This window comes from Terrirhizobium terrae (assembly GCF_030323265.1).
GTDB lineage: Bacteria > Pseudomonadota > Alphaproteobacteria > Rhizobiales > Rhizobiaceae > Neorhizobium.
In genome coordinates, this window is sequence record NZ_CP104991.1 from 625,578 (window position 1) to 683,248 (window position 57,671).

Annotated in this window: 41 protein-coding genes and 12 pseudogenes (2 of these 53 cut by a window edge); 27 read left to right on the forward strand and 26 right to left on the reverse strand. The window is 59.1% G+C overall.

Annotated features, from left to right (window positions below; translation table 11 throughout):
* Nucleotides 1-459, reverse strand: a pseudogene (gene scpB / locus N7E02_RS06990) (SMC-Scp complex subunit ScpB); it reaches 227 nt to the left of the window's first position.
* Nucleotides 456-1,408: pseudogene (locus N7E02_RS06995) on the reverse strand (DUF1403 family protein). The pseudogenes scpB and N7E02_RS06995 overlap by 4 nt, the downstream one beginning before the upstream one ends.
* A 234-nt stretch (nt 1,409-1,642) precedes the next feature.
* Between N7E02_RS06995 and N7E02_RS07000 the strand changes: the two are divergent.
* The 3 genes and pseudogenes from N7E02_RS07000 (at nt 1,643) to N7E02_RS07010 (ending at nt 3,380) form a co-directional block, all read left to right on the forward strand.
* Nucleotides 1,643-1,897, forward strand: a complete 255-nt coding sequence (locus N7E02_RS07000; RefSeq protein ID WP_037094334.1) for a type II toxin-antitoxin system Phd/YefM family antitoxin — start codon at nt 1,643-1,645, stop codon at nt 1,895-1,897.
* Nucleotides 1,897-2,298 (forward strand): type II toxin-antitoxin system VapC family toxin, encoded by a 402-nt coding sequence (locus N7E02_RS07005; RefSeq protein ID WP_286578610.1) that lies wholly within the window; start codon nt 1,897-1,899, stop codon nt 2,296-2,298. Before N7E02_RS07000 ends, N7E02_RS07005 begins: the two co-directional genes overlap by 1 nt.
* A gap of 28 nt (nt 2,299-2,326) precedes the next feature.
* Nucleotides 2,327-3,380, forward strand: a pseudogene (locus tag N7E02_RS07010) (tyrosine-type recombinase/integrase).
* 142 nt (nt 3,381-3,522) lie between these two features.
* On the opposite strand, the gene N7E02_RS07015 reads toward N7E02_RS07010, so the two are convergent.
* Nucleotides 3,523-3,966 (reverse strand): hypothetical protein, encoded by a 444-nt coding sequence (locus tag N7E02_RS07015; protein ID WP_286578611.1) that lies wholly within the window; start codon nt 3,964-3,966, stop codon nt 3,523-3,525.
* 601 nt (nt 3,967-4,567) lie between these two features.
* Here N7E02_RS07015 and N7E02_RS07020 point away from each other — a divergent pair.
* Both N7E02_RS07020 and N7E02_RS07025 read left to right on the forward strand, forming a co-directional pair.
* Entirely contained in the window at nt 4,568-5,485 is a 918-nt protein-coding gene (locus N7E02_RS07020) for a recombinase family protein (RefSeq protein WP_286579103.1), read from the forward strand.
* Between the two features lie 70 nt (nt 5,486-5,555).
* Nucleotides 5,556-6,714 (forward strand): annotated as a pseudogene (locus N7E02_RS07025) (ATP-binding protein).
* 570 nt (nt 6,715-7,284) lie between these two features.
* On the opposite strand, the gene N7E02_RS07030 reads toward N7E02_RS07025, so the two are convergent.
* The gene (locus N7E02_RS07030; protein ID WP_286578612.1) at nt 7,285-7,659 is read right to left on the reverse strand and encodes a hypothetical protein; all 375 of its coding nucleotides are present in this window, start codon (nt 7,657-7,659) and stop codon (nt 7,285-7,287) included.
* Between the two features lie 113 nt (nt 7,660-7,772).
* Between N7E02_RS07030 and N7E02_RS07035 the strand changes: the two genes are divergently transcribed.
* Nucleotides 7,773-8,339: a hypothetical protein gene (locus N7E02_RS07035; RefSeq protein WP_286578613.1), complete on the forward strand. Its 567-nt coding sequence runs from the start codon at nt 7,773-7,775 to the stop codon at nt 8,337-8,339.
* A gap of 75 nt (nt 8,340-8,414) precedes the next feature.
* On the opposite strand, the gene N7E02_RS07040 is transcribed toward N7E02_RS07035, so the two are convergent.
* The 6 genes and pseudogenes from N7E02_RS07040 to repA all read right to left on the reverse strand — a co-directional run bounded on the left by N7E02_RS07040 (nt 8,415) and on the right by repA (nt 13,790).
* Complete coding sequence (locus N7E02_RS07040; protein WP_286578614.1) at nt 8,415-8,714, reverse strand: hypothetical protein; 300 nt, start codon at nt 8,712-8,714, stop codon at nt 8,415-8,417.
* 351 nt (nt 8,715-9,065) lie between these two features.
* Nucleotides 9,066-9,245 carry a hypothetical protein gene (locus N7E02_RS07045; protein WP_286578615.1) on the reverse strand — a complete coding sequence of 60 codons (180 nt, stop codon included), beginning with the start codon at nt 9,243-9,245 and terminating at the stop codon, nt 9,066-9,068.
* Between the two features lie 60 nt (nt 9,246-9,305).
* Nucleotides 9,306-9,644: a hypothetical protein gene (locus tag N7E02_RS07050; protein WP_286578616.1), complete on the reverse strand. Its 339-nt coding sequence runs from the start codon at nt 9,642-9,644 to the stop codon at nt 9,306-9,308.
* A gap of 529 nt (nt 9,645-10,173) precedes the next feature.
* Nucleotides 10,174-11,385: pseudogene (gene repC / locus N7E02_RS07055) on the reverse strand (plasmid replication protein RepC).
* 151 nt (nt 11,386-11,536) lie between these two features.
* The gene (gene repB, locus N7E02_RS07060) at nt 11,537-12,514 is read right to left on the reverse strand and encodes a plasmid partitioning protein RepB (protein WP_286578617.1); all 978 of its coding nucleotides are present in this window, start codon (nt 12,512-12,514) and stop codon (nt 11,537-11,539) included.
* A gap of 69 nt (nt 12,515-12,583) precedes the next feature.
* Nucleotides 12,584-13,790 (reverse strand): annotated as a pseudogene (gene repA, locus N7E02_RS07065) (plasmid partitioning protein RepA).
* A gap of 544 nt (nt 13,791-14,334) precedes the next feature.
* On the opposite strand from repA, the gene N7E02_RS30290 reads away from it, so the two are divergent.
* From N7E02_RS30290 to N7E02_RS07080, 3 genes and pseudogenes are all read left to right on the forward strand, one after another.
* The gene (locus N7E02_RS30290; RefSeq protein ID WP_510185298.1) at nt 14,335-14,469 is read left to right on the forward strand and encodes a VapC50 family PIN domain-containing toxin; all 135 of its coding nucleotides are present in this window, start codon (nt 14,335-14,337) and stop codon (nt 14,467-14,469) included.
* Nucleotides 14,470-14,527: 58 nt separating this feature from the next.
* Nucleotides 14,528-15,573, forward strand: a pseudogene (gene ligD, locus N7E02_RS07075) (non-homologous end-joining DNA ligase).
* A 77-nt stretch (nt 15,574-15,650) separates the two neighbouring features.
* A complete protein-coding gene (locus N7E02_RS07080; RefSeq protein ID WP_286578619.1) occupies nt 15,651-15,839 on the forward strand; it encodes a hypothetical protein in 189 nt (62 codons plus the stop codon).
* Nucleotides 15,840-15,882: 43 nt separating this feature from the next.
* Here the strand turns inward: N7E02_RS07080 and N7E02_RS07085 are convergent, their stop codons facing one another.
* Genes N7E02_RS07085 through N7E02_RS07100 form a run of 4 tightly spaced genes read right to left on the reverse strand, consistent with a single transcriptional unit; the run spans nt 15,883 to nt 16,949 of the window.
* Entirely contained in the window at nt 15,883-16,104 is a 222-nt protein-coding gene (locus N7E02_RS07085) for an EsV-1-7 cysteine-rich motif-containing protein (RefSeq protein ID WP_286578620.1), read from the reverse strand.
* Nucleotides 16,094-16,339, reverse strand: coding sequence for a hypothetical protein (locus tag N7E02_RS07090; RefSeq protein ID WP_286578621.1), 246 nt, complete (start codon nt 16,337-16,339; stop codon nt 16,094-16,096). The genes N7E02_RS07085 and N7E02_RS07090 overlap by 11 nt, the downstream gene beginning before the upstream one ends.
* Nucleotides 16,336-16,770, reverse strand: coding sequence for a hypothetical protein (locus N7E02_RS07095; RefSeq protein WP_286578622.1), 435 nt, complete (start codon nt 16,768-16,770; stop codon nt 16,336-16,338). The genes N7E02_RS07090 and N7E02_RS07095 overlap by 4 nt, the downstream gene beginning before the upstream one ends.
* Before the next feature lie 5 nt (nt 16,771-16,775).
* Nucleotides 16,776-16,949, reverse strand: coding sequence for a hypothetical protein (locus N7E02_RS07100; protein WP_286578623.1), 174 nt, complete (start codon nt 16,947-16,949; stop codon nt 16,776-16,778).
* A gap of 504 nt (nt 16,950-17,453) precedes the next feature.
* Between N7E02_RS07100 and N7E02_RS07105 the strand changes: the two are divergent.
* Nucleotides 17,454-17,978, forward strand: a pseudogene (locus N7E02_RS07105) (sugar O-acetyltransferase); the annotation flags it as partial.
* A 1,728-nt stretch (nt 17,979-19,706) separates the two neighbouring features.
* On the opposite strand, the gene N7E02_RS07110 reads toward N7E02_RS07105, so the two are convergent.
* On the reverse strand, nt 19,707-19,880 hold the full coding sequence (locus N7E02_RS07110) for a hypothetical protein (protein WP_286578624.1): 174 nt from the start codon (nt 19,878-19,880) through the stop codon (nt 19,707-19,709).
* A gap of 313 nt (nt 19,881-20,193) precedes the next feature.
* Between N7E02_RS07110 and N7E02_RS07115 the strand changes: the two genes are divergently transcribed.
* The gene (locus N7E02_RS07115) at nt 20,194-20,397 is read left to right on the forward strand and encodes a hypothetical protein (protein ID WP_286578625.1); all 204 of its coding nucleotides are present in this window, start codon (nt 20,194-20,196) and stop codon (nt 20,395-20,397) included.
* Between the two features lie 1,930 nt (nt 20,398-22,327).
* Nucleotides 22,328-22,519, forward strand: a complete 192-nt coding sequence (locus N7E02_RS07120) for a hypothetical protein (protein ID WP_286578626.1) — start codon at nt 22,328-22,330, stop codon at nt 22,517-22,519.
* Here N7E02_RS07120 and N7E02_RS07125 read toward each other — a convergent pair.
* Entirely contained in the window at nt 22,516-22,698 is a 183-nt protein-coding gene (locus tag N7E02_RS07125) for a hypothetical protein (RefSeq protein ID WP_286578627.1), read from the reverse strand. The genes N7E02_RS07120 and N7E02_RS07125 overlap by 4 nt on opposite strands.
* A 427-nt stretch (nt 22,699-23,125) precedes the next feature.
* Here N7E02_RS07125 and N7E02_RS07130 point away from each other — a divergent pair, with 427 nt between their 5' ends.
* On the forward strand, nt 23,126-23,410 hold the full coding sequence (locus N7E02_RS07130) for a type II toxin-antitoxin system Phd/YefM family antitoxin (protein WP_286578628.1): 285 nt from the start codon (nt 23,126-23,128) through the stop codon (nt 23,408-23,410).
* Nucleotides 23,411-23,434: 24 nt separating this feature from the next.
* On the forward strand, nt 23,435-23,932 hold the full coding sequence (locus tag N7E02_RS07135) for a hypothetical protein (RefSeq protein ID WP_286578629.1): 498 nt from the start codon (nt 23,435-23,437) through the stop codon (nt 23,930-23,932).
* A gap of 76 nt (nt 23,933-24,008) precedes the next feature.
* On the opposite strand, the pseudogene N7E02_RS07140 reads toward N7E02_RS07135, so the two are convergent.
* Nucleotides 24,009-24,194: pseudogene (locus tag N7E02_RS07140) on the reverse strand (integrase); the annotation flags it as partial.
* 92 nt (nt 24,195-24,286) lie between these two features.
* Here N7E02_RS07140 and N7E02_RS07145 point away from each other — a divergent pair.
* Entirely contained in the window at nt 24,287-24,826 is a 540-nt protein-coding gene (locus N7E02_RS07145) for a hypothetical protein (RefSeq protein ID WP_286578630.1), read from the forward strand.
* 371 nt (nt 24,827-25,197) lie between these two features.
* Here N7E02_RS07145 and N7E02_RS07150 read toward each other — a convergent pair.
* Nucleotides 25,198-26,324: pseudogene (locus tag N7E02_RS07150) on the reverse strand (site-specific integrase).
* The gene (locus N7E02_RS07155) at nt 26,321-26,569 is read right to left on the reverse strand and encodes a type II toxin-antitoxin system Phd/YefM family antitoxin (protein ID WP_286578631.1); all 249 of its coding nucleotides are present in this window, start codon (nt 26,567-26,569) and stop codon (nt 26,321-26,323) included. Before N7E02_RS07155 ends, N7E02_RS07150 begins: the two are co-directional and overlap by 4 nt.
* Nucleotides 26,570-26,666: 97 nt before the next feature.
* On the opposite strand from N7E02_RS07155, the gene N7E02_RS07160 reads away from it, so the two are divergent.
* Both N7E02_RS07160 and N7E02_RS07165 read left to right on the forward strand, forming a co-directional pair.
* Nucleotides 26,667-26,945 carry a type II toxin-antitoxin system Phd/YefM family antitoxin gene (locus tag N7E02_RS07160; RefSeq protein WP_286578632.1) on the forward strand — a complete coding sequence of 93 codons (279 nt, stop codon included), beginning with the start codon at nt 26,667-26,669 and terminating at the stop codon, nt 26,943-26,945.
* Nucleotides 26,932-27,363, forward strand: a complete 432-nt coding sequence (locus N7E02_RS07165) for a plasmid maintenance toxin (PemK-like) (protein ID WP_286578633.1) — start codon at nt 26,932-26,934, stop codon at nt 27,361-27,363. Before N7E02_RS07160 ends, N7E02_RS07165 begins: the two co-directional genes overlap by 14 nt.
* A 535-nt stretch (nt 27,364-27,898) precedes the next feature.
* Here N7E02_RS07165 and N7E02_RS07170 read toward each other — a convergent pair.
* Nucleotides 27,899-29,010, reverse strand: a pseudogene (locus N7E02_RS07170) (tyrosine-type recombinase/integrase).
* 249 nt (nt 29,011-29,259) lie between these two features.
* The gene (locus N7E02_RS07175) at nt 29,260-29,901 is read right to left on the reverse strand and encodes an outer membrane protein (RefSeq protein ID WP_286578634.1); all 642 of its coding nucleotides are present in this window, start codon (nt 29,899-29,901) and stop codon (nt 29,260-29,262) included.
* Nucleotides 29,902-30,142: 241 nt separating this feature from the next.
* Between N7E02_RS07175 and N7E02_RS07180 the strand changes: the two genes are divergently transcribed.
* Nucleotides 30,143-30,421 (forward strand): type II toxin-antitoxin system Phd/YefM family antitoxin, encoded by a 279-nt coding sequence (locus tag N7E02_RS07180; RefSeq protein ID WP_286578635.1) that lies wholly within the window; start codon nt 30,143-30,145, stop codon nt 30,419-30,421.
* Nucleotides 30,422-30,647: 226 nt separating this feature from the next.
* Here the strand turns inward: N7E02_RS07180 and N7E02_RS07185 are convergent, their stop codons facing one another.
* Nucleotides 30,648-30,917 carry a type II toxin-antitoxin system VapC family toxin gene (locus tag N7E02_RS07185; protein ID WP_286578636.1) on the reverse strand — a complete coding sequence of 90 codons (270 nt, stop codon included), beginning with the start codon at nt 30,915-30,917 and terminating at the stop codon, nt 30,648-30,650.
* Nucleotides 30,918-31,059: 142 nt separating this feature from the next.
* Nucleotides 31,060-31,299, reverse strand: coding sequence for a type II toxin-antitoxin system Phd/YefM family antitoxin (locus N7E02_RS07190; RefSeq protein WP_286578637.1), 240 nt, complete (start codon nt 31,297-31,299; stop codon nt 31,060-31,062).
* A 321-nt stretch (nt 31,300-31,620) separates the two neighbouring features.
* Here N7E02_RS07190 and N7E02_RS07195 point away from each other — a divergent pair, with 321 nt between their 5' ends.
* The 8 genes from N7E02_RS07195 (at nt 31,621) to N7E02_RS07230 (ending at nt 52,119) form a co-directional block, all read left to right on the forward strand.
* Nucleotides 31,621-32,436 carry a LuxR C-terminal-related transcriptional regulator gene (locus tag N7E02_RS07195; RefSeq protein WP_286578638.1) on the forward strand — a complete coding sequence of 272 codons (816 nt, stop codon included), beginning with the start codon at nt 31,621-31,623 and terminating at the stop codon, nt 32,434-32,436.
* 553 nt (nt 32,437-32,989) lie between these two features.
* The gene (locus tag N7E02_RS07200; RefSeq protein ID WP_286578639.1) at nt 32,990-34,687 is read left to right on the forward strand and encodes a carbohydrate-binding protein; all 1,698 of its coding nucleotides are present in this window, start codon (nt 32,990-32,992) and stop codon (nt 34,685-34,687) included.
* 14 nt (nt 34,688-34,701) lie between these two features.
* A complete protein-coding gene (locus N7E02_RS07205; protein ID WP_286578640.1) occupies nt 34,702-43,965 on the forward strand; it encodes a CBM35 domain-containing protein in 9,264 nt (3,087 codons plus the stop codon).
* Nucleotides 43,962-48,161, forward strand: coding sequence for a carbohydrate-binding protein (locus N7E02_RS07210; RefSeq protein ID WP_286578641.1), 4,200 nt, complete (start codon nt 43,962-43,964; stop codon nt 48,159-48,161). Before N7E02_RS07205 ends, N7E02_RS07210 begins: the two co-directional genes overlap by 4 nt.
* 91 nt (nt 48,162-48,252) lie before the next feature.
* Nucleotides 48,253-49,980, forward strand: coding sequence for a type I secretion system permease/ATPase (locus N7E02_RS07215; RefSeq protein ID WP_286578642.1), 1,728 nt, complete (start codon nt 48,253-48,255; stop codon nt 49,978-49,980).
* Nucleotides 49,970-51,280: an HlyD family type I secretion periplasmic adaptor subunit gene (locus N7E02_RS07220; protein WP_286578643.1), complete on the forward strand. Its 1,311-nt coding sequence runs from the start codon at nt 49,970-49,972 to the stop codon at nt 51,278-51,280. Before N7E02_RS07215 ends, N7E02_RS07220 begins: the two co-directional genes overlap by 11 nt.
* A 71-nt stretch (nt 51,281-51,351) precedes the next feature.
* Entirely contained in the window at nt 51,352-51,771 is a 420-nt protein-coding gene (locus N7E02_RS07225) for a hypothetical protein (RefSeq protein ID WP_286578644.1), read from the forward strand.
* A 156-nt stretch (nt 51,772-51,927) separates the two neighbouring features.
* Nucleotides 51,928-52,119, forward strand: coding sequence for a DUF6894 family protein (locus N7E02_RS07230; RefSeq protein WP_286578645.1), 192 nt, complete (start codon nt 51,928-51,930; stop codon nt 52,117-52,119).
* A gap of 1,927 nt (nt 52,120-54,046) precedes the next feature.
* Here the strand turns inward: N7E02_RS07230 and N7E02_RS07235 are convergent.
* From N7E02_RS07235 to N7E02_RS07245, 3 genes are read right to left on the reverse strand one after another with little or no spacing between them, the layout of a single operon-like run.
* The gene (locus N7E02_RS07235) at nt 54,047-54,505 is read right to left on the reverse strand and encodes a BLUF domain-containing protein (protein WP_286578646.1); all 459 of its coding nucleotides are present in this window, start codon (nt 54,503-54,505) and stop codon (nt 54,047-54,049) included.
* A gap of 10 nt (nt 54,506-54,515) precedes the next feature.
* The gene (locus N7E02_RS07240; RefSeq protein WP_286578647.1) at nt 54,516-56,120 is read right to left on the reverse strand and encodes a putative bifunctional diguanylate cyclase/phosphodiesterase; all 1,605 of its coding nucleotides are present in this window, start codon (nt 56,118-56,120) and stop codon (nt 54,516-54,518) included.
* Complete coding sequence (locus N7E02_RS07245) at nt 56,117-56,869, reverse strand: MHYT domain-containing protein (RefSeq protein WP_286578648.1); 753 nt, start codon at nt 56,867-56,869, stop codon at nt 56,117-56,119. Before N7E02_RS07245 ends, N7E02_RS07240 begins: the two co-directional genes overlap by 4 nt.
* A gap of 781 nt (nt 56,870-57,650) precedes the next feature.
* Between N7E02_RS07245 and N7E02_RS07250 the strand changes: the two are divergent.
* Nucleotides 57,651-57,671: pseudogene (locus N7E02_RS07250) on the forward strand (DUF982 domain-containing protein); its annotated part runs 216 nt beyond the window's last position; the annotation flags it as partial.

Sequence of the window (57,671 nt, forward strand, 5' to 3'; positions counted from 1 at the left end):
TGTCGCGGCTGACCTCCCTGCCAAAAATCTTCGACAGCTCACTACGGGTAATTGGCTGAAAATATGCCACCGCCATTAGCACCATTGCCTCGAACTCTGAGATCGCCGCCGCCCCTCCCTCGTCGGCACCGAAGACGCGCGGATGGTGTCGGCGAACCGTGGCCGGGTGCGATGCTGCCACCCGCCGGCAACCGAGACCAGCTCATAGGGCCGATCCCGCAGTTCCGAGATGACGTCGTCGATCAGGAGATCGATGCTGCAGTCTTTTCCCACCACCCGCGCCAGCGTCTCGCGGCTGACCGGTTCGGCCGAGGCAAAGATCACCGCCTCGACCCGCATCATCCACTCCCGCCAGCGCAACTCGACCGGTAGATCCTCCAGCTCCCGATCGAACAGGCGCTCGTTTGCTGCGTTCGCTTTCCGGCGGGCCGTGGCCGATCTCGATCCCGCCATCGTCATAACCCGAAGATCCTAAATGAGGATCGCCCGGAGAGCTCGCGCACCGCCTCGAAACCTTCGAGCCGCTCAAACAGCCGGTTGGCCGCCCAGCGTGACAGATCGCTGCCGGGAACCGAGGCCGGCACGGCATCTTCTGCCAGCAACTTGCGGATCACCGGCTCGGCACCCTTCGTCCGCACTCTCGGCGCTATCGCGAGAAGTCGTGACGCCCGCCGATCGATCTCGACAGCCGAGCGCAGCGCCGCGGCGACCCCGTCAACCAGCGCCAGGCAGATTGCTTTTGGATAGGCCGGTTCGCCCGGGCGAACACGGCCGCGGCCGCCGATCGTGCGGAAGGCAGTGCCATAGCGCTCGGGTAACAGCAGCGACACCGCCTTCGGCCACTTCAGCTCATGTGCGAGAGCGACGTCTGCCAGCCCCATAGCCAATACTTCAGCATCCGGGCGGGCGGTCGCGATCGCCGATATGAGATCGGCCAACGCGAGGGTGCCGCACGCCCGGACTGTAATGCGGTATCGACCAGATCCGGGAGTGGGGCAAGAGCATCGTCCCACCCGATCCCCAGCAGCGCGCAAAGCTCCTTAACGAATGGCGTGGTGATTGTGCCGGATTGGTGTGTCAGCATTCGCGTAGCCAAAAACAGCTTTCCGGCCGGGCCAGGGTCGTCGCCGGCGCCGGTTAGCAATACCGCGTCACGGAGAGCGTTTTCCTCCTCGTTGCGGCCAAACATCCGGGCAGCGATACCAGCTGATTTGAGCGCAAGTCGATCACGCAAACATCCGATCCACGGCGGATTCCCGCGGATAAGATCATCCAGCGATTTCAGAGCGATACCGGCGGCAAAGGCAGCGTCGCACTCGGTTACATCGCGGCTGCGCGATAGCGCCCAAGTCGGTAGGCGGGGCGACCAGGCGGGGGACATGAGAGCGGTGGGCGCGAGCGAATCCATGCAGCTGAATGTAGACCAGCTGCGCGGTTTAAGCCAATAAATTCCGACTAAACCGCACAGGCTGTCGCTTACAAAGGACGTCCGATAATCTTGCATTATCGGACGTCTTTGCTATTCTTGCTGGATCCGCGACGAGCGCCAAGATTCTACTTCTATACGCGCATTTCACCGCTTTCAGATAATGGAGAATGGTGCTAATGTAGCTAGACAGCCTAGCTAGATCGGAGCAGATTCATGGATTGGCAGCTGCAGGACGCTAAAAACCAATTTTCGAAAGTAGTGCAAAAAGCCCGCTTTGAAGGCCCGCAAGAGATAACCGTGCGTGGCGAGCGCACAGCCGTTGTCTTGTCCGCAAAAGACTATGACGCTTTGCGCGCAGGACGACCAACCTTGGTCGATGACCTGCTCACCGGCCCGCCTTGGGATGAGGCCTTCACCGACGCGGTCGATGCGCGGGCCAAAGTCTCAAGCCGCGACGTGGCCTTCTAATGTATCTGGTGGATACGAATATCGTCTCGGAGGCAAGGCGGGGCACCCCGCAGGCAGTGTCCTGGCTGCGCTCGGTCGATCCTCTCAGCGTCCATTTGAGTGCGCTGACGCTTGGTGAGATCATGCGCGGTATTGCCTTGAAACAAAAAACAGATCCCAAGGCTGCGGCACATCTTGCCGAATGGCTGCGCAAGCTGCGCCACGATCATGCTGACCGCATCCTCACGGTGACCGACGAGATAGCAGTCGAATGGGGCCGCATCGCCGCGATCCGTCCGCGCGGCGACATCGACGGGCTGATCGCAGCCGCTGCAATTGTCCATGACCTGATCCTCGTCACTCGCAACGTCAAGGACTTTGAGGACACAGGCGCAGCCGTGATCAATCCATGGGAAGTGTGAGATGAACGACATTCTCGGTGGGCAAGCTATGGCGGAGGAGCCTTCCATTTCCAGAGCAGAAATCCCCTCCCCTGCCCCACAACCGGGGTCCCGCCTGTCGGGCCACCTGCAAGACCTCACCGATCGCGCTCGAAGCTACGTCGAGGCAGCCAGCTCGATCAACACTAGAAAAGCCTACGCATCCGACTGGAAGCACTTTTCTGCCTGGTGCCGTCGCTCCAGTCTTTCCCCCTCCCCCACATCCGGCGACCGTCGGCCTCTACATCACAGCCTGCGCCTCGGGATCCGTTGACCGCGGAGCAAAGGCAAATTCCGTTTCGACGATTGAGCGCCGCCTCTCGTCGATTTCGTGGAATTATGCGCAACGCGGCCTGAGCCTCGATCGCACGGACCGGCATATCGCCATTGTTATGGCCGGCATTCGAAACAGCCATGCCCGCCCGCCGGTCCAAAAGGAAGCGGTCATGGCGACCGACATCATCGCCATGCTAGAAACACTCGATCGCGGCACCCTGCGCGGCATGCGCGACCGAGCGATGCTGCTAATCGGCTATACTGGTGGACTTCGGCGGTCAGAGATCGTTGGCCTCGATCTGAAAGCCGACCAGACCGAGGACGGGCGCGGTTGGATCGAGATCCTCGACAAGGGCATGCTCCTCACCTTACGCGGCAAAACCGGATGGCGAGAGGTCGAGGTCGGCCGCGGCTCGGCCGATGCGACCTGCCCGGTCGCCGCTATCGAAACGTGGATCAAGTTCGCCAAGCTTGCGCACGGTCCCCTCTTCCGTCGGGTCACGGGACAGGGCAAAGCGGTTGGATCGGAGCGCTTGAACGACAAGGAAATCGCCCGCCTGGTCAAGCGCACCGCCATGGCTGCGGGTATTCGAGGCGATCTGCCCGAGATCGAGCGTCAGTTTAAATTCTCGGGCCACTCCCTGCGCGCCGGCCTCGCCTCGTCTGCCGAGGTCGACGAGCGATATGTCCAGAAGCAACTGGGGCACGCTTCCGCAGAGATGACCCGCAGATATCAGCGCCGGCGTGATCGCTTCCGCGTGAATTTGACCAAGGCTTCAGGGCTTTAGCTGGCCCCTCCCTCCTCCGCATGAAATCGTAAGCGGGGATTTTAGCGTCGGGCTTCTCGCTTAGCGCTTCAATTGAAATCGGGAGCTAAAAGCCACACACCTAGAATCCAACTTGTTCAGGTAGGCTGACAAAATGTCCTCGTTATAAAAAAGAGATTTGCTTGAACCGCGGACGGCTCTCGTCCCACAAACCTCGAGCGAAGGCAGTGACGGAGTGATCGCCGCGAGCACCTTCATCGAGCCGACCGCACGTGATGCCGATATTATCGTACAGCACGATGCCGACGTTAATTTCAGCCCCGCCATTTTCTCGCTCAAGAAACTGCATCGTTTCCAAACCGTTGCCGGAAAAAATGTCTCTGGTTCGAAAACTCACGCCTTTGACGTCATAGAACGCTTCAATCTCGCTCACGTGACCGTTCTCATAAGAGATGATTGGAAGCTCGACAGATCGATACTCCCGCAAAGAACCATCGTCCTCGTCATCCTCTGACTCAGGCTCCCCAATGAGGCCAGAAACCTGCTCGGGGGACATACCGAAACGTATCGGCCCCATGCCCTCAAATGGTATTATCTCCCAATCCATCGCTTATCCTTTCTTTTTGCCCGGTAGCAGCCCATGTTTTTCTAGGCACCTCTGATACGCAGAACGCTCGAGCATCGCTTCGTTATATCGGCGGGGTTCGTCGGCTTGGCGCGCGAGACGTCGCCTGTCATGATAATCCATGGCCGCGGCATCGCGATACTTGCCAGCATCAATAAGTCTTCATTATCGATAGTAGATTGACACAGGCCGAGAATCCATCGTGTCGGTCGTCCTGGATGAGCGGAAACGCCCGGTTTTCCGGCCTTTTGGAAAGGTTTCGGCGAGGTTCGGCGGAAACGTCATTGTTCTGCGGGCGGCCCTGGGTAGCCCTCCCTGCCGATCGAGCTAGGAATTGTCCATCCGCTTCATGCTCAAGCGAGCTTTCATTCCCCTCCCTCCTCTGACGTCCTTGTTTTCAGGCATTTCCGCCGTAAACGGACGCCAGAGCGCGTTTCATGCTGATTGTGGACCGATGCCCGTTCCAAGTCGCTTTTCGAGTCTGGCGGGGCTGTATCGAGGTCATAAAACACGCTGGCAACTGGTCATTTTCTCGCGCATTCCTTATCTGTACAAGCACCTCAAAAACGTGCAAGAAAAAACCATGGTAAAACGACAAGCTGCCAATCCTGCGCCATCCCCCAAACGTCTTATCGGCTACGCCCGGGTTTCGACCGACGATCAGGTCCATGATGCGCAGATGGACGAATTGCGCGCCGCCGGCTGCGAGCGGATTTTTCAAGAGCACGGATCAGGAGCATCACGGGCGCGACCGGTTCTGACGAGGCTGCTCGGCGAGCTCACCGCCGGTGACGTCCTTGTCGTTGTCCGGCTGGATCGCCTCGCACGTTCGGTCAGTCATCTGGTGCAGGTGATCGAAGACCTTAAGGAGCGCGGAGTCCATTTTCGGTCGATCCGAGATCCGATCGATACGTCCACACCACAAGGGATGTTCTCTCTCCAGGTCCTCGGGGCAGTCGCGCAACTGGAGCGGGCACTGATTGCCGAACGAACCAAGGCTGGTATCAAAGCGGCAAAGGCCCGCGGCAAATTGCCAGGCAACCCAGGACTTCGAGAGCGTCGGCCAGAAGCGATCAAAGCGGTATCGAAGGCAAGAGAGAAACTTTATCTCAACGACCTGATGTCGTCCGCTCAAAACTGGCTGCCGATAGTGCGGCAGCTGCGTCCCCAGCATAGCTGGGACAATGTCGTCAGAGTCCTTAATCGCCGAGGCCATGACTGGACGGTGGAAAGACTTCGCCGCGCCGTGCATCGCATGGTCCGCGAAAAGTTGGCAGATCCTCAGCTTCTGGCTCGCTCACCTCGCAGAGCCCCGGAAGATCACCTGATGAAGCTTGTTGCGGCAATTGCCATCGCGGATCCAGCCTTGTCTTTGCGCGACATTGCCGCTCAATTGGATCAGATGGGAGAGCGGCCGGCGCGCGGCGGGCGCAAATGGCAGCCTTCCTCTGTACGTCATCTATTAGATGAGGCACACCGATTTGGCCTTATCCGCGATTGAACGCTGACCAACTCAATGCATAAGAGATTTCAACCCTGCAATTCCGGAACTGCGATCCATAATTACAAGGATGATCGAGCGTAGAATTGAAGCAAACCGTTTGAATTTCGTCGAGAGATCCCTGCAGTTGCCCTTCTGGGTCCTCGCCAGGTCGGCAAAACGACGCGGCCATCGAGATCGGAAAAACCCGGCCGTCTATCTACCTTGATCTGGAATCTGAGGTAGATCGGGCCAAGCTATCGGAACCAGAACTATATCTCCAGAATCATAGCGACAAGCTGGTCATTCTGGATGAGGTACAACGTGTGCCGGATATATTCCAAATCCTGCGTGGCCTGATCGATCGCAACCGCAGGGCCGGACGCCGCGCCGGCCAATTCTTGCTGCTCGGCTCGGCTTCCATCGATCTTCTGAGGCAGTCCGGCGAGACGCTGGCCGGTCGTATTGCCTATCTCGAAATGCAGCCTGTCGATGGATTGGAAGTGTCGGCCGACGCACTCGAAACGCTTTGGCTGCGTGGCGGCTTTCCAGACAGCTTTCTGGCATCCAGCGACCGTACAAGCCTGCGCTGGAGACAGGATTTCATTCGAACCTATCTTGAACGGGATATTCCGCTCCTTGGGCCGCGCATTCCAGCTGAAACGTTGTGGCGTTATTGGACCATGCTGGCTCACCACCAGTCCGGGCTCCTCAACGCAGCCGAATTCGCACGTTCACTTGGGGTCGATGACAAAACGGTCGCATCCTATCTTGACCTCCTTGTCGATCTGCTTGTCCGCCGTCTTGAGCCTTGGCATGCTAATGTCGGCAAGCGCCTGATCAAATCACCCAAAGTCTATGTCAGGGATAGCGGAATTGCCCATGCGCTTCTTGGGCTCGGAAGCGCCGAGCAACTACTCGGACATCCCATCGTTGGCTCCAGTTGGCAAGGCTTCGTGATCGAGACGCTGATCGCCGCATCGCCTGACGGTACTGTTGCAAACTTCTATCGGACGGCGGCTGGCGCCGAGATTGATCTCCTGCTAACGCCGCCGGGCGACAGACCCTGGACAATAGAGATCAAACGGAGCCTATCGCCGGAGCTCGAGAAAGGGTTCTATCTCGCGTGCGAGGATCTGCAACCGCGAAAACGCATCGTTGTCTATCCCGGTCAAGAGAACTTTCCTCTTCCAAACGGCGTGACCGCGATGTCCCTGCCGGCCGCGGGCCGGCTCTTGCTCAATCCGTGACAGAATGGGCGAGAGCAGACGGCCGCTTCCCCAGCCTCTTCCACCTATGAACCCTTCATTGATAAGGTGGGCAGCGATTTGCTGGACGCGCCGGACTTCCGACGACTGCTGCACCTGGAATTACGTTTTGGATAAGCCAGGATGAGTATCCGCACTGACTGAGCGTCAAGCTTGCCGACGTCGGACGGATCCGCATCGGTTCACTGCAAAAAGACTTCGATATAAACCTGCGTCTCCAAGCCGCTGCTTCAGCAACCAATCCCAGAGCCTGGTGGCACTGAGGCAGCCGGTTCGATATCCGCTCCTCAACGCGGTCCGAACACTGCAAGTCGCCATCTGCCCGCAATAGCGCTAGCGATTGCGGGGCGAAGAGATTTACCGCCCCACCAATGTAAATCCCCCTTCCCTGCCCCGCCTAGAACTCTTGGTCGCAACGTAACGAAATGCTATCTCGGTCTGATGTCGAATTCTGTCTTATCAGCCAACCCCTTCGGCAGTGTTCGAACCGCGCTTCAACTGCTAAGATTGGCCTCCTACCTGCTGTGGCGCTTCTGGCCGCAACTTGGCGCGCTATGGCTGTTGGGCTTCATCGGTAATCTTGTCTTGAACGAGACCGCAGCATTTATCGGCCGCTGGAACTCCCTTGCCGGACCGTCCTTTCTCTCGGTCGTCGTCCTTTTGAAACTGGTCGTCATCGTCGCCCTCTTCGAGACCGTCCTCCGCGGCCTTCCCGCCCTCGACGCAGCCTCGTAAACAGCGGCCGACCTGCCGGACACCATCGACGAGACCGGGACGGCATCCGGTAATTTCGTCAGCGCGCTCGCCCTCACCCTCGTCCCCTTCTTTGCCTTCTACGCAGCCTGGGGTTTTCTTGGAGACACCGTGCGGGATTACTTGCGCCTGTCCCTCGACCTCTTTCTTGCCGGCGAAGGCACCAGCCTCCAAAAAGTTTCCAGGGCGCATGGCTGACCGTGCCGGTCTTATCGGCATGGGCAGTACGCCGTCTCTCGAAATTCATGCATAAACATTCGCGCGCATCGGTCTGACCGATCCTCATCGTGGTCTGCGAGGCCAACTGGGCATGCCTCGGTCTTTTCATACTCTCCGAATGGCAGGATGAGATCCGGACCTGGATCAGCCATCTGCCGGAAACGATCGGCGCGCTGCTCAGCCTCTTTTCACCGATAAGAGACGCAGACGCGAACCAATCCCTTCCACTGCCGCCGGAATTTTCCTCACCGCCACTCGCCACGCAACTCGTCAGCCTCCTCTTCTACGCGCTCTATCCCGTCGTCTGGCTGACGCTCGCGGCCCTTGTCTACGGCTATGACATCAACGGTGAAAGCGCGGTCGGCGAAGGGTGGCTCGCCCGCGCCGTCTCCCGCTGGCAGGCATTGCCGAAACCGCTCCGCGACTTCATCTCGCATTTCATTTCCGGCACGCTGAAACGCTATCGGGCGCTCGCCGAAGGCATCGGCCTTGCGCTGAACTTCGGCCTGATCCCGGTTCTCGTTGCCATTCTTGTCTATCGGTTGTTGGACTGGGTGCAGCCTGGACCTTGGTTTGGTCTCACGCAGCTTATAGGTCCCATGAACTGCCGCTCTGGCAGATCATGGCCCAGGTGATTTCACCCTTCTTAGGCACGCCGAGCGATCCGGGCGAGGGGCTGCTGGTCACCCCGATCAAGATCTGTCTTCTGGCTACAACGCTCGAGACCGGTTTCTCGCAGGGGGTGGCGGCGTCGCGCGGGTTCGCCTCAATCCTGACCGAGAGAGAATCCGATTGCTTTCGGCCGCAGGGTCGCGACGCTCAACCTCGCAGAAGGGGTGCCGACGGCCGTGGTCGAGCGACACGCGGATCTCATCCTTCAACTGCGGGTCATACTGCTCGGAGATCACCAGCTCCATGTTTCGCGTCTCGTCCTCGGGAAGCTCGAAGACGAATATGGCCGTCGTCGGCAGACCGGGCTGTACGAACTTCATGGAGAGGAGATTGGACACTCCGTCGGGTCGCCGCGATTGACGATACAATCGACCGGAGGCCCCGACCAGGGTCGCAGCGCAGAATCGGCATTGTCTGCTGGAAGGACTGAAACTCCGCCGAGATGACCACCCAGAGCCCGGAGCTTTGTAGTTCGGCAGACCGCCCGAATGCGTTATAGGCGATCGTTCTGGCGCCGACCACGCGATACACCTTCACACTGAATATGGTTCCCGAGACCGTCTCGACCTGGCGTCCCGTCGTGCGGATCGGCCCGGTCAGCGTTGCATAGGAAGGCGTCGTTGCCTTAAGGGCCGCAAGGATTACCTCCATGATGAGCGTCGCAAGGATCATCAAAGCCGGCCGGGTCATCAGCTGTCCTCGGACGCAACCATCTTGAGCGGCAAGGCGACTTCAGCAATGGTGCCTGAAGGAAACCATCCGGGTGCGGCATAGAGATTGTCTCGCGGTTTGAAAATTGCGCCGTCCAGACGCAGCCGAAGAGTGTCGGGAAGGGCGAGTGAACCCGGAACCTCCCAGACGGCCGTCACGCGTTCGGGCATCCTTGGTTGGAGATCCCAGAGAATGCTGCTGTCACGGTCCAGGTAATATTACGGTCTTGGTGCATCGGACACGTCGGCGAGCTCGATCAGGTCGCCATAGAGATTTGAACTCTCCGCCGAGAAGTTTTCGAGCATCATGTCAACCGCGATGGCCTTGGTCCCCGGCGAGGTACGTCCGCCGTTCGGCAATTCCGCTGCGATGGCGGCCGCCGTGATGGAAACCTTCCAGCAGCCTGCCTCGATCGGGATTGCCGCCTCGAGTTGAGGTACGATGCCTGACTGTCTCTGCTCGTAGAGGGAATACCCGAGCAAGAGCGACTCAGCGACAAGCCCGCCCATGTCGGCGAGCAGTCTGGTGAGCCAGGCCTTGCCTGCCTTGCGCATCATTGCGCGTGTTGATGCGCAGTTTTCGTCATGTCCGTAGGACAGCAGCTGCTCGATCTTTTTCGAGCAGCTGGTCCGTATTTTGCCATCAATCTCGCAATGGTGTCCGCGCCCTTGAGAAATCACCGACCGAACTACCTCTCTGAGTTTACAAGGCCACGGCTTACCGCCAAGCGGTGAGGGGAGGGTACTCATTGACAGCGGGCCAGGCTCGGGCATGGATGGGTTCACAGCACGGCCATACCTTGGCTAGATATAGGCCAGGTCGCGACTACGGATTGATACGAGATGTCACAGCCATCTTTTCGCGCACTTTGGTGGGGATATTACGAGATGCCATGATCCTTATAGTCTCGACATGATCGACACTCCGAAAAAGACGGTGCGGCGAACGAGCGCGGGGAGTGTCTGTGCCGTGTCCAAATCCCATTATCGCGTTTTTGTCAGCTGACAAAAACGCCGATTTATCATGTATTTTCAATAGGATAGAACAACACGCACTCGCTTTTATTCATGGGAGGTGACGTTTCGATCAAGCATGTCGCGCCAAGTCCGCCTCCTGGTTCCTTGTCAGCGCCATTAACATTCGGCCAAGTGAGAATTCGCCTCGTGACGCTTTCACCGTCAGATCTCGCAGATAACCGCCGGCCGAGTTGATGTGCGCAGACCGTTCGAGAATGCAGGCAATTGTTGCCGCAGCTCCTTCAGGTCCAAGCGCCTCGCAGGCGCTCTCGTAGGCGGAAGGACTGACACCGAGCATTGAGCGAACAACGACCGCCGCCGACATGAGCTCGCGCCAACTCTCGATTCTACCGCTCGGGCCATAATCTGCGATTGCCGGGCAGGCTCGCAGCACCAGTCCCAGGGGGAACATCTTCAGCGGCTCCCCTGACGTCTGTTAACTGAACTCGAGTTTTCGTCCTGCTCTTTTCGAGAGCGAGGTTCAAGTTCATTGATGGTTTCGGGTTTTGAATTCTGTATGTGGCGCTCAATATGAGCATCATTGGTGCTAAGAGATTGTGTTTCCTCATGCAGATTCAATAGATTGATGACTTCTTCCCTTAACAGCTCCATCTCGTCGAGAATTCCGGTAAGCTCCGTCAAGGACGGGCATCGTGGTGTCCTTCGTATGATGTCGAGATAGATGTCCTCGACCTGCTGCCAGTCACCCGAAGCACCTTCTTCGATCGCAGCAGAAATGAGCTTGCGAACATCTCGACGGCTAATCGTCAGGTTTTCCCGTGCGCGTCGAAACTTCGTCCGCTCGGCGGCAACCTTTTGGGCAAGAAGAGCAAGCTCCTCGCATCGTTCGAGAAGGGAGAGATGTCGAAGCCGAATGCCTGCTCGATATCACCCGCCCTATCCTTGCGAGCGTAACGCTTGCCGTTGGCACTGTCCTTGCGGACGATCAAGCCTGCGTCAACAAGCAGAGCCAAGTGACGACGCAAGGTCGCCCCTGCTATTCCATGCGCCCGCAAGGCAAGCTGCACATTGGAGGGAAGACGACGAGATTTGCTTCCGAGCGAAGCTCGTTCTCCGGATAAAAGGTCAAGAGCGCATCAAGAACCGCCAGGCTCCGGTCCTGCAGCTTCAACATCTCGCGTGCCTCAGAAGCATCTCGAAAGACCTTCCACTTGTCGGCTGTCTTGCCTGGCCTGATGTCAGCGGCAGCCATCTGCCGTTTTACCAGGGCAAGTGTCATCGGCCGCCGCCCGAAGGGCGTCGTCACATGTCCTGAATGCATTTTCCTCTACCTTTCGATCGGCAAAAGAAATCCGCTCACCAAAACGGTGCCAAAGACTCTTGACTGGGATTCGGGGAAATGCGATTCTCTAGCTGCTTACACCGAGAAGGGCTTCCACGACGGCAACGTTTGGGGGCCTTTTTCTTTTGCGTTATGTTCCTTCGGTTTTCGTGGACGTCAGAAATTCCGAGTGCAGTCGCTCAAGATTTTCGGTGATGTAACGGCCGAACCGAGCAGCATCGTTCGATTTCAGAGCGATCGAATAGCTTTTGCCGGATCCCTTGGATTCTGCGCGAACGGATTCGTCCCGGGCAGTCCATGAGGAAATTGGCCCAAGGCCATCGATCTTTTTGACCGGCTTGGCCGAGATGTTAAGGCCGCGAAAGATCGCGGCAAATCGCTCATCGGACGTCAATCTCGAGAAGGTTTCTGCCAAGGTAAGCTCCCGGATGCGGTCCGCACCATCTCGCTTCCCAGCGAGGAGGGAAAGTTCGATCCAACGCTCGCGACCGATGCCAGGGGCCGGCCCGATTGCGGTGATCAGGTCCTGTGGAATACGTTCGGTTACCGACATCATCTTTGAAACCGATGCCGCGTTGGCCGCAAGCGCGGTTGAGATGACGTCCCGATCATAGCCAAGCTGTTCAAGCTGGCGGGCAAAGAGGGCTCGCTCGATGAAGGTCAGGTTTGCGCGAGCGGAATTTTCCTGGCCCTGGGCAATCACATGGGAACGATCATCGATTGGTCGTACCACGGCGCGAACTGTTCTGCCCAGCTCGCGTGCGACCCTGAGGCGGCGGTGGCCGAACACAACCCGGTAGCGACCCTCTTGGCTTTCATGGGGGCGTACTAGGATCGGGCTATCCTGTCCTCGCTCACGGATCGCTGCGAGCAATTCCTCAAACTCGGCTCCATCCTGTTCAAGGCGGTCCTTGACGAAGGACTGATCGACCTGCGCAGGATCCAGTTCCACGACGGTCTGGCCTTCGAGAAACTTGTCCGCTTGTTTAGCGAGATCATCGAGCGAGCGAACGAGAGACTTCCCGGCTCCACGCATTGGATAGTGTGTCGAGGAACCCGGCTCATCCGGCAGATCCGCTAGTCCTTCAAGAAGATTTTTACGTGCCATACTTCTGCTCCGACGGGCATCTAGCCCCTTGGATTCGTGTTAGGAAAGCCGACATTTGTCAGCCGACAATCATCGTCCCCAGGATTGTCGAATAAGGTCTGCGATCTCGGCATTCACCGCGTCGAGAGATTCTATCGCCCGATCGTATGTGCCGCGGTTCATAGACGCCCGGTCGACTTCATAAAGCGTCTGCTTGGTGATCCCCGCATCCGAGACCGCGGTCGACTTGACCATTTGGTTCTTCAACATGAATTCGTTGAACATCGTGGCCATGAACCCGACCATCTGTGACTGCGGCACGTCGGTCGGCTCATATCGGGTGATGAGATAGCGGTACCATTCAAGATTGACCTCAGCGCCCGCTGCCCTGATAGGCTTAGAATCCCGCCGAGCATCAAAAGGAATTGTCCCATCGACATCACATCAAGCATTTGCGGATGGATGGTGATCAGCACGCTGGTCGCGGCCGTCAAAGCCGTCAGGGTCAGGTATCCGAGCTGGGGCGGGCAGTCGATAACGACCACGTCATATTTGTCATCCACCTCGGCTAGTGCGCGCGCGATGCGCGTGAAGAACGTCTTTCCTTCATTCGAGCGCTTGTCGGCCATCGCGAGCGGGGTGTCGTACTCATACTCCTGCAGGTCAAGATTTGCCGGGATGATATCAAGGCCGGGAAAATTTGTCGTCTGTATAACGTCCGTGATCGACTTTCGATCGTCGTCATACCGGATCGCCTCGTAGATTGAAGGGACCTGATCGAGCTCAGGCTGAAATCCATGCAGCGACGACAGCGATGCCTGCGGATCGAGATCCACCGCCAGCACCCGGTGGCCAGTCAGTGCCAGATACTGCGCAAGATGGGCTGCTGTCGTGGTCTTGCCCGATCCGCCCTTAAAGTTGACCACAGCCAGGACTTGGAGCTTCTCGCCAGCTCGCCGGCGGGGAACATAAATGCGACTGTCCGAGCGGCCGTGGACATCGAGATAGTCGCGCAATTCGAGCATCTGCTCGGCAGTATAAGATCGACGTCCTGTCGGAGACGTCTGGGGGAGGGGCCTTTGCCTTCCAAATGAAGCTTCTTTAGAGTGCTCTGCGAGACGCCGACATAACTCGCGACTTCGGCAAGGTTGAAGCTGCGTAGGGTCTTGCGCGCGTTCGGAGGAAAGCGCTGAACGCTCAGTAGGTGCAGCTTCTTCGAAATCAGATCGCCCTGCTCAAGGATCTGGTCTTCGAAATGCATCGATGTTCTTGGCGAAGGCATCGATTTAGCGTTCATGGTTTCAATTCTCTCGGATAACGGTTTTCGGACGGATATTGCCGAATAATCGTCATTATGTCCGATTCCCCGGCGCCAGCAAGAAAAATAGAGTTTGCTGGACGCTGAAGAAATGGCCAGCGGACATTCGGAGCGAATGCGAGAAAACAGATTCATTAATTATTTCCAAATGGATAGGATCGCCAGATGATGTTCCAGGCCAAGTGGCTCTTTCTTCGTTCTCCCGGTGCTTTTGCGTAAAAAACGCGGCCGATTACAGTGGCGGCACGCCAATCGCGATGATTGTCTGCCGCGACTCACTGCGACTCACATCACGTCCTGCCGTTCTCCTGGGCTGTCCTCGGTCCCTACGATTGCTCTTATTTCGGGCCGAAACCGAGGCGACGCGCATGTGCTCGCCGCCGCGTTGAAGATCCAAGCCAATTTTGATCGTGACGGAAAACCTCAATGATTTTCCGTCACGATCCTCGAGCCCCTCAATCGTGAAGCAAAGTCCGCCGATGCCTTCATCGCCGACACCTTCGCCTTTGAGACGGGGAGGGCGGTGCAAGCGATACAGCGGATGCGGCTGAGGTTCAAAAAGCCAGAGCTGTCCCCCGATCAGCTGCTCCTTGAAATGGAGGCGCGTGGCCTGACCGAAACCGTGGACGTGCTCAGACCCTACGTGCTGTCGATCTGATCGTCGGTTTCGGCTAGGGTAGCGCCAAGTCTTAATCCTTTTCTGCTGGACTGACAGCATGACCAAGCGCCCGAGAAAGCCATTGTTGGCGGATGATCATGCGCCGCTGAAATCCCGTCCGATCCGCAAGCGCGACCCGGACCAGCCAAAACTCGCCTTCGATCCAATGCCAGATCGGATCGAGCCCTGCCTCGCTCTCTTGAAAAGCAAACCGCCAACAGGCGACGACTGGCGATACGAAATCAAATGGGACGGCTATCGCCTGGCGATCCACATCGAGCCTGGCCGCGTCCGCCTGATCACCCGCGGCGGGCACGACTGGACGCATCGCTTTTTGCGATTGCGGCGGCGGCCAAAGCCCTTGGACCGGCGACCATGATCCTGGATGGTGAGGCTGTCGTCCTCGACGAGGCTGGCCGTTCCGACTTTGGCCTGCTGCAGCGCTCGCTCGGCGCCAGCGGCAAGGCCGCGGGGAGGGGCGTATCGCATGAGGCGGTCTTCTACGCCTTCGACCTTCTTTATCTCGACGGCCATGATCTGACTGGCACCGAATATCGTGTCCGCCGACATCTGTTGAACGACGTCCTTCCACAAAGCGAAGGCGCCGTCCGGATCTCGGAGGAGATCGACACAGATCCCGAGGCACTTTTCACACATGCATGCGAGCTCGGTGTCGAAGGCATCATCGCAAAACACGCTGACCGACCCTATCGATCCGGCCGCACGGGTGACTGGCTGAAGATCAAGTGCAGCCGGAGCGAGGCGTTTGTCATCGTCGGGTACGAACCTTCTATCGCGGTGCCCGGCTCAATCGCCAGCTTGGCTCTGGCTGCCTATCGTGGCCATCAGATCGTCTATGTTGGCAATGTCGGCACCGGCTTAAAACATGACGAGGCGCGGGGCCTGCGCAAGACGTTGGACAAGCTGAAAGTCAAAAAGCCTGCCGTCAACGTTTCTGGCGCGGACATCGTGTTCACCAGCCCCACGCTTATCGCTGAGATCGAGTTTCGCGCATGGACGTTGGACGGAAAACTCCGTCATCCTTCCTATAAGGGACTGCGCGATCGGCAGGACAATGCTGATATATTCAGGCTGGATGGCTAGACCGTTCTCCGGCGCCGGCATGATCGCTTGCCAGCCAGAGGGAGCGCCCTATCGTCTTCGAGAAAAAGGAGAACGATATGACGCCTGAAGAGACGGTCGCACGCCATCAGGAAACGATGTCGAGATTGCTCCAAGATGCCGCACGGCTGAAAGAGAGCGGGTTCTGGACGGAGACGTTCAGCAACGAGCAACTGATCGCAGCACTGGAACTGACCGCCGAGATGTATGTCAGTTTAACGCGAGAGCTGACGAAACCGACAGCCTGAAGGCCGGGTCACCCGCCACTGGTAGACTTTCTGCCAACCTACCTCAGCTCAGCATGTCAGCGATCTCTGCTGCCTCCAGTCGCGCGGCACCGTGCCGAGGAAAGCCACGGTAGCTGATCGGCTGATGCTGGGCGCAGTACCAGAAGGTGACCGTGCGGTTCTCTTCGAACCCATAGCATCCCCACTTCTTGCAACCCTGGTGCTGACAGTAATGTTCGTCGAGGATGTAGGCTTCGGGCTGGGCTGTACGGCTTTCATCGCTCATGGGGAACCTCGATCAATATGTTGGCGGTCAGCAGACACGGAAACGATGCCTCGCATCCATCCGTGCCACTTCGGTCGCAGCCGATCGTTAAAATCCGGCGCAGCTCGACGAATGCGATTGCGGCTCCGAACTTCTTCACCAGAGCCCTGCGGTCATAGACACCATGCCGGTCGCAGCGCTTGCAGGACATGTCGATTGTTTCGGCGCGGTAGTCACGCAGGACAGGCAGCGTCATGGCAGTGGCAGCTCATATCCGTGGACCATGGGCGCGTCGCGATATCCCCTGGTGCCGTTGCGCACCTTCATGAGCTCGCAGACACCGACGAGCGGAAAGCCGGCTGCGTGCTGCCGGTCGAAGAACAGAGCGATGGCATCATCGCGGCTTGGCGCCGTACTCCAGTCGCCGAAGATGGCGCCAGGCAATTTCGGCGTGTCGCTGCCTCCGCTCTTCCACACTGCACGAAAGCCGCCGTCGACATTCCTGTAGGCGAGCTCGACCCATGACGACGTCTGCCATTCCTTGCCGTTTTCCGATCCAACGACGTTGGCGGTGAAGTAGCGAACATCAGCACCGCTTACGGCAGCAACGAGCTCGCGGCTCGGCTCATCGGTCGGCAGAAGTTCTGCCCAGCGATAGGCGGGGCGTACGCCGTCTTCGGTTGCCATGAACTTCACTGCAGATTGAGCGGCAACTGAATGCCTTTGGGGATATTGGGCTTGCGCAACGAGGCAATCTGCACCCGCTCGTAGGTTTCCTTGCGCTGGCGTTCCTGCTTCTCGCGAAGCGCGCGGGACGCGGCAACAAGGGCCAGTGCTCTGGCGACGACTTCATCGGCACGATTCATCTGCACCTCCATCATTGTTCGCTTTTTGTTCTCATTTTCCGGCGCCCAAGTCAAGATGCTTGACGGATGCTCAGGGAGCGGAGGGCGGTCGATAAGGTCGGTCTGGAGGAACCGAATAGTGTCAGTGTGCGCCTCGACGATCAGGTAGCAGGCGCCGCTAGATGTTACCCCGATGAATGGCAACTCTGGGATCGGCGAGCTTCAGCTTGATGGAGGCCCAAGCCTGCTCGACCTCAGGCGTCAGAAATGTTCTTCGATTGCGATCAGTTTCATGCGTACCTCAAAACGATAACAGGAGGGGCAACGCCGAGGGACACGATGCGTTTATGTGGTCCTCGGGGTCCGGCACCGGACTGCAGCCCAAGCGCTGGTAGCCATGTCATGTGGCAGGATGTTTGGCTGTGGCTTGCCGGGTGTCCAAACCCATTGCGCCATGCGGCATCCAGAGTCTAGATCCCGAACAGGCAAAACGGAGACGAAGTGTTGAACAGCGAACGCGCCAAGATGGACGCCGGCGAATGGTATTGCTGCATGGACCCGGAGCTCGATGTGCTGCGCATGCAGGCGCGACGTGCAGTGCATGCCCACAATGTCATGCCACCTGATGAGCGTGGAAAAATGGCTGTCGAGCTTCGCGCACTGTTCGCCAATGCCGGCGACGCCTTCATCGAAGCACCGTTTCATTGCGCCTATGGCATCAATATCAGCCTCGGGCAGGGCCTCTATCTTAACGCTGGCTGCGTAATCCTCGACAGCGCACCGGTCTCGATCGGCAATGGAACGATGCTCGGGCCTGCCGTCCAGATCTACTGCCCCGAACACCATCGAGACACGGCACTGCGCAAGGCAGGTCTCGAGATTGCCCGACCGGTCACCATCGGAGAAGATGTCTGGATTGGTGGCGGAGCGATCATTCGTGGCGGCGTCACCATCGGGGACGGAGCGATCGTCGGCGCGGGTGCTGTCGTTACCGGCGATGTGGCGCCAGGCACAACGGTCGTCGGCAATCCGGCGCGTCCAATCAGCCGCTGTCTGGTCGTATCGGCAATAGAAGCAGCGGAAGGCACCCCGGCTTCAAACGAATTGCCTTCCGCGGATCGAAAGCTTCCTTGGCAGAGCTTCGACGAATGCAGAAAGCCACAGGTCGCGGAATAAGGAAAGGCTGATGACGTTTCAGAGCAGCCCTTCCGATACGAGAAAGCGCCATTGTTGTGATCGGGCAACTTCGACGACAGTGCTGCCCGATTTGCGCGTGAGGATCAATGCACGAATTTTCGCGGTGTCGTGACGACCGAAGGAAGAGCCGACAGGCGAACGACGAGCTACCTCCCGCGCATCGTTCGCCTTCGGCTGCGGTCGTTCCAAGAGAGCCCGAGAAACAATCGCGCAGCGGACAATCGACTGCCCGCTACGATTCAGCAATCCCAATGTTCAGATTGTACGGTAACGCACGAAGATCAGGGTAGAAGTCACCGCAACCACCCCACAAGCAGGGGTGACCTCCACACACATCCGAGACGCGGCGGTGAGCCGGATGCTTTCCGTGAGAGAGTTGGGACAGTCAGGACCCCTCCCAATCTGCCTCGTGCCCGCGTCTGTCGCTTACGCCGGCTTGACCAGTATGGCGCGCAGATGTGGAAGCACAATAATTAGCTATCGTGAATGCACGTTCACATGGCCCATATCGGATAGGATGCATTTCGTGCTCGGATGCACGCTGGAGGAAGCATGAGAACAGCCAGCCAGCTCTGGCCTGGCCGCTCTCACCTTCAAACGACAGCATGGTGCCGCGTGCGATGGTTCGCGGACCGCCGGATAGCCAATTGACGTCGGCGCCGCAAGAGCCTCTTTTTCGGACGCGCTCTATAAGCGATGCCGGGTTGGGCTCGCAGCCTATCAAGCCGGCGGAAGGAGCGTCGTCTCCAGTGATGTCGCGGCAGGTTGTCCAGCGGAAGCGTCCAGCGATCTGACGGGACCATCCATCGTCGCAACTAAGGAGTTGATGCTCAAGGTCGAAATATCTCAACGTTGCGCCTCGCCGCAAGACACCACTGCTATAACATGTAACCCGCAGGTAGTGGGGTTAGGGAACCATCATTGGCCCGCTCAGTTAGCCAACCGTAGGGTGCAATAAGGAAACATCCCATGATAAAAATGCTCGCGGTAGCCGCATTGACGATTGGAATGGCAACATCCGCTTTTGCACAAGGCGCTGGTAGCAGCTCTGGTGGATCGGGTTCGGGAGGCACAGGTTCGGGATCGGATAGCGGTTCATCGAGCGGCGGCAATTCGGGCGGCTCTGGCACTTCAGGCTCAGGCAGCGGAAGCAGCGGTTCCGGGAGTCCGGATCGTCAGGGCAGGGTAGCGGCGATGGCGGAAACGGAAGCGCTCCTTGCGGGCAATCTGGCACAGCCGGAACGACCTCCACAGGCTCGTCGTCCAATAACGCTGCCACCGGCGGCGCAAACTGCTGATCGCGCGAGAAATTCGAAGGTCGGTTCATTCATTTGAACCGACTTTCTCCATCTTAGCGGTCGTGCACGTTTCGTGATGACGGCAAAGAGATCAGTGGACACCATGTGGTTGTGTAGATCGCTCTGCCTCGTCTTGTGCTTCCCGAGGCGTCGCACAAAAGCCGCGCATAGTGCTGATATACGTGTACCAGTACCAGAGCGTTCGGTTCCTTTCATAGACCAGCGAGACAGCAGCAATCGCATCGTCATCGCGCCATAGTGTGAGAACATCCCGGAGGTCGGGTCACCATATCATCGGAAACCGCTGGTCATTGTCAGGGGGTGTTTTCAGCTTTGCAACGATATCGGCAAGGGTCGCCAGGGTTTGTTTAAGTGAGCGCATGTAAGCGAGGACAGCTTTCGCGTCCGCATGGAGCTTCGCATCAACCAGAGCTAATGCGGTGGCATTATCGTTCATCGCCTGCATTCCGGTTGCTTGTATCATGTCCGCTGACAGAACCGCTGACGGTGATCCGGCGGTATGAGAGCAAAGGCGGCGGGCCTCCCGTGCAGCCGATCATGTAATGAAAGACACTCGCTGGCGATCGACAGTCCGCTTGAAAATCCCCTCCTTTCAGGGATACAGAGGGGATCAAAGGTTGCGAAGGTTGAGCGAAGATCATTGAGCTCGCGGTTATTGAGCCACACATTTAAGCAAATGTCGATGTACGCCTTGTGGCGTAGTTTCATTCTGCAAGATGCCGCATATTCTCCGACCAATGGAGAATCGCATGGGCACCGAGAAACGCCGCGCCATCTTTGAAGCCGTGGTCGCGAAACACGCAAAACTAGGCGACAAGTTCGAGGACGATCCGGGCTTCGTCGCGTCGGTCGAGGAATGGATTGCCGGGGAGATCGATATCGACGAACTGCGAGCACGCTATCGGCTTTTGCACCAAATGCGGCGGAACGCGAAGGCTCTCCAAAGGCGTTGACGCTACGGCGAACACGCAGCCAACGCCAGCGCCGTGATGACAATAATACAGCTAATCCCTCGCCGATTGGAATAGTATTAGGCAAAGGTTAAGGTAGGCCGCCATGCGCGTATTTATTGCGGGATGACCGTCGATACCCTTGCTGATAACGGTTTATTTGTTGGATCGTGGACAACGATTGACTGCAAACCGCACAAGGCCCCGTGGATTAGGCATCAATCGGGTTGTACGCTTTCGATATCGGTGACGAGGTTCTTTACATCGGATCGGCGAAAGTCCTTCACCGTCGCTTACGCAACTACTAGCGCCGAGCCTTCCGAGATTTGAACAGAGCGCCCCGTGCCGCCCATTCATCGATCGCCAGCGGGGTTGCCGGTGGCTTGAGGTTAAGGTGTTCGCCAAAGTGCCAGGAGCAGACCGTGCCGCGCTGCTCCAAGCTGAGACCGCCCTAATCCAGCAGTTCCATCCGGTTCGGAACCGCACCTACATTTTCAAGGATTAGCCACCGCACGAGGCATCCGATGAAGAGCGACCTAGCCGGAGGGGAGTCCGACTAGGTCTTGGCGGGGAGGGCACTGATCCAAGGGGAGTTGGGAGGAGGTTGGATCAGCACTGGCTAAATTCGCACTTGCGAGAAAAGTTCCGCAGCGCAAAAGACGTATAGAAAAGCCTTGGCCCTGTGGGAGCGAAAGGGCCTTGGGCTTACAGAGATGCGAGCGTTGCGTCTCGCCTTTATCGAACCGTGGGAACAGTCCTCTGTTCCGCACGCATCCTGACGTGACGAAGCCTCGATACTTGCCGATATCGGTGAACGGCCACCAATTATAAGTTTTGTCGGGCTGATCCACTTGAGCGCGAAGAATTCTACAGGATGGGTTCGCATACGTTGGCTCTGGACTTCCACAATCTCTCGCCACATCGACCGGCTTGGATAAGGCACCAGCCGGGCCTCTACGGTTTTGTCGTCGGTGACAGCGTGAGGTATCTTGGTTTCGCGGCTTTCCTGGACCGGCGATTACGCCGCTACAGCCTCTTTGGACTTGACGAAGATGTCTGGCGAGACGCGCGACGTTCACCGCGAGATTGCGGTCTGCGTCGAGCAAGGGATTGAGGTCGCTGTCCTGGCGAAAGTTCTGCCGAACTCTTCCGGAGAAGCTTGAAAAGCGAGGGTGCAGGGGATGTAACGAACCTGCCTCCCTCGAGGTCACAAAGCCGGGTTCTTTTTTAATCGGATACTAGAAATAATCGATGATCGACGATATCGCGCGAACATCCACGGAATGTAACGTGGATATCCACCGAACATACATCAATGACTAGCTGGTTCTGTGGACGTTCTGCGACCTTGAGTTCCATCAGCAAGCGCATTGCAGACAGGGTTACACTCCCTGATCAGTCTGTTTTCAATCACTGCCTGAACTTGCTTCCAAAGTAAAAATATAACAGGAACATAACCCGATTTGATGGAGGCTCGCTATGTCCGCCGTTCGACTCGATATTTTGCCCGATATCGACCAAACCCAAGCTGTGTTGGATGCTTTTGGAGGTAACGCCCTGGCGGCGCTTCAATCGGTCATCGCAGACGCGGAATTCCTGTGCGACCACCTGGAATGGCGTCGGGGATGCTCAGCCTTGGCATTGTCAGGGTAGGAAACCAAAGTTTCAACGCGATAAGTGATGGACGTTACAACCGCCATAATCAAAAGGCTTCGTGAGATCGGTGCAGAACCGGGCAAGCACATCGTGAATTACGAGATTGGGGCGGCTTGATAGAGGCAGGCTTCGATCAACATCAAATAGTCAAGGCCTTATTCGGCTCAGTCGGACGGCTTATTGAGTTGATGCCAGCTAATGCGCTCAGACTTCTTGTAATGTAGCGAAACGAAACATTCTGTCCCGCTGTTACTCTCACAGGTAAGGGAGTAACACGATGACAGAGCATATTAATACTCAGGACATCGACGGCAAAAGCCTCAAATCAGTAATAAGCATCCGGGATTTCTGTCTGGCCCACAGGCTGACAAGCGATGAGCAAATCCGCCTGATCCGTCTGCTCGGCACCTATGCGACAAAGCAAGAGATGTCGGTGAACGTCCAGATGAAGAGCAAAATCCGCTACTAATGGGTGAAGCGAGCGAGCAGGTCTTCGTCCTCCATCTCCGTGGAAACCGCCAGGATCTCCGCCGCCAGATTGCTGCCATCGATCCCAGTAGGGTCTATGTCCCTCATTTCACATATCAGCTTGTGAACTTCGTCTAGCCGTTCAAGCTGCTCAGCAGAGTAGTGCGCTTTGCTGTTCATCCGGACCTCCTTCGAGACGTGATAACAGCAAGGTAGGCGCATTGATCGAAGGAACAAATGCTTGTGGGAAGTCGGTACGTTAACGTACAAACGAAAAACGGCCCCTGCCGCATGGGCCCACGGCAGGAGCCTTTGACATCGCGCTGAACCGTGTGGAGAGACCATTCAGCAGCAATCCAACCGTCAGATATCGAAAATGTTTCCCAGTTCCATGTTTGAGGTCGAGCTGTCTGCGATTGGTCTACACTATCCTTGGAGGAGTCGTGCTGCTCACCCGCTTCGCCGCGCCGCCAGCAACCCGGCCTCTAGGTAGGCGAGAGCCGTGAGTACCAATAAGACCACCTGTGGGCGCAGCCCTGGCTCCTTGCGGATGCAACATCATAATGCTCTGCAAATACCCTCTATCCCCCTCAGAAGGAATCCCGTCATGAGCTCCACGCTTTCTTCTGCCGCGTTCTCGAAAAATCCAGGCGCCTGCTTGGATGCGGCCCTTCGCGAGCCGGTGGTCATCACGAAGCGCGGCCGGCCGCATCTGGTGCTGATCGCTTATGAGGAGTATCTGCGGCTGATCGGACGCGACCGGCGTGTCGACCTGACGGCTGCGCTCGGCGACGAGGAACTTGCCGCGATCGACGAGGCGGAAATAGACGGCACGCTCGCTCATCTCGATACCGAGCTGCTGATTGAAAAATATCCGGCCGACCAGAGTTAAGGTTCGCCGCCTCTTTTGGCCTCCATGTCGTGGCAACCGCCGGCGGCAGGACCACGTTGCGCCCTCAATCTTATTGTAAAAGGCGGGCAGGTCGTTCATCGAGACTTCGTCAGAGACGCCAACTGGGCGCAGCGTTCAAGAAGCTTTGGTTGGCCGCAAGCATTGAACGACATTCCTACAGGTACTCTTAACACCATAAGGTTCACTATGACGAAACTAGCTGGCGACGCAGGCGCATATATCGAGGCCGTATTAGAGAATAGTAAAACCGGCCTCACTTTGATTTCATTTGGTGCTGGATGGTGTGAAGGGAACGCGCGCATATTTCTGAATGACTCGGAATATGCAAATCTCGAAAAGGTTCTCTTAGCGCGGAAAGAACGAGATTTTGCCAGCGAGTTGGGCAACCTCGAAGTGAGTGTCCGAGCTGGCGGTACGGGTAAAATAAGGGTCTCCATCCATTTGATACCCCGGATGGACGAAGACGATACAATCAGGTTTTCCTTTATTGCTGTCGTCTAGGTCAAGCCAATCGGACAAAGATAGAATATCGCGCGCAGTGCCATCCGCGCCGAGGCCCCACCTGTTTCAACGAGCATTAGAGAAGTCGAGCCGCCCGACCACTCCTGCGAGTGGCATCGTTGTAATAGCCCGACGCCTGCTGCACAGACCTATGCCGTGACTGTTCCATCGCCTCTGGCAGTGGAATGCCGCGATTGGCAGCCTCGGTCAGATACCCCGATCGCAACCCATGCGCCGAAAACTCCTCGGGCTCCAGCCTCGCGATCTGCAACACGAGTTGAGAAAGAGCCTCAACGACGGCCTCATTCCGCTGGTCGGGCCGAGTTCAACTTGCTAAGCGTAAGGATGTCGAGAATGGACTATTTCTATCTTCTGCCTCTACTGGCGGCCGGTGATGTTGCCATCGAGTTCAGCGCAACGCGCGGCGGCCCTTCCGAGGAAGACTATTTCGATTTCTTCTATCATAAATCTGGCGAAATTCCTGCAGATGTAACTTTGGAATTCTCCATCCGCGGTTCGGACCCGGCGGTTCTGGACACCGCCGATGTGCTGCCTTGCTCAGCCGGATTTCTCATCTCACGGCGCATGCTGGAAGCAATATCACACCTTATTTCAAGCGAGATCGAAAGTCGCGGCGCCGCAGTCAGGATCGGGCAACAGCGAAACGATCAGTTCGTCGTCTTCAGAACACGAAAAGATCTGCCGGTACTTCAGGCCGACCCCGAGAAGTTCCAGACCTGGATCAATGCGCTTGTCCGAACTGACCTGGCCGACAGCTTCAATGTAGCGACCGACATGGCAACGAAGGAATTCATCTTCTCTCAACGCGTCATCGATATTGCCGAGAAAACTGAGCTTGGGTGCTCATGGAAAAAAATTCGAAATGCCCGATAGGCTCGGTCATGAGGGAAGCAGCCGCCATTGGATTGGGCCGTGCAGAAAACATCCTAAGGGAAGAGCAGTATTTCGCAGAAAAGTGATCTTTTTCGATGGTTGAGAAGCGTCGCAAGGATAAGCGTTTCTAACAGTTTGACGCTGTGTGTTTCAGCGACGACATTAACATCCTAGCGGATCATTTCGCCCTCTGGATAAACTAGCGTTCGGGCTAAATTCACAGAATCTTGTGGCGCGGCGATGAGTTTTTATCGTGAAGGTAAAGTGACCTCTCGGAGCTGGCGGCTATGAGCTACGTGTTGCTCTATGAACCGACGACCGGGTACATTCCCCACCTGCACATCCTTCGATGGCCATTGGTGGCTTCGACGCTATAGCAATCTCGCGGCACGGCCGCTGCGGCGTGTTGCATTATTGTGATAGCTCGACACCTGCTGCACTGATCGATGGCGCGACTGCTCCATCGCCTCGGGCAGCGGAATGCCGCGAGTGGCGGCCTCGGTCAGATACCCGGATCGCAGCCCATGCGCCGAAAATTCCTCCGGATCCAACCCGGCTAGCGCCGCCCGCTGCTTGACGATATCGTTGACCGACTTTGGATCGAGCACTCGCTTGGGCACATTGCCCCAGCGGTCAACCGTTCGAAACACGGAGCCTTTGTCGATCCGGGCGGCGTCGATCCAGGCATTAAGCGCCTCGACCGGCCGGCCGGTGAGATAGACGACCTCGTCATGATCGGCACCGGATGTTCTGGTCCGTCCGAGATGAATGGCCAACGAGGGAGGGGAAGGACCATCTTCGACGGCGATCGGCGGTTCGACGGTCAACTGCTCCCGGCGCAGTCCGGCGATCTCGCTGCGCCGGCGGCCACCCGAGGCGAATGCCACCATCAGGATCGCCCGGTCGCGATTATCGCGCAGGCTTCCGCTCGCACAGGTAGCCAGCATTTTTGCCAGGACATCGCCGGTGACCGCCTTGGCGCTCTTGCGCTTTCTCGGCCGCGGCGTAGCGCGGACAGCGAGGCGACCCGCCGACTTGAGGGCAGGGGAGGCGAAGGCAGCGGTCAGCCCGCGCCATTTCGTCAGAGTAGACCATGTGGCCAATCGCCGGCGCACCGTATCGGGTGCATGCGGCCCGACCGCTTTTAGAAACCCCTGGCTGCGGAGGTTCTGGTCGACCTCTGCCGGCATCCCATGCTACGGATCGGTTTCACGTTATGCCGGATCCACAGATGATGCGCGACGAATTTTAATAGCAGCGTCTCGGGTGCCGGCCAGGGCAGTGATTTCTTCGTAGCCGCCAACGACCAGGCCTGCAGGTAAGCAAGATCGGAGGTGAGGGCGCGAAGCGTGTTTACGCCCATGCCTTCATTGACCAGATGGCGCAGTGTTTCGACATCCTGATCGGTCAACAGCTCCGCGAGCTCGTTACGGCGCTCCATCGGCAAGACGGCAGCGATCGTATCGAGTTCGTGGGCGCGGCGATCGACGGCATTCATTTCGGCAGTCCGTGTTCGTCGTAAAAATCGTGGTGATTGGAGCTGGCGCCGGGCGGTACGGTAGCTCGCCCTTCATCCATGAGCATTCGAAGTTCATCCGCCGGGCTCACGGTCTTCGAAATCGCGGTCAGCTCCGCGACCGGCTTTCCTGAACGGCAGATCAGCACCTCATCACCGCGGAGCGCGAGCTCGATCAATTCTTCGAACCGCGCGGCGGCTTCATCGACATCAACGAAAATACGCATTCCCTTCCCCTAAACCACGCTGACGCATATGCCGAAAACATCGTGCCGTTGCAAAACTCCCGTAATTTCCGTATATTCCGTAGAAAGGAGTTTTGACATGACCTCCACAGTCACGGCTGCCGCCGTTTCCAAAAACTTTGGCGCCTACCAGGATGCCGCCGTCCGCGATCCAGTGATTATTACCAAGAACGGCCGGCCGCGCACGGTGCTGATCGCCTACGAAGATTATCTGCGGCTGACAAAGCGCGACCGGCGCGTCGAGCTGACCAGCGCGCTCGGCGACGACGATCTCGCGGCGATCGAGGCTTCGAAGCTGGACGGGTCGCTCGATCATCTCAATGCCGAAATGCTGACGGGCAAGCATGCTGCCGACTGAGCCAAAAGTTGGCTGGGTGTTTCGTTACGCGTATCTCTGGCACTGGCAGTTCGTCGAAGGACGCGAGGAGGGCGACAAGGATCGCCCGGCGCTGGTGCTGGCGATCGTCGCGCATCTCGACGACGGCACGCCGGCCGTGCGGGTCTTGCCGATCACCCATAGCCCGCCCAACAATCCGAACGAGGCGATCGAAATCCCGCCGGCGACCAAGCGCCGCCTGGGGCTCGACGATGAGCGCTCGTGGATCGTGCTGACGGAAAGCAACCGGTTTGTCTGGCCGGGCCCGGACATGCGGCCGGTCGACAGCGACAACGGCTATTTTGGGCCTTTGCCACCGGCACTGTTTGCCGAGGTCAAGCGACGGTTCGTTGAGCTGGCTAAAGCTCAGCGGCACCGGCCGACACCACGCAGCGAATGATTGTTTCGGCATCATCCTTCGATCTCCGGATGGCGGCCTGAGCGGCGCCAACATCGTGCGTCGGGTCGACTCTCTATGATTTGCGGCCAAAAACAATAACTTCCGATAAGCGATACTGATCGAAATGGTGACGCGGTGCAATTGGAAGGATCGGCTGGCGCGGGATTGGTCATTGCTTCGACGCGACTCGGCAAGACCTTAAAACCCTGACAGCTGTCAGGGTTTCGTACATCCATGCCTCAGATATGGCGATTGCTTGTCCGGATTTTCAGCGCTTTAGCGTCCGAGACCTTCCAAAGCTGGGATAGCTTCCATTTTCAATCCCGCAAATGTAGCAGCAGGGGTAACGCGGGAGCTCATCTCGACGACTGGGTATATCGTTGCGACGATCGCATTTCTCCGATCAGTTCCAGCTGCGGTGTTCTTCCGGATGCGCAAGAGTGATCATGCGCCGCTGAGATAATCTAACTAAGGAGGCTGTGGCCATTTTGAGCGCTCCTGCGCTCGGAATTTTGAGAATCCACGCTTAAAGCATTCAAGCGGCGCGCCCGCCCCGCCGCGTGGCATCGTTATAATAGCTCGATGCCTGCTGCACCGATCGATGCCTTGACTGCTCCATCGCCTCGGGGAGAGGGATTCCGCGATTGGCTGCCTCCGTGAGATACCCCGATCGCAATCCGTGCGCCGAAAACTCCCCGCATCCAGCCCGGCCATCGCCGCCGGTGCTTGACGATATCGTTGACCGATTTCGGATCGAGCACCCGATTTGACACATTTCCCCAGCGATCGACCCTTCGGAACACGGAGCCTTTGTCGATCCGGGCGGCGTCGATCCAGGCATTCAACGCCTCGACAGGCCGGCCTGTGAGATAGACGACCTCGTCGTGATCGGCCCCGGATGTTTTCGTCCGACCGAGATGCCAGTGAGGGGAGAGGAGGGCCGCTCTCGACGACGATCGGCTGCTCGACGGTCAATTGCTCCCGGCGCAATCCGGCGATCTCGCTGCGCCGGCTACCACCGGAGGCGAAGGCGACCATCAGGATCGCCCGGTCGCGGATGTCCCGCAGGCTGCCGGTCGAGCACGTCGCCAGAATTTTTGCCAGCACATCGCCGGTGACCGCCTTGGCACTCTTCCTTTTACGCGGCCGCGGCGTGGCGCGCACGGCGAGGCGAATGGCCGACTTGAGGGCAGGGGAGGCGAAGGCGCCGGTTAGCCCGCGCCATTTCGCCACAGTCGACAAGGTGGCCAGCCGTCGGCGGACCGTGTCAGGCGCGTGGGTGCCTGTCACCTTCAGAAACCCCTGGCCACGGAGTTTCTGCTCGACCTCTGCCGGCATCCCATGCTCTGGATCGTTTTCACGTTTTGCCGGATCCCACAGACGATGCGCAACAAACTTCAAAAGCAGCGCCTCGGGCGCCTGCCTGGGCAGAGATTTTTTCGTGGCCGCCAGCGACCATGCCTGCAGTTGGGCGGGATCGGAGGTGAGGGCGCAAAGTGTGCTTGCGCCCATGCCTTCGTTGACCAGATGCCTGAGGGTCTGGACGTCCTGATCAGTCAGCAGCTCGGCGAGTTCGTCGCGGCGCTCCATCGGCAGCACCGCAGCGATCGTATCGAGCTCCTGGGCGCGGGCCTCGACCCCGGTCAGCTTTTTGCCATCGTTATATTCCGTGGCGAAGTCGCTTCCGCTGTCGCGTGCCACGACGATCCGTCAGATTTCAATGGCGGGCATTTTCGTAGATGGGAACGCGTCGTCCAGCGGCTTCGTGGGCTCAATTACGAGCACCGTCAACGTCACTATCTACGCAATAGCGGCCTAGGTGCGCATCAGCCGGTTTTCACCGGAAACAAAAAAGGGCCTCACATGGAGGCCCTCTTCTAAACTTTCTCGTCGGTCTTAGAACTTTACCGCGATACCAGCCTTCACAACATGCTGGTCGATGTCGACGTTAATACCGTCGAAATCCTTGTCGCCGAAGTCGTTGTAGCGGTATTCGCCACGGAGGAAGACGTTGTCCGTTACAGCGTAATCTACACCCGCGCCAATGGTCCAGCCATGGAACGTCTCATCATCATCACCGACCGGAGTGTCGAGATATGCGCGCGTTGCGGTCCAGCCCCCAGCAGCATAAACGAGCGCACGGTCAAATGCGTAGCCAACGCGGCCACGAACCGAGCCAGCCCATTTGGTGCCAGCGTCGACGCCGGAAATGCCGAAGAGGTTATCCTCTTCGTTGAAGTTGTAGTCGACGTCGCCCTCCAGACCGACAACGAAGCCGCTACTCAGCTGCCAGTTGTAGCCGACGAAGCCACCAACGACCGCGCCGTCGAAATCTTCGTCGATGCTAACGCCACCGGCGCTGAAATCACCGTTGCCCCAACCGTAGCCGGCAGAAATACCAGCGTAAGCGCCTTCCCAAGAAAACACTTGGGTTTCCACAGCAACCGGCGCATCCGGGATCTGGTCAACAGCGTCAGCTGCATAGGCAGCGGTGGAGGCCGCAAGTGCGAATGCGGCGATAGCAATAGTCTTGATCATGTTCAGCCCTTATCCTTAAACAAGTGGACGCTATGTATGTCGAAGGTCTTGGAAAGGCTGTAGTTTTTTAGCAACTACTCAGAACGTAACGGCTTTGTCATCTACCGTACAATTCGAGTGGCAGAGCGACTTGCTACCTGCTGCGCTGACATTCTAAGTCCACCATCCTTTTTTGTTCTTAGCGATAGGGCGATCAATCACGCTACGACGTTGTGAAATTTCGCAGAAAGGTGTTCTTGATATGGCCTTCACAGTAACGGCCGCTGCAGTCTCTAAAAATTTTGGCGCTCACCAGGATGCCGCAGTCCGCGAGCCAGTGATCATCACCAAGAGCGGTCGGCCTAGGAAAGTGCTGATCGCCTATGAGGATTATCTGCGGCTGACAAAGCGCGACCGGCGCGTCGAGCTGACGGGTGCATTCGGCGACGAGGATCTCGCTGCGATCGAAGCCTCGGACATGAATGGGTGGCTCGATCATCTCAATGCCGAACTGCTGACTGGCAAGCATGCGGCCAACTGACCTCAAAGCTGGATAGGTGTTTCGCTTTCCCTATCCTTGGCATTGGCAGTTCATAGAAGGCGGTGCAGGATACTGTCGTCTGGCCTTCTTCGACCTGATGCCGAGCGTTTCGACATCTTGGTCGGCCAACAGTTCGGCGAGTTCGTCGTGGCGCTCCAGTGGCACGACGACAGTGATCGTGCCAATCTCGTTGGAGCGGCGATCGGTGGCGTTGCCGGCTGGTCGCCTAGTCGCCAGGAGCAATTGGTCCGAGGACAGCAACATCTTCCTTGCGCGCGGCAGCGGCTAGCTCGCGATCGAGGGTGGCGAGCGGAGCGCTGCGATTGAGGGCCAGCGACAGGTACGCAGCGTCATAAGCGCTGAGTCCATGGTTGGCGCCTACCAGCATAACATAGATGTCGCCGCCGATACCCGCATCATCGAGCGGCAGTCGGCGCAGTCGCTCCATGTTGACCAGCGCGCCGCCGGCGGCAATCAGGCCGCGGCGTTCGGCCATGGCCAGGATGTTGCGATCTCGAAGAAGAACAGCGACGGGACAGGGCAGGGGGCGTCGATCGTCGCGATAACCGCCTCTGCCGCATCGGAAAACTCTTCCGGCAACAGCTAGGCGGCCGCCATCGAGGCGTCGATGACAAACATTAGCGGCGACCCTCGTCACGCCGGGAAAGGATTTCCTCATGGGTGAACGCGGCAGCCTTGAGCCGGGCGGCACGGACTTCGGCGAGTAGCAGCTTTAGGTCATTTTCCTTGCGCATCCGGGTGACGTGCGCGGTCGGATCGTTTCCGCGGGCGATAACAAAATCCTCGCCGGCCTCGACGCGGGCGAGCAGGTTGGACAAATGCGTCTTGGCTTTGGAAATCTTTACGGTTTTCGTCATCGATGCGAACCTCGGAAAATGGATTCTGCCATCAGAATTACGGCCTCAAAGAGGGTGGTCAACCGCTTGGTCCTATCACTTCCGATAAGCATCGCTTATCGGCCACTGGGTCAGGCTTTTTCGTTAGTTATAACAAATTTCTGAACTTCGACGTTATCGCAGCAGCGGATCGGTACGAACTAAGCTGAGCAAATCTCTAGGATTAAGCGGCCTTTTTTTGCTTTAAACCATTGATTATCAGATGATATTCAGATTAGCCCAATATTGGAGTTATGGCGTCCCGTTACGAATTAACGATCATGATATTTAGTGAAAATAGATATGGATTATTCTTTTAATATTTGCTTCATTACAAATATTGGGGAGATTGAAATGCCTGGATCAGTATTATTGGTGAGTGACAGTACCATCTTTGCTTCAGCAATGGAGCAGGCTATCCGGGGCGAATTCGCTAAGGTTACAAGATCTGCTTCGCTAGAGCATATAGCGAACGTTGCAGTCGATTGGGAAGACGCTGTCGCCATTATCGATGCTGGCAATCCCAAAGAGATCGTTTCTCAATTGTCGCTTGGCAACCACTGCATAGACGTCGCTCGCATCATCGTCCTGATGCGCTCAAATCAGAGTTTCGAGGATTATCGTCCAATCATCAGCATGATTGGCGCCCTTTTGCCGGATGGCGCAACACTGCAAGAGATCGCGCTGGCGGCTCGCATCATCCGTCACGGTATCACTCTCCTGCCCACTGCCGCCATTTCTGCGCTGCTGCCCAAGGTTTCCATCGGAAGCAGCAGTGGGACGTATTTTGAGGTCCGATCGTTCACCGATCGGGAACACGCGGTGCTCGGCCTGATTTCACAGGGCGCGAGCAACAAAGTCATTGGGCGCAAGCTCGACATCGCTGAAAGTACGGTCCGCGTCCATGTTCGTGCAATCTTGAAGAAGCTCGGCATGCAGAACCGAACGCAGGCGGCATTGTACGCCGCCGGACAGAAAACCAGCCAGGTAGGCTCTGATTTTTTCAGGCCGGCCGCAAGTATGGTGTCGGGAGTTTTCGCTACACTCATGCTCAACTCGAGAATGTTTCTTCCTGACACAGCCACGAACCTGCTGATCGAGGCTGCCCACATAGTTTGATCAGGGTATTTCCTTCTGACGCCATGGGGATCTATATTCGTCGCAATGCGTCGGTCCTGGCCGCTGTCTTATCCAGCATAATGGTATGCCCTCGTCGTATATTTCCAGCCAGAGATTGCGAACTCAAATGCGTCGAGATTTCAGCTTTTCGGCGGATTTCCCGTCTCGCTCCGTTCCAGCGTAGTAGCGGGCTATCGAGCACTGGCTTCGGGCGCCTACCCTAACTGAGAGTTCCCGCGGCTAGGCCTCGTGCCCCGCCAACAACCCACTCTAATAGTCGCCAGCTGGAGGATACACGCCTGTCGGGGCGATTTCCGCACCCCCGTAGGTGCCGCCCACCCGTTTCGAATAGCACCGGACGTTTTGTGGAGGTCTTAGCGCGTTTCGTTTAGGTGTTAATCAATCGTTTACCTCAATTAGGCGCTCACCCCAGCCATATGACAGGTTTAGGATCATCGTCGTCTAAAGCAAAATCTCCCAAGAGACCGGTCTGCGAGCTCGCGGCTGTGGTGTGTTGTCGACGCGTGTCAAAGCGTCTGTCTAGGGGGCGATCATGGATAACGAAAACAATTCCGGTAAAATCATCAGAACGTCGGTGGCCGAACTCACCTCGCCGCTTGGCGTCTCAATTCCTGGTGCGGGAGTCGACAAAGGTTTCCTTCTGGAAGTGATGGTCGGCGGCCTTCAAGAAATTCTGGTGTCGTTTTCGAATGGGCGCAACGAACCACTTCGCTCCACGCTGTCGCTCCCCGGCCAGCCACCGGAGACTGTAGAGTTCGAGCCCACCGGTTCCTGGACGACCTATTCCAACAAGGTACTGCATATCGATCTTCGCGAAGGCATGCACGTGCTGACGTTTTCATCGCTCAACAATGCCGGCGCGGAGATTGCAAGCGTCAGCAACCTCGGACCCGCGAGCGGTGGCAAGTCCGGTCGTTCGATGCTGACCTCGGCCGCTCTTGCCGGCCTGAACATCGCCGCCGTCGGAGCCGTGGCCCTCGCACTCAGCCCAAGCGTCCAGCATGCCAATGAGGAGACTGCCCAGGCCACGCCTGCTAATCCGAATGACAGGCCCACTGCACCGCGTGGCGAGGAGGTTGCAAGTGCGTCAGCCGTGACGCTCGCGGGCAACGCCGCTCAGGCCGCGGAAACAACGAGCTTCAACGACGAGACGTTCGCCTCGCCGGACGACAAGGCCGACCTGACGACCGGAACCGTTCCCGCGGAGGCGCCGACGGATGCAGCGTCCAGCGAGCTTGCCGGTGCAGGCGGACGCGACTTCCGCTTCCTCGGTTCCAGTCGTCCGGCATTGGACACACCGAAGGGCGATTCCCCGTCCGATTTCGAGACGGTCGCCTTCGCGCCTTCCTCGGTCGCTCGCTCGGCGCCTGCTTTCGGCGGTGCCGGCGTGTCTGCCAGCAATGAGGCGCTGGTTTCAGACGAGCCGGCGGAAGACACCCACGAGGACAATACGGGAAGTGGCCCCTCTGGGTCGGAAACGCCGGTGACGGTTGCACCTTCCGAGAATGAAGTCGAGTTGCCTGCGCAGAACGAAGTCGAACTGCCCGCCGAGGATGACGTCGACCTGCCGGCATTTGCGTCTGCGCCAATCCGCATCCAGGCGGAATCCGCCACGTTCGGGAATTCCGGCGGCAACGTGACGACCAACCCGGTCGTCATCCATAAGGACAATGCGGCCACCGGCGACGTTTTGAATGCGGACGCTGCCGACGGCGATGCCTATGTCGATTTCGCCGGCTTCAACAACAACAACAATATCGGTAACGGACAGTATATCGAGTGGAGCTTCTCGGTCGCCGAAGCCGGTCACTACGATATCGGCGTCGGCTACGCGTTCTTCTCCGCAGGAACCAGCAATCGCCCGATGCGTCTCGACGTGAACGGCCAGCTTTGGGACCGGGTCTTCGATTTCAAGAGCACCGGCGCCAACACGACCTATGCCGAAAGCGGCACGCGGGTCTACCTCCAGGCAGGAGACAACACCATTCGCCTGACAGCGAACGGGTTCTCCGGCCCGAATATCGACTATCTCGAAATCCGTGAGGCCGATCCGAATGTGATCGTCATTCAGGCAGAAAGCCTGGTGAGCCAGGCCGGCAGCAACACCAATGGTGCCATCAACCGGCCGATGTCCGGTACGAATACGCCCTCCAACGAAATCTTCCGCTTCGGCGCCGAGGGCGAATCCTATCTCGACTGGGCGCAGAATAGCGCCGCTCAGGTTTCCTGACCTTCGACGTTGCCGTGTCCGGCACCTATACGTTCGCGGTTACCTATGCCAATGGCGGCACGGTCGATCGTCCGCTTGCCCTACACAGCGGCTCCGTCAACGGCGCTCTCCTGGCGACCCTGCCGTTTGCCTCCACGCGTGCGAATGCGATCTCGGCCCGTCCGACCGATCTCGGTGATCTCGGCACGTCGATCCAGACGGCGCCGAACGGCGCCAACGGCGTCGGCCAGGGCTGGGAAGGCTGGTCGGTCCAGACCGTCACCATTCATCTGCAGGCAGGACAGAACACGCTCGTCCTGAATGGCGCGGGCGTCACGACCGGGCCGAATATCGACAAGTTCGTCATCACGCTGGCCGAGGCCGACGTGCCCGTGAACACCGCGCCGGTCGCGACCGCACTGTCGATCGAAGGCACCGAGGACACCCAGGTACAGATCGATGTCGCGGAGCTCATTTCGGATGCCGAGGGCGACGAGCTGACCATCACCGCCACGGTTCCCGCAGATCAGGGAACCGTCAGCGTCAGCGGCACGGTCATCACCTTCACGCCGGCCGCCGATTTCAACGGTAATGCGTCGATCGGCTATACGGTGACCGACGCGGACGGCCTGAGCGGCAGCTCGACCGTCACCGTTGCCGTCGCATCGGTCAACGATGCGCCGACCCTTTCAGGTGCGGTCGCGGCGCAGAATGTCGTCGCAGGCAGCGAGCATGTCATCGATCTGCCGCTCACCACCGACGATGTCGACGGCGACGAGGTCTCGCTCGTTATCGCCAATGCCGGCGATCTGCCGGCCGGCTTCTCGATCGTCGATGGCAAGCTCGTCGTCGCGGCGAACGTCATCGCCGGAACCTATTCCGTCGCGGTCGCCGCAAGCGACGGCACTCTGGCATCCGCGCCGGTTGTCGTCAGCGTCGTCGTCGCGCCCGCGCCCGTCGATCCACAGGAGCCCGGCAATGCAGCGCCCGAGATTTCCAGCGAGCCCGGTTTCGTCGTCAACGAAAACACGCTTTCCATCGGTCAGGTCGTTGCCGCCGATGATGACGGCGATCTGCTGCAATACGCGCTGTCCGGCGCGGATGCCGCCAAATTCACGATCGACGAGAACGGCAATGTCTCGCTGATCGCAGCGCCCGATTTCGAAAATCCCGACGATGCGGATGGCGATGGCGTGTATTCGGCAACCGTGACGGTCAGCGATGGCACGACGTCCACCAGCCAGGACATCACCGTCACGGTCGCGGATGTCAATGAAGCGCCCGGCGCGATCTCGCTTGCCGGAACGGCCACATTCGTCGAAGACGTTGCCCAAGGCACCGTGCTCGGCACGGTCAGCGCCACCGATTCCGACGGCGACCCGCTCGTCTACTCGGTCAGCGACACGCGCTTCAGCGTCAATGCCGGCGGTCAGCTCGTCATCGCACAGGGCGCGAGCTTCGACTTCGCCGAAGAACCGTCCGTCGAGATCGTCGTCAGCGCCTTCGACGGCGAATTCACCACGACGCAGAGCTTCACTTTCGCCGTCACCGAAGCGCCCGAAGTCCCGGTCGAGCCTGTCGATCCGCAGGGGATCGTCTTCACGCCGGGCGGTCTGACACCTTACAGCAGCCAGGACAGCGGTCCCGGCGGCACGATCTCGGACGGCGGCAATACGCTTAATCTCAACGGCAATTTCTGGAAGCGCGCATCGATCGGCGAAAGCTACACGATCACCGAGAATACCCAGCTGACGCTGACGGTCACCCTCGGAAGCGTGCTCTCGGAAATCATTGCCGTCGGCTTCGACGACGACGAGCTTCCCTTCGAGATGAGCGACAAGTCGATCTACCAGATTGCCGGCAACCAGGGGCAATCTTCCTTCGTAGACCTGCGCAACGGCTCGAACGGTACGCCGGGGCAGGTGATCACCGTCACCATCGATCTTTCCGCCCATGCCGGCAAGACGATCAGCTCGCTCGTCTTCATCGCCGATGACGACCAGGCCAGCAACGGCATCGGCTCGGTCAGCTTTTCCTCGGTCCAGCTTGCGGAGATCGAACCGGAAAACACCGCGCCGGACGTCGTCGGCGGCGGCTTTACCGACATGAGCGTCGATGAGCGGGGCACGCTCGAAGTCGACTTGCCTTTCACCGACAGCGATGGCGATGCGTTGAGCTACACGCTGGAGGTGACCGACGGACAGGGCAATCCGGCCCAGGGCTTTGCCGGCCTCGTCTTCGAGGGCGGCGTCCTGTCGGGCCCGATCGCCGCGCTGCCCGGCAGCTACACGGTTACCGTTGTTGCGACGGACGGGCGTGGCGGTTCCGCCACCAGCGATTTCGTCCTGACGGTTGCCGACATCAATGATGCGCCCGTCGCGGACACGTCCATCCAGTTCGAGCCGATGGAAGCGATGACCGGAGACGAAGTCTCCATCGACATTGCGAGCTTCAGCGACGCGTTCTCGGATATCGACGGCGACGCACTGACATTCTCCGTCGAGGGCCTTCCGGCCGGCCTCAGCCTCAATGAGGAAGGCGTCATCGTCGGAACGCCGACCGATCCGGGCGAAGGCTTCTTCACTGTCGTCGCGACCGATCCGCAGGGCCTGCGCGCCGAAATCCAGATCCCATATCTCATCGGCGGCGAAGCCGTCGGCGAGGCGAGCTTCGTCGTCGAGGCCGAGGATTTCACCGGTCTCGGCCAGGCGAGCGGCTTCTATGCCTCGGCGGCACCTGCCGCATCCGGCGATCAGCTGATCCGCGCCAACGCCAACCAGGCCGGCAGCGTCACCACCGTCCTGTCGCAGAACGGCGTCGCGGATGGCTGGTACACCGTCACCATCACCGTATTCGACGAGACCGACGGCAATGCCTCCTTCACGCTGAAGATCGGCGACACGGTGCTGGCCGACAATCTGAGCTTCGACGACAACGGCACGTTCGACAATCCTTCCGCCACGCGCGGCAATGCCGCACAGGCCGGCAATCTGAAGACCATCACCTTCACCAGCCCGGTCTTCGTCGATGCGGCCACCATTGCGCAGATTTCCGGCCAGTCCGACAGCGGCGAATATCTTCGCATCGACAAGCTGACGCTGACGCCGACCGAGGCGCCGGCACAGCAGGCCCCCGGCGCCATCACGCTCACCGGCGGAACCGTCGATGAGAACCTCGCTGCCGGCGTCGTCGGCACGCTTTCGGCGATCGATCCGGACGGCGATAGCGCGGCTATCGTCTACACGACGACGGACGAGCGTTTCGTCATCGAAGGCGACACGATCCGGCTTGCCGACGGCGTGAGCCTCGATCACGAGGCCGGCGAGACGGTGACCGTCTCCGTCGTCGCCACCGATGCGCAGGGCCTTACCTCCACGACGGAACTGGCGATCAGCGTCGGTGATGTCAACGAAGCGCCGGAACTCGGCGAAGATGCCGACATCGCCGATGTCGTGCTCGAAGCGGGCGAGGGGACGACGATCGACCTTGCGGCAGCACTCGGCGCCACCGATCCCGATGCCGGCGACAGCGTCGGCTATGTCGCGACGCTTGCCAACGGATCCGCTCTGCCTACCGGCATCAGCCTTGCGGGCGGGGTACTGACCGTAGCGGCAACGGTTGCCGCCGGCACCTATGCGATCTCAGTCGCCGCCAGCGACGGCGCGTTGTCGAGCGAACCGGTGACTTTCTCGGTCACCGTCGGCGAACCGGTCGTGCTGGTTCCCTTCGCGACCACCATCCAGGCCGAAACCGGCACGATCACCTCCTTCGACAACGGCTCGAACGCGACGATCACCACCATCCGCGACCCAAGCAACCAGGAATCCGCCGGCACGGTCGGCCTCGTCAATGGCCTGCGGCCGGGCTTCTCCGGCACGGGCTATGTCGACTATGGCGACACAGCGGGCGACCGCCTGAACTACGACGTCCATGTGCCGGCAGCCGGGACCTATACGTTCAGCATCCGCTATGCGAGCAACAGCGCTCGCCCGCTCAATCTCGTCGTGAATGGCGGAACTGCGCAGTCTCTGCCCTTCGTGGCAACCGGCAGCAACACCTCCGGCCCGGCGGAAGGCTTCAACAACTGGGCCGTTCAGACAGTCACCGTCACGCTGCAGGCGGGCACCAACACGTTCTCGCTGGCCATCCCGGCCGGCGCAACGACCGGCCCGAATATCGACTCGATCGAGATCACCGGTAACGTTCCATCGACCAGCGACACGTCGGCCGATGCCGACGAGATACCGCTGTTCCTCAGCGGGCCGCAGGGGCCTCTGAGCGGCGCCGGGGCGGATTCCATCAACTTCAACCTCGCCGGTATCGATAGCGATATCGTCAAGGTCGAGATGAGCTTCGACGGCGGCGCAACCCGCGTCACCGTCAATCCGGATGCCGACGGCGACTATACCGCCGACGCTTCTGCGCTGGCAGCGGGCAACTATACCGCCATCGCCTATGTCACGGATGCCGTCGGCAACGTGGCGCAGTCGCAGATGAATTTCACGATTGCCGGGCCGGTCGTCGTGGCACCGTTCACCATTCAGGCGGAAGATGCGACGCAGGTTACCGTCAACGACACGGGAACGGGCGACAGCGACACTTCGTTCACCCGCGAGGTCAATGCAACGCGTCTCGATGCGACAGGCAATTACCGCGCCGGCGCGAACGGCGGTGCCTATATCGACTTCGGCTCCAATCCGGGCGATGCGATCACCTTCGACGTCAACGCGCCGGCAGCCGGCACCTACCTCGTCACGTTCCGCTATGCCAATGGCGCAACGACGGATCGTCCGCTTCTCTTGGCCGTCAATGGAACAGCTGAAGGCTCTGTTTCCTTCATCCCTGGGCCGGTCACCGGTACCGGCTCTGCCGCGACCGGCTGGACGTCCTGGATCGAAACGAGCGTAGAAGTCACGCTGACGGCAGGTGCCAATAGCATTCGCCTCGCTATGCCGACGGGCGCCACAGGCGGCCCGAATATCGACCAGGCAACCTTCCAGTATGTCGATGACGGAGGCCCGCAGAATCCGTCCGAGCCCTTCTCGGTCACCATCGAGGGCGAGACCTTCACGATCACTGATATCGAGGCAAATGCCTCGACACCGGCCGATACCGTCTATCGCACGCCGACCAACAAGGAGCCGAACGCTAATGCCGGCAATAGCGGCCCGGGTCAGACCTTCGACAGCAACGGCCTGCGCCCCGGCTACGAAGGCACCGGCTATCTCGATATGGGCGGCGAGGTCGGCGACAAGGCCGGCTTCAATGTCACCGTCGAGCAGGCGGGCACCTACCAGCTGACCATCCGCTACGCCAATGGCGGTGCGACGGATCGCCCGATGGTTCTCGCCATCGGCGGTGTCACCCAGACCATATCCATGAACTCGACCATCCCGACCGGCGGCACGGCCGACCAGGGCTGGGCGAACTGGGTGGACGTGACCTTCGATGTCCAGCTATCGGCCGGCGTCAACGCCATCTCCTTGGCGAACACGCTCACCAATGGCCCGAACATCGACAATGTCACCATCAGCCGCGAGGGCGATGAGGGACCGGTGGAAACCCGCGAACTCATCCGCTTCGAGCCGGTGGTCAAGATTAACTTCGAACCGGCGCCGGGCCAGGCGACACAGGGTCTGCCGGCCGGCTACCAGACGCCGACGGGCTATCTTGCCGATACCGGCGCCGCCTACGGCGATCGCGGCAACGGCTTCAGCTATGGCTGGGTGACCGAAGCAAGCGTTGCCGACGGTACGGCGAACGGCACGATCGCTGCAGCACAGCCTGCCAATGCGCATTGGTACAAGGACACGGTCTCCGGCGCATCCGGCCTGCAGAAGACCTACGCCCATTTCGAATATCCGGGCGCGGGTGCGGCCGGCGCACGGGCTTGGGAGATGGCGCTTGAAAACGGCACCTATCAGGTGACGATGTCGATCGGGGATACGGCCGGTGCCTTCGATTCCGACTACATCATCAATCTGGAAGGCGTGAACGTCATGCCGGAATGGACGCCGGCAAACCCGATCAACGGCAGCCAGAACGGCGGCGGTTTCCGCTCGACGCTCGTGACCGCCGTCGTGACGGTCACCGACGGCAAGCTGACCATGGACTCGATTGGCGGGGTCAACACCGAGATCCAGTACCTGGAAATCGAAAGGGTTCCGGACCTGACGCCGGGCGACGGCCGCAGCGCCGACAAGGATTTCTCCTTCTTCGTCGCCCCCGTCGCCGCCTCCCTTGAGGACGGACAGGTGTCGATCGCCATCGGGCCGGACGGCTCGTTGCCGACGGATATCGACCCGACCTCGACCTTCGTTGTCGGCATCAATCTGCAGGCGGACGGAAACCGCGGTCCCAACATCGCCTACACGGACAACATCAAGCTGATCGAGACGCTGACGGGGATCGAGGTCCCTGTTTCGATCCAGATCAGCGGCGGCGCCGACACGCTCAACATCCGGCCGCTGCAGGACCTGAAGGAAAACACCAGCTATACGCTGAAGGTTCAGGACGTGATGGACCTCGGTTCGATCACGGATCCGAACGGTCCGCTGAGGCAGTTCCAGGACCTGACGACGACGTTCGTCACGGGTACTGCGCCGGTGGACGTTCCGCGCGAGGTCGCGTTCTCGACGGATGTCATCCTCAACGGCTTCGCCGACGGCGCCTTCGGTTACACGACGATCGAGTTCGGCCCCGACGGCAAGCTCTATGTCGCGACCATCACCGGCGAGATCCATCGCTGGGACGTCAACGCCAACGGCACGATCGACAAGGCCTCGCAGGAGACGCTGTCGCTCAGCTATCTCGACGCCGGAGGCGGTGAACGGCGCGGCATCGTCGGCTTCGTCTTCGATCCGGAAGATCCGAACACCATCTGGATTTCCGACAACGCCCCGATCCCGCGTGAGGCCAAGGCCTTCAACACGCCCGAGTTTTCCGGTCGGGTCAGCAAGATCACGCTCAGCGAAGTCTTCGAGAATTCGACGGCGGAGGCCTATATCAACGGTCTGCCCCGCTCCGGCGGCGACCACCTGACGAACAGCCTCGAATTCCGTCGCAACCCGGATTACACGACGACCAACGGCGAGCCGGAATATCTTCTCTATCTCAGCCAGGGGTCCAACTCGGCGGCCGGCGCTGCGGACGGCGCATGGGGCAATCGTCCCGAGCGCCTGCTCAATGCGGCGATCCTCGAGATCGATCCGACGCGCGACGCACCGGCCAGCGGCTTCAACGTGCAGACCGAACCGAGCCAGGCCGGCAACCCCAGCTATCAGTCGCCGGCGAGCCAGTTCAATGCCGATGGCAGCTATCCGGGGATGTACAATCCCTATGCGGACGACGCCGTCTTGAAGATCTACGCGACGGGCGTGCGCAATGCCTACGACCTCGTCTGGCATTCGAACGGCAATCTCTACGTACCGACGAACGGCACGGCCTCGGGCGGCAAGACGCCGACCGATCCGACCCAGCCCGGCCTCGACACGACGATCGCCAACTCGCCGAAACAGTACGACTACTTCTTCACCGTCGACGAGGGCGGCTATTACGGCCATCCGAACGTGCTGCGCGACCAGTACATTCTCAACGGCGGCAATCCGACCGGCGGCCGCGATCCGAACGAAGTCGTCGGCGGCAATGACGGCAATTCCAATACCGACGGCTATCAGACCGGCGTCCAGCCGGACGCGAATTACGATCTCGATGGCGTCTATAACCTCGGCTACAACCAGTCGCCGAACGGCGCGATCGAATATACCGGCGGCGCATTCGGGTCGAACCTCAAGGGTGCCGTGCTGTTCGCCCAGTTCTCGACCGGCGACAACGTCCGCTACATTCGGGTGGATGCCCAGGGCAACATCATCGGCGATGACGTGCTGCGCCGTCCCGACGGTTCGGTGATCGACGATTATATCGATCCGCTGGACATCATCGAAAATCCGGCGACCGGACAGCTTTACCTGATGACGCTCAACCGCAGCACAGGTGCGAGCCAGCTCATCCTGCTTACCCCAGCGCCAGGTGGCGTCACGCAGGATCTGACGGCCGACGAGGGCAATGACCTTGCCCTCGTCGCGCTCGACGTCAGCGATCCCGAGGCTGCGGTCTTCCGCATCGACGGTCTCGACGACGACATCACGGCAATCCGCATCTCGTTCAACGGCGGGCCGAAGCAGACGATCACGCTCAATGCGCAAAAGCAGTTTACCATCGATATCGGCACGACATCGGCCACGGTGACGGCGAGCATCGAAGTGACCGACGACGCGCTCAACACCAAGACCGTTTCGCTCAACTTCGTACCGGGTGAAGAGCCTTCCGGCGAAGATTTCGTCCTGCTCACCACGATCCAGGCCGAAGATCGGACCCCCAATGACGGAACATCCGTGGTCGTGCCGACCGGCACGGCCCCGCAGATCCAGATCCGCGATGCCTCCAATATCGAACCGGGCAACGTTGCGGGCACGATAAACGGCCTGCGTCCGGGCGCATACGGTACGGACGGCAACACCAACAGCAATGACGGCATACCCGGCGGCTATGCGGATTTCGGCTCGACCAATGCCGACTTCATCAGCTTCAACTTCTCGGTGCCTGCCGATCAGGCGGGCAATGCCATCCTGCGCTTCCGCTACGCCAATGGCGGCACGACGGACAGGCCGCTGCAGCTCGAGATCAACGGCACGATCGTCAAGGTCCAGTCCTTCCTGCCGACCTCGGTCACCGACGGCTCCGATCCGTGGAACAACTGGCAGACGATCGAGATCCCGGTCGTCCTGACCGGCGGGGCGACCACGGTCACCCTGCGCTCGGTCGCCAGCACCGGCCCGAATATCGATCAGCTGGAAGTGCTGGTGGCAAGCGAAGGCAATTCCATCCCGAACGATGGCGAAATGGTCGTCGACGGCACGACCTACGTCAAATACGAGGCGGAGAATGCCGATCTCGGCGGCGCCGCAGTCGTCACCGAAAACCGCGGTCAGTCCGGTGGCGCCTTCGTCGACTATGTCGGCACGGCCGACCAGTCGGTCAGCTGGACGGTCTCGACGGCGACGAGCGGCAGCTACGGCCTCGATATCCTCTACGCGCTCGCCTCGACCAAGGCGGCACGGCCGATGGTTCTCTCGGTCAATGGTGTCGTCGTCCAGACGCTGCCCTTCGCACCGAACTCGAACGCGGCCGAGACCGCCTGGGGCCCTCAATCCGTCACGTTGGACCTGTCCGCAGGCACCAACGTGATCACACTGACGGCGCCGGGGGCAACGGTCCGAATATCGACTATCTGCGCGTGACCAAGGACGCGGTTTCGGTCTTCGAACCGGATCATGCCGACATCGACGGCTCCGGCCGCATCGAGCTCGAAGCGACGGACGGTTCTGCCAACACCGTCAACGGCAGCACGGTGGACTTCTACTTCAGCGTCGCAGCGGACGGCACCTACAAGCTGGATGTCGCCGCAAATGCCAGCGCCGTCAACGGCCAATCCCTGAAGTGGTTCCTCAATGGTGTCGAAGTGGATATCAGCGCCTTCCCGGGTGCCGGAACGGCAGGTGAGGCGTCGATCTATCTCGCGCTCGAAGCCGGCGAAGACTACCAGCTGCGCATCGTATCCAACGCACCCGGCGCCAACGGTCTCGACTATCTCGATATCCAGCCGGCGCCCGGCAATCCGAATGCGGATATCGCGATCCAGAGCCTCGATGCCGCCTATTTCGACGACCGGCTGCATTTCTCCTATCTGGAAAATCCGGACGCCGTCGAACCAGGCGCGCCACGGGACTTCAAGGATGCCGGGACGGTGCGACTGAGCAATACCGGCACCGAGCCGCTGACCATCAGCGACTACCAGCTGACCGGCCCGTTCGTGTTGCAGAACCCGAATGCGCTCACCGGCGTCTCGATCGCACCCGGCTCCTTCCTCGACGTCACGGTCGTGTTCAACCGGGCGGCCTATACGCCGCCGACCACCAATGTCGACGCGACCTCGACCGTCTTCGAGGGGCAGCTGAAGATCATCACCAACGACCAGGACAGCCCGGTCGCCACCGTCAAGCTTGCCGGTTTCTGGCAGGCGCGCGACGAAGGCGGTCAGGAGCCGAATGTCAACGAAATCTGGAAGATCTTCGGCTTCGGCAATGTCATCGAAGGCCTCAGGCTGCAGGGCGGCGGTGAAAACTCGGTGCTCTCAACCAACGACGTCTTCGCCAAGACGGACGAGACGGAGGTGCTATCGCCCTACTGGAAACTCGCAGACGGCGTGACGTCTGCAAAGATCACTCACATCGCGGCTTTCCATGGCCCTGGCGGTGCCACCATCGGCATCCACAACCCGGGCAACAAGGGCAGCGGCATCACCTTCTGGAACCACGAAGGCAACGACAACCAGCGCCTCCTGCCGAATGCCGGAAACGACAATACCTTCGCCACCCGCACCTTCACCAATAGCGACGTGCCGGACGGCTGGGCGGGCAACGATATCTTCGGCATCACGGTAGCAGGCCTTTCGACCGATCCACGTCTCAACCCGACCGGCGGCGTCATCGTACCGGGCGCCCAGCAGGGCCATACGGTCAAGGTGTTCCAGGCGCTCGACGCCAACGGCAACGTGATCCCGAACGTCTATCTCGGCATCATGGACTATACCGGCATCAACTACGACTATAACGACAACCTCTTCGTCATCGAGGGCGTGCAGCCCGTCGGCTTCGGTGCGGACATGGTGATCGCCGGTCTCGACGATGCTGCCGCCGACGACCGCCTGGTCTTCACCAATATCGACCAGCCGGCCAACGCGGCACAGACATTCCGCAACGAAGCGACCTTCACGATCACCAATGACGGCTTCGTGGCCCTGTCCCTGACGAGCCTGGTCCTGTCGGATACCGCCGCCTTCGAGTTCGTCGGGACCGTCCCGACGAGCGTTGCAGCCGGCGCCTCGGTTCAGGTTACGGTGCGGTTCAAGGGCACCCATGCCGGCAACAGTGCCGGTGCGGATCTTTACAAGGCAACGCTGACGATCAACTCCAACGACTATGATGGAGCCCAGGTCATTCAGCTCGCCGGTCTCGCCCAGGAATTCTCGGAGAACAATTCCGAGCCGACCGTGGCCCAGATCGTCGAAGCCTTCGGCTACACGACGGACATGGCCCAGGGCCAGCTCGCCAATGGCGGCCGGGTGGAGACCGTCGGCGACGAAGTGCTGATGCCCTACCTGGAGAAGCTCGATCCCTCGAAGGGTATCGAAGTGATCCAGATGGCAGCCTTCCTGCAGCAGGGCAATGTCGCCCGGCTGGGCTATCACCAGCTCGCCACGAGCGCGGTCACCAACCTGTTCGCCAACGACGACCAGCAGGGCCAGACCGTCCTGCCGGATCAGCTTGTCACCGGAACCGGCGCAGGTGCGAGCGTCGCCCGCGGCGTCATCAACCAGAACACGCCGTTCGGCCTGTTCATCCTGGTCGACGGCCGTCCGACCTATGCCTCCTGGACCGATCCGGAAGCCAACAAGATCGACCCGAATTTCGGTCAGCTTGTCGGCAACGATCAGGGGCATCTGATCCGCTTCTTCGAAGCGCTCGATGCCGACGGCAACGTCATTCCCGGCACCTATATCGCCATCCAGGATTATCCCGGTGCCGGCAATTACGACTACAACGACCACATGTTCATCATCAAGAACGTCAAGCCGCATGTGCTGACGGCTGCCAACGACGCCACTGGCGACGGTATCAACGATGCCCTGCAGCTCGACGCGGACAATGACGGGACGGTCAACTTCTTCGATACAACCACGCCGCCTCCGACCGGTCCGCAGACGCCTTATGGCGGGACGGCTCCGACCTTCGTCAACGGCGTGCTGACCATCGATGCCACCAATTTCGACAATGGCGGCCAGGGCATTTCCTGGAACGACAATGCCGGCCTCGACAACCCGACAGCCAACTCGACCTTCCGTCCTGGACGGGATGTCGAACTTGTCGGGCCGGGCCTCGACATCGGCCATGTGAAGCCGGGCGAGTGGGTGGAATATACGATCAACGTGCAGACCGCCGGGACCTATACGTTCTCGGCCAATGCCAAGACCCCGGTGAGCGGCGCCACGATCGGCGTCTCGCTCAACGGCCAGACGCAGCTCGGCACGGTCACGCTGGCCGACGGTCATGCCGGCGGATCGAATTTCGCCAATGCGGCCTTCGCAGACAGTGCGCCGATCTCGATCAACCTGGCTGCCGGCGTGCAGACGCTGCGGCTGACCTTCAACGGTCCGCTCGCATCGAACGGTTACGTCCTTGACCTCGCATCGTTCAAGCTGACGGCGCCGGTCAACCCGCAGACACCCTTTGGGGGAACGGCACCGACCTTCTCCAATGGCGTTCTGACTGTCGACGCCACCAATTTCGACAATGGCGGCCAAGGCATTTCCTGGAGCGACAATGCCGGACTCGACAACCCGACGAGCAACCCGACCTTCCGGCCGGGACGTGACGTCGAACTGGTCGGAGCCGGTCTCGACATCGGCCATGTGAAACCGGGCGAATGGGTGGAATACACGATCAACGTGCCGACGGCCGGGACCTATACATTCTCGGCCAATGCCAAGACCCCGGTGATCGGCGCCACGATCGGCGTCTCGCTCAACGGCCAGACGCAGCTCGGCACGGTCACGCTGGCCGACGGTCATGCGGCCGGATCGAACTTCGCCAATGCGGCCTTCGCCCAGAGTGCGCCTATCTCGTTTGCTCTCGACGCCGGCGTGCAGACATTGCGGCTCACCTTCAACGGTCCGCTTGCCTCCAACGGATATGTGCTGGATCTTGCATCCTTCACGCTGACGGCTCCAGCCGGCCAGCAGCCTTTCGGTGGTGTCGCGCCGGTTCTCGGTGGCGCTGCACTGGTGGTCGATGCCATCGATTACGACGAAGGCGGGCAGGGCGTTGCCTATAACGATGCTGCGGGCCTCCAGGGCGGCACCAATGGTGGCCGCAGCGGATCCTCGGTCGAGGTGACGAGCGGCGGCGATGTCGGCTGGATCGGCAATGGCGAGTGGCTGGAATACACGATCAGCGTCACTGAAGCCGGCGCCTACGACTTCAACCTGTCGCTGGCGCTCGGCGAGGCGGGCGGACCCAATCGCACCGTCACGGCAACGTTCACCAACGGCTCCGCCGTCGATACGGTGACCGTCGCGACACCGAGAACGGGCACTTGGTCGAACTTCCAGGACACGGAAACGACCACCGTCAATCTCGATGCGGGCACGACGGTCGTCCGTCTCACCTTCAACGGCGGCTCGCAGGACTTCTCGTCCTTCACCCTCGAACCGGCCACCGCGTCTGCCATGACGCTGATGAGCCTGGGCCTCGATGTGGATGCCGACGCTTCCGGTATCGAGGAGACACCGCCGGCGCCGGACTTTGCGGAGATCGACGTGACGCCGCTCGACGAGCCTGAAATGAACCATCTGCACGGATACGACATCGTCATCTGATGCGATCGACGGCGGCGTCTTCAACCACGCCGCCGTCAACAGAGGGGAATGGCCGGTCCCAGGGGGCCGGTCCTGATACTGGGGCGAGTTCATGTTCAAACGTAATCGCAATCTATCCGTAGCCGATGCCATCCGGACCTGCCGGTCCGCATTCTGGGGCATTTTCGTCATCAGCGCCGTGCTCAACATCCTGATGCTGACCGGGCCGATCTTCATGCTGCAGGTCTATGACCGGGTGCTTTCGAGCAGCAGCGTGCCGACGCTGGTGGTGCTTTCGGCGATCACGCTGGCGCTCTATCTGTTCAGCGGCTTCCTCGATATCCTGCGATCGCGCGCCCTGCTGCGCATCAGCATGCGGGTCTATACGAGGCTGTGCAATCCGTCGCTGCGCGCCAATATCCGGCTGCCGGTCCTGCTCGGGATCAAGGGATCCGGCGTTCATCCCGGCCGCGACCTCGATACCATCCGCCGGTTCCTGGGCTCCCAGGGGCCCGCGTCGATCTTCGACCTTCCCTTCATGCCGCTATATTTCGCGCTGGTCTTCTTCATGCACAGCGCTCTTGGATATCTCGCGCTCGCCGGCGGCGCGCTGATCTTCGTGCTGGTGATCTGCAACGAGTTTTCGTCCCGCAGCCCGAGCAAGGAAGTCGGCATGCGGACCGCCGCACAGTCGAAGGTCATGGACAGCGCCCGGCGCAATTCCGAGGTCGTCAATGCCATGGGCATGCTGGGCCGGCTGTCGGACCGGTTCTCTGAGATGGTCGAGCCCTATTACTACTCCCAGCAGATGGCGACGGACCGCAGCAACTTCTATTCCGGCGTCATCAAATTGCTGCGCATGATCCTGCAGTCGGCCATGCTGGCTCTCGGCGCCTATCTGGCCATCCAGCAGGAAATATCCGGCGGCGTGATGATCGCCTCCTCGATCATCATGGCGCGCGCCATCGCACCGATCGAGCAGGCCGTCGGCCAGTGGCCGTCCTTCATTGCCTGTCGCCAGGCGGCGGGCAGGCTGAACCAGGTGCTGCTGCAGTGCGATGTCGACCAGGGCCTGGAAGGCCTGCCGCTGCCGAAACACGAACTGACCGTTCAGGAAGGCGCGACGAGCGCACCCGGCGAGCCGCTGGTCCTGCTGCAGGGTGTCGAATTTTCGCTGCAGGCCGGCGACGGCCTCGGCGTCATCGGCGGCTCCGGCTCCGGCAAAACCAGCTTCGCCCGCGCATTGGTCGGCGTCTGGCCGGTACTGAAGGGCGCCATCCGGCTGGACGGTTCGACGATCGACCAGTGGAGCGATCAGGATCGCGGACGGTTCATCGGCTATCTGCCCCAGGATGTCGAACTGTTCGAGGGGACGGTTGCCGAGAACATCGCCCGCTTCGACAAGGATGCCGATGTCGTGGCGATCGTCGCCGCGGCGAAGATGGCGGGCGTGCACAACCTGATCGCCGGCATGCCGGAAGGTTACAATACCATGATCGGTGACGGCGGCGCCCGGCTTTCCGCTGGCCAGCGCCAGCGCGTAGGCCTTGCCCGCGCCCTGTTTGGCAATCCGTTTCTCGTCGTGCTCGACGAGCCGAATTCCAACCTCGATGTCGAAGGCGAACAGGCGCTCAGCCGGGCGATGGTCGATATTCGCGAGCGCGGCGGCATCGTCGTGGTAATTGCCCATCGCAGCAGCGCGCTGACGGCGGTCAACAAGATCCTGATCATCCAGAACGGTCAGCAGGTCGCCTTCGGGGACAAGGACCAGGTCCTTTCCAACGTCTCAATACTCAATGGTTCCATGCAGTCAGGAAAGGCGGTTGCCAATGCCGTATGATAATCTCGACCGGACTATCACCGGCGCAATCCGCAAGCAGCTATTTCTGGCCATCGGCGTCGGCGGGCTGTTCTTCGGCGGGGTCTGCACGGCCGCCGCCTATGCCGAAATCAGCGGCGCCGTCATGGCCGCCGGCAAGATCATCGTCATGGGACGCGCTAAACAAGTCGAACACCCGGACGGCGGCACTATCTCCGAAATGGTGGTCAGCGAAGGCGACCACGTTGAGGCAGGCGCTCTGCTGTTCCGTCTAGACGGCACGATGGCTCGCGCCAATCTCGGCATCATTGAGGGGCAATTGGCACAGTTATTGGTCCAGGAGGCTCGGCTGCTCGCCGAACAAGCCGGACGAACAGGCATCGATCTTCCGGCAGAACTGTCGTTTGTGCCGCAAGAGCGACGCGCGCTATTGAGTGAAGCGCAGATGATGCTGATGTTGGCCAGACAGATGACGCGCACAAGCCAGAAGGCACAGCTTGAAAAACAGGTCGCTCAATTTGCCGGGCAGATCACGGCACTGGAGGCCCAGCGAAAGGCAGTCGACGCAAACGTCGCGCTGGTCGATGAGCAACTTCTGCGTTACGATAGTCTTAATTCGCGTGGGCTTATAACTCAGTCGCAGCTGATCGCCATGCAGCGCGAAAAGGCCTCGCTCGTCGGAAGCCAGTCGGCGCTGACTGCAGAGATCATCGAGATCCAGCAGGCCAAGACCCAGGCCGAGTTGAAGTATATCCAGGTCGATGAGGCATTCTACGAAAACGTCCTGACCGAGCTCGATCAGAAGCGTCCCGAAATCGCCAAGCTCAGCGAGGAACGTATTGCTGCCCAGGAAAAGCTGCGTCGTCTCGATATCCGCGCGCCGATCGCGGGCTCGCTGCATCAGCTCAGTATCCACACAATCGGGAGCGTCGCGGCACCCGGCGAAACATTGGTCAGCATCATACCCGACGACGACGAATTGATCATCGAAGCGATGATCTCGCCGGCAGATGTCGACCAGGTCTTCGCCGGCCAGGACGCCAGAATACGCCTGACGGGCCTCAACCAGCGGGTAACACCGGAACTTGTCGCGATGGTCATCGATATCTCGCCAGACCTGACCACCGAAGAACGGACAGGTACAAGTTACTATCTCGCCCGGCTGCGCATTCCCGAAACGGAAATCGACAAGGTCGGCGGCACGCTGCTGAAGCCCGGCATGCCTGCGGAAGTGTTCATGCAGACTGAAAGCCGCACGATCCTCTCCTACATGATCAAGCCCCTGTCCGATCAGGTCCGCCATGCGATGCGCGAGAGCTGAGACAGTCGATATCCGAATTTCATTATTGAAGAGGCCAGAACGCCATGGAAAATAGGCTATCCGACGTCCACATGATCGCCAATGAAATGATCCGTCGAGGCGAGATTGGCCTCGGCAATGTCGACGCAGAAGCTCCCAAAGTAGTGCGCGTCGAACGTCACGTAGCTTCGCGTAATGCAGTAACCATGCCTTCAGCCGTGCCATTCGGCCTCGATGAAGAAATTCGCAAGCTGAACCTGCAACTGGAGACCATCAAGCGCTCCGTGGAATTTACCGAGGCCCAGGTGGCGGTCAATCGCGCTGGAACGGCCCGCTCGCAAGACCACGTCGAGGCAAAATCATCTCGTCGGAAAAGCTGGAGCGGAGTTTTGTTAGTCGGCGCAAATCTCATCCTTGCAGGGCTGTTGTTCGCTGAGATGTACGATGGCCTCGTCAGCAGCATCAGCCGCGATCTCTATTTGGAAGTCTATTCGCTGATCGGAACCTCTTGAGGACTGCTTGCCGTGTAAGAACCGACAGCTAGGCAAGAGCGTTTTTTTGCATGTTTTGTATCTGCAATTCGGCTTTTGGGTACGTTTGGCCCAAGTGATGGCTTGGGACTTATGTGTCTGCGAATGAAAGGTCTTGCTAGATCTTATGAGTGTTCCATGAATGGAGCAGTGCTGCGTTACTACTTTGCTCTCGAGAAAAACCACGCGATCGAGCTTGATGCCGAAGGCATCGAACTCAAATCAATTGGTCATGCACGAAAATACGCACTGCTAGTTCTAAGCGAGGTTTTGCGGTCTCTGCTCGGCTCCTGGTTCCTGCGGACGAAAACAGGTGTGGCTTGCCGTTAACCCACCATGTCGCGAACTCGACCAACCCTGACTGCGTAATCGTCGAGTCTTCTAGTCCTTCAGGCCCGGGGTCTGGTAACGGCCCTGAAATGCCGGCGGACCGAGAGGCGAGACACTGTCGCGAAACTCGGCGGGGCGTGATCGTCAGAAGTAAAAGATCTGTTGTTTCATTGCTCATGGCCGCTATAGATCCGGTGCATAGTCTCTGCGGCGGCTTTCTCGACAGGTATCTCGAAGAAAATGTCCGGGTTGTTCGCCAAAGCCCGACACGTCCGCTCGATCAAGTCGTCTCTCTCTGGGCCAGCGAGATGGTAACGCGCGGCGTACCGGCTCAGCAGCGTTCTGAGTATGCGCATGTCGCTCGTGGAAAGACCCCGGCTCCTCCTATCCATATTTTCCTCAGCTGGCGGACTACGCAAGGCGGCTGATATCATCGAGGCTGCGATCATCTGATCCTTCTGTAAACATTTCCCGGCGCAGCTGAGCGCTTACCGCTGGATCGCGTGTTCGGTCCTGTCCCGAGGTGAACAGTATCGACGACCCCACGTTCATCAAGTCGGTCTCCCGAGTATCGCGGACGCGCTTCAACGGCCGACAAAAGGGAAAGGACCCCGTAAGCCTTGCAGGCGATGACAGCCTCTACCGTCGCGTGGCTCAGCCCTAACCTGTTATCCATGCGTCCTTATTTATTGTGTCTCGTTGTCGGGCCTGGAACCCCCGATAGACACCCATATGGGCTCGGTGTCTGAAACGGTCGGATCATAAAAGTGGAGCAAGACGCAGTATTCTTTCCGGAAAAATTTCGGAAATGACTGGAGGCCGCGAAAGAAGCGGTCAACTGGTCGTCCTCCGTCTAGGTGACCACGAGCTCTCCGGGTAGGCACGATCGCTTGGCGAGGCTACGACGAAGCCGAGCGTCAACACCCTGTGGGACGCACGGCATCTTTCACAATGTCCTTGGAGACTTTTCTGCTCTCGAAATCTCTTTGGCAACGCGTACATGCGTCGGAAGCTGCCGCATTCTTCGGCAGCCGCTAGCCAGCCATCATGTTTGATCATCTGCTGACACATAGTTGGATCGTAGGTCGCGTCACTGTTCCAATGGAGCTGTAGTGAATATCAGATTAACGATTCAGTAACGCGTGAGTTATTCGCGGAACCGATGCTGTGGCATCGAGTCGGATACTCGGCGCGATGCGGTCATGCAGGAAATGAGTCGAAGTTGCGTTTCAGGGCGGCATCTCGCCGTGTCTTACCCCATTAGAAGGATGTGGAAGTCTTTGGCGAACGATTGCGGCGGGCTCTACGGCGCAGTGGTGATGGCTATTGAGGCGGTCCAGCTACTTTCCGAGGTAGAGTGCGGGCTTTCCGAAAAAAGGCATTAACGGTTGGCAGGGTCATGACAGATGGCGGCGCGCAAGCCGTTTTGCTGGATGAATTCGCATGGCGGTGATCGGGCTAGCGCATTTGCCCAACTCGTCTGGAGCACCTAAGCAGCCCTTCGATTGGTAGGTCGACCAATTAAACGTCAGCTGTGCCTAGAGAGTGAGTCGACGCATCGTCAGCCCTTTGGCCGACTGTTGCTGGCCTTCCCGAACGCGCCCGTGTTCGCAAAAATCGAGCTTGCGGCGACGGCGAGAGCCGCCCACGTGAAGGTTCCAAGCAGCGAGATCGTTCCGCCATTATTGAGATAAAGACCAGGCTGGCAATGGCGCCGAGCGATAATTCAAACGTGATAGCTAGAAACGATAGAACAGCGTCACCGTCACGAAAACTGTGGGACTTACCGCGGGTCTCAAAATCCTCGTAAGTCAACTCATCAATCATTACGGTGACCTGTTGCGCCGTCAAGCAGTCTATGACGCCGCCTCCGACGACCAGCGGCAGACCGGTGAGGTACTGAACTAGCAGTCCGGTTGCAGCGAGGTCATGAGGGAGCAAGTTCGTCGTGGGTTTGGCCCGAGTCTGTCTTGCTGGTTAAGACCGCCCGCATCAATGTGATGATAGCGCTGGTTCTTGAAACATCGAGCTGACCAGGCTGAATATCCAGACCCGCGCAGAGACGTACGACATCCTCCTGCTGGTCGACCCTCACCATACGCCACTCCGGAAACACCCGTTCTTCGGCTGCAGCAAACTCAATCAACCGGACGCGTTTGTGGCGCAAGTCTTTGCAGATCCGCTCGAATGTGGCTTCGAGAGCGGGCAACGGGCCTTCAAGCGCCTGGATGAATACACCATCGGACGCAATGATTGCCCCTGTCAGGTTATCGCGCAAGTTGGAGCGCTCTGCTGCTTCCACTATTTCGGCGATTTTCCTGTCAGCAGCGCCAGCAAAATCCGAGAATGCGTACTCGCTGCGGTACAGAAGTCGGTAAAGCGGCATCGTTCCGTCCTCAGGCCACGGCTTTTTCGGTTGCAGTGAATAACGCTCGGATTGCCGTCTGTTCCAACGGTCGACTGATGAGATATCCTTGGATCTGGTCGCACCCCTCTATCACAGTAAAGGCGCGCTGTTCCATGGTTTCGACCCCTTCCGCTGTTACGGTCATTCGCAGTTTTCCGGCCAACGAAGTGATTGCCTGCACGATAGCCACCGCGTCAGGATTATCTGGCAATTGCCGCACGAATGACTGATCGATCTTGATCTTGGTAAACGGGAAACGTTGAAGGTATCTGAGCGACGAATAGCCGGTTCCGAAATCATCCATGGAGATGCGGATGCCCATTTTCCTCAAGCTTTGCAGGGTCCGATAGGTTGTATCCTCGTCCTGCATCAGTGCGCTTTCAGTAATCTCAAGCTCAAGGCGTGTGGCCGGCAATCCTGTCTCTTGCAGGATATGCGCGACGGTCGACGCGATATTGCTGTCGCGAAGCTGGACTGGCGAAAGGTTGACCGCTACTGAGAGTTGGCGCGGCCAACCCATGGCTTCCTCGCAGGCTGTCCGCAGCACCCATTCTCCGAGCGCGCCTATCAGACCAATCTCCTCAGCCAGCGGTATGAAGTCGGCGGGCGAGACCATGCCGCGGGTCGGATGTCTCCAGCGAACGAGTGCTTCTGCACCCTGGTACCTGCCGGATTTTGGATCGACTTGCGGCTGGTAGTGTACCGCAAACTCTTCTCGCGTCAGTGCACGTCGCAGATCGAGCTCAATCAACCTTCGTGCTTTGGCACGATCGCTCATCCCCGCCTCGAACTTCCGTGACGTCGCGCCGCCATCCTGCTTAGCGGCATATAGAGCAAGGTCAGCATGACGGTAAAGCGTGCCTGGTTCGTGCCCATCCCGCCGTGCGGTAGCGACACCAATACTTCCAGCAACCTCGATAACAGACGCCTCGATCAAAAATGGCCGGCCCAAGAGTTCGATGATTGTTCCCGCGATCATTTCGGCTCGGCTCTCGTCATGCACGATGACAGCGAATTCGTCGCCGCCGAGCCGGGCAACGATGTCCGCGGCGTCCACTGTAGCGCAAATGCGAGATGCTACTCGCTTGAGGAGCTCGTCCCCGACCAAATGCCCTAGCGTATCATTTACGGATTTGAAGCGGTCGAGATCGAGCAGCAAGAGAGCGAATGATTTTCCATCGGAATCAGCCAGTTTCATGGTGACTTCAAGCAACTGATTGAAGTGAACTCTATTCGAGAGGCCGGTCAATGCGTCGGAATAGGCCAGAGTGTGTAGCTTGCGCTCGGTCGTCAACCGCTCGCTTTGATCGCGGACAGCCACGATTGTTTGATGTCGAGAACCAAGAGCCACGGTTTTGCGCAGGACGCGGACTGGGACAAGCTTGCCGTCAGCACGAAGTAGCTCGGCGTCAATTTCTTCCTGTTCGGCAATCTCTGAGATCGCCAAGTTTGGCAGGACGGAAGAGATCTGAACGCCGGCGAGCCTGTCTTTGGCGTATCCTGAAAGGGAAGCTAAGCTGTTGTTCATCGCCTGGACGGTGTCGTTTTCGCAAATCAGCAAACCCTCCACTGCCATGTCAGCAAGCTGCTTCAACCGAAGCTCGTCGCTCCGAAGTCGAACGCGGGCAGCCAAGCTGAAGCGCAGGCCGTGGACTGCCAGTACCAACAGTCCTGCGCCCACTGAAGCGACAATAGGGGCAATGACGTCCGGCGAAAGGGTTGAGGGGGAAGGTCGATGCTTGGATCGAACTGCAGCTGCAGCGCGGTCATCCCGGTGAAATGAAGAATGGCAATACCGATGACTAGAGACGGAGCTGCGAGGTGCCTTAGACCGCGACGTCTCTCACCTGCGAAGACCATCGCCCCGCAAATGAGAGGCATTGACAGCAAGATTGAGAGAGCCACAAGGCTGTCGTTCCAACCAGTTTGCCCGGTGACAAGGTATGCTGACTGGCCGAGGTGATGCAAAAGCGTGATGCTGAGGCCAAGTATGAAACCCGAGATCAGGCGGCGTGAACGGTGGCGGGTGCTGATTGCAGTGCCGACAGCTGTTCCGATCCCGACAATCGTCAGTATCAGTGATGCAGCCGTCATCACCGGATCAAAGCCGCTTAGCATTCCCGGCCGAAACGCAAGCAGAGCGATCATATGTGTCGCCCAAGCGGTGCTACCAGCAGCGACGATTGCGACGACTGACCACCATGTCCGGGTGCAACCGTCCAGCCGACCCGCGTGCTGCGCGACAGAAAACGAAGCATAGACGCCAATGCTGCAGACCAGCGCTGCAATCAGGAGCAGAATCCGGTCGTGGCCTTCGCTGATACAGCTATAGATCGCGTTCATGGCAGTTCTCCTTGCAGGAGTATGCCTACCAGCGATACCCTAACGATCGATGCAGTATAGGCACGATATCTTGCTGCCTACTAACGTAGTAAATCAATATACAACGTATGGAAGGCTGTGGAAGTTTTGCGCTGCCGCGTGCGACAGATTTACCGACCTTCCGCCTCGCAATCATCGTCGCCGACGCGTTGGACATCTGGCTCGGTTCTAAGAGTGACAAAGCGATCACTTCGAAAACCTTCGTGCCGAGCCGAGCGCTCCGGCGCTGGTGATCACTGGCGGGTGGCCGGCTCCTTCGGCACGGTGACATAGACCGGTGCGGCACCGCTGGCGCTGATCTACCAGCACCAGAAAAGCAGCACCGACGCGGCACGCTGGCGCTCAATATCGCGGTCGGCTGCGCCTTCTCGCTTACGATGCTGTTTCTCTTCGACAGTATCGGGACCGAGGATATGGTTCAGGCATCCGCGCTGGTGCCCGAGTCAATGATCGGACTTATCTGCTCCTCCTTGATCGCGAAGAGAGGCAGTGATCAGATCCTGCGCCCCCTGCTGCTCGGTATCTCGCGATCGCTGCGGTCTTCGCCCTGTTTCGAACGATAGTCTTGGCATGAAAGTGTGATTGCCCGCCATGAACTTCCAGTTGGGTACAGGACAATCGACGAGGTACAACACCAGATCTCGACGCACGGAAGAGAGCTTCAACATACATCCGACGCACCAGGTAAACGGCTGAGGTTTCGGTTCGTATCCCTTTCAAGAGCAATGCAAGACTGGTTTGAGTCCGCGGGGTGACCGATGCA

What these genes read in the sequence shown, in the direction of transcription:
- N7E02_RS07215 (WP_286578642.1), top strand. Translation starts at nt 48,253, where the DNA reads ATGTTCAAACGTAATCGCAATCTATCCGTAGCCGATGCCATCCGGACC.
- N7E02_RS07050 (WP_286578616.1), bottom strand. Translation starts at nt 9,644, where the DNA reads ATGATGCGCAAGGCAGGCAAGGCCTGGCTCACCAGACTGCTCGCCGAC.
- N7E02_RS07195 (WP_286578638.1), top strand. Translation starts at nt 31,621, where the DNA reads ATGGATTATTCTTTTAATATTTGCTTCATTACAAATATTGGGGAGATT.
- N7E02_RS07120 (WP_286578626.1), top strand. Translation starts at nt 22,328, where the DNA reads ATGACAGAGCATATTAATACTCAGGACATCGACGGCAAAAGCCTCAAA.
- N7E02_RS07225 (WP_286578644.1), top strand. Translation starts at nt 51,352, where the DNA reads ATGATCGCCAATGAAATGATCCGTCGAGGCGAGATTGGCCTCGGCAAT.
- N7E02_RS07080 (WP_286578619.1), top strand. Translation starts at nt 15,651, where the DNA reads ATGACGCCTGAAGAGACGGTCGCACGCCATCAGGAAACGATGTCGAGA.
- N7E02_RS07145 (WP_286578630.1), top strand. Translation starts at nt 24,287, where the DNA reads ATGGACTATTTCTATCTTCTGCCTCTACTGGCGGCCGGTGATGTTGCC.
- N7E02_RS07115 (WP_286578625.1), top strand. Translation starts at nt 20,194, where the DNA reads ATGGGCACCGAGAAACGCCGCGCCATCTTTGAAGCCGTGGTCGCGAAA.
- N7E02_RS07200 (WP_286578639.1), top strand. Translation starts at nt 32,990, where the DNA reads ATGGATAACGAAAACAATTCCGGTAAAATCATCAGAACGTCGGTGGCC.
- N7E02_RS07090 (WP_286578621.1), bottom strand. Translation starts at nt 16,339, where the DNA reads ATGACGCTGCCTGTCCTGCGTGACTACCGCGCCGAAACAATCGACATG.
- N7E02_RS07165 (WP_286578633.1), top strand. Translation starts at nt 26,932, where the DNA reads ATGCTGCCGACTGAGCCAAAAGTTGGCTGGGTGTTTCGTTACGCGTAT.
- N7E02_RS07020 (WP_286579103.1), top strand. Translation starts at nt 4,568, where the DNA reads ATGGTAAAACGACAAGCTGCCAATCCTGCGCCATCCCCCAAACGTCTT.
- N7E02_RS07180 (WP_286578635.1), top strand. Translation starts at nt 30,143, where the DNA reads ATGGCCTTCACAGTAACGGCCGCTGCAGTCTCTAAAAATTTTGGCGCT.
- N7E02_RS07130 (WP_286578628.1), top strand. Translation starts at nt 23,126, where the DNA reads ATGAGCTCCACGCTTTCTTCTGCCGCGTTCTCGAAAAATCCAGGCGCC.
- repB (WP_286578617.1), bottom strand. Translation starts at nt 12,514, where the DNA reads ATGGCACGTAAAAATCTTCTTGAAGGACTAGCGGATCTGCCGGATGAG.
- N7E02_RS07245 (WP_286578648.1), bottom strand. Translation starts at nt 56,869, where the DNA reads ATGAACGCGATCTATAGCTGTATCAGCGAAGGCCACGACCGGATTCTG.
- N7E02_RS07155 (WP_286578631.1), bottom strand. Translation starts at nt 26,569, where the DNA reads ATGCGTATTTTCGTTGATGTCGATGAAGCCGCCGCGCGGTTCGAAGAA.
- N7E02_RS07190 (WP_286578637.1), bottom strand. Translation starts at nt 31,299, where the DNA reads ATGACGAAAACCGTAAAGATTTCCAAAGCCAAGACGCATTTGTCCAAC.
- N7E02_RS07100 (WP_286578623.1), bottom strand. Translation starts at nt 16,949, where the DNA reads ATGAATCGTGCCGATGAAGTCGTCGCCAGAGCACTGGCCCTTGTTGCC.
- N7E02_RS07185 (WP_286578636.1), bottom strand. Translation starts at nt 30,917, where the DNA reads ATGGCCGAACGCCGCGGCCTGATTGCCGCCGGCGGCGCGCTGGTCAAC.
- N7E02_RS07135 (WP_286578629.1), top strand. Translation starts at nt 23,435, where the DNA reads ATGTCGTGGCAACCGCCGGCGGCAGGACCACGTTGCGCCCTCAATCTT.
- N7E02_RS07085 (WP_286578620.1), bottom strand. Translation starts at nt 16,104, where the DNA reads ATGAGCGATGAAAGCCGTACAGCCCAGCCCGAAGCCTACATCCTCGAC.
- N7E02_RS07230 (WP_286578645.1), top strand. Translation starts at nt 51,928, where the DNA reads ATGAATGGAGCAGTGCTGCGTTACTACTTTGCTCTCGAGAAAAACCAC.
- N7E02_RS07110 (WP_286578624.1), bottom strand. Translation starts at nt 19,880, where the DNA reads ATGAACGATAATGCCACCGCATTAGCTCTGGTTGATGCGAAGCTCCAT.
- N7E02_RS07125 (WP_286578627.1), bottom strand. Translation starts at nt 22,698, where the DNA reads ATGAACAGCAAAGCGCACTACTCTGCTGAGCAGCTTGAACGGCTAGAC.
- N7E02_RS07220 (WP_286578643.1), top strand. Translation starts at nt 49,970, where the DNA reads ATGCCGTATGATAATCTCGACCGGACTATCACCGGCGCAATCCGCAAG.
- N7E02_RS07175 (WP_286578634.1), bottom strand. Translation starts at nt 29,901, where the DNA reads ATGATCAAGACTATTGCTATCGCCGCATTCGCACTTGCGGCCTCCACC.
- N7E02_RS07095 (WP_286578622.1), bottom strand. Translation starts at nt 16,770, where the DNA reads ATGGCAACCGAAGACGGCGTACGCCCCGCCTATCGCTGGGCAGAACTT.
- N7E02_RS07000 (WP_037094334.1), top strand. Translation starts at nt 1,643, where the DNA reads ATGGATTGGCAGCTGCAGGACGCTAAAAACCAATTTTCGAAAGTAGTG.
- N7E02_RS07015 (WP_286578611.1), bottom strand. Translation starts at nt 3,966, where the DNA reads ATGGATTGGGAGATAATACCATTTGAGGGCATGGGGCCGATACGTTTC.
- N7E02_RS07005 (WP_286578610.1), top strand. Translation starts at nt 1,897, where the DNA reads ATGTATCTGGTGGATACGAATATCGTCTCGGAGGCAAGGCGGGGCACC.
- N7E02_RS07235 (WP_286578646.1), bottom strand. Translation starts at nt 54,505, where the DNA reads ATGCCGCTTTACCGACTTCTGTACCGCAGCGAGTACGCATTCTCGGAT.
- N7E02_RS07160 (WP_286578632.1), top strand. Translation starts at nt 26,667, where the DNA reads ATGACCTCCACAGTCACGGCTGCCGCCGTTTCCAAAAACTTTGGCGCC.